Raw genomic sequence first — 57,671 nt, 5'->3', positions numbered from 1 at the left:
AGCGCCAGCCAGAAGTACGGCACCGCCGACAACACGGTGGTCGCGGGCACCAGGGCGTCGAGCCAGGTGCCGCGCTTCCAGCCGACGACGGCGCCGAGCCCGATCCCGAGCAGGAACGACAGCAGCGTCGAGAGACCGACCAGGACGACGGTCCACGGCAGCGACCCGGCGATCACGTCGGACACCTTCGCCGGGAACGCGCTGACCGACACACCCAGCTCGCCGCGCAGCAGGTTGCCCAGATAGCTGACGTATTCCTGGAGGAACGAGTCGCGCCCGCCGGTGCCCAGCAGCGTTTCGTAGGCCTGGCGGGCGGCGGGGTCGACGGTCCCGCCGCGTTGCTGGAGCTTGGCCATCAGGATGTCCACCGGGTTGCCCGGCAACATCCTGGGGATGACGAAGTTCAGCGTCACCGCCGCCCACAGGGCCGCCAGGTAGAAGGCGGCCTTGCGCACGTAGTAGTTCATCGTCACTTCCCGGCGGGCTTGAGCTTCATGTACACCTGGGAGGCGTCCGGCCGCTTCCACACCGCGGGGAACGCGTACAGGTCGTCCTTGCTGGGCCAGCCGGTGAACGCCTTGTCGTTGTACTCGCTCGGGACCCCGCCGGTCAGCACCGGGATGTACGGCATGAACTTCTCGAGCTCGACCTGGATGGCGTCGTAGTGCTGCTGCCGCGATGAGTCGCCGCGGTCGGTCTTCTTCAGCTCTGCCAGCGCCTTGTCCACGGTCGCGTTGCTGAACCGGGCGAAGTTCGGGGTGGCGGACTGCCCGACCGGCGCCGTGGTCGCGGTCGAGAAGAAGTAGCTGTAGGTGTAGTACGGGTCGGGCGCGGGACCCTGCTCCACCGAGTCGATCAGCAGCTCGTACTGGCCGCGGCCGCGCGCGTCGGCCCACTCGTTCCACGACAGCTGCTGCGGCGTGATCTTGATGCCGACCTTGAGCAGCTGCTGGGCGAGGGTCTCCAGCGCGGTGATGTAGTCCGTCCAGCCGGCGACCACCTTCACGCTCAACGCCAGCGGCTTGCCGTCCTTGGCGTAGATGCCGTCCGAACCCTTGGCGTACCCGGCGGAGGTGAGCAGCTGGTCGGCCTTGGCGGTGTCGGCGTTCATCGGCGCCATGCGATCGGTCAGCTTGCTCGAGATGAGCGACGCGTCGCGCGGCTGCAACGTGAAACCGGGCGACATCTCGCTGTTGACGTTCTGGAAGGCCAGCGAGTTGATCTGCGTGCGGTTCATGCCGTAGTAGATCGCCTTGCGCACGGCAGGATCGGTCTGCGCGCCCTGGCACCCGAGCTGCGCGTTGGAGCAGGTGAACAGCGAAACCTGGTTGAGCGGCAGGACGACGGCTTTGTATCCGGGGTAGTTCTTCTCGATGTCCTTGATGTCCGGGATCGGGCCGGTCTGCCAGTCGATGGACCCGGCCTTCAGCGCGTCCACCCCGGCCTGGTTGCCGGACAGCGACAGGTAGCGGATCTGCTTGACCGCGGGCTCGCCGCCCCAGTACTTGGGGTTCGCCTTGAGGGTGAACGACTGCGCCTTGAAGTCACCGAGCTGGAACGGGCCCGTGCCGACCGGGTTCTGGTTCACCTCGGTCGCCGGCGTCGGGTAGTTCTTCCAGATGTGCTCCGGCATGATCCAGAGCTGCCCCAGCACCTGCGGACCGTCCATGTAGGACGGTTCGGGGAACTTGATGGTGACGTGGGTGTCGTCGACGGCGGTGGTCGTGCCCTTGAAGCCGGTCTTGTTGACGGCGGGGGTCTTGGCGACCATGTCCAGCGTGAACTTCACGTCCTCGGCGGTGAACTTCTCGCCGTCGGACCAGGACACGTCGTCCCTGAGGGTGACCGACAGCTCGGTGCCGTCGGCATTCCACTTGTGCTCGGTGCCCAGCATGGGTTTGGGCGGCTGGTCCTTGGCGATGTTGTAGAAGAACAGCGGCTCGTAGATGGTGCCCGGCCCCTCGATCTGGGTGGGGGCGTACGGGTTGAAGTTGATCTGGAAGTCGCCGGCCTGGCCGGTGTAGACGACGAGGCTGTCCCGGGACTGACCGCCGCCACCGGATCCGGAACACGCCGCCGTGGCCGCGACGACCACCGCCAGACCGAGTGCGCAGAGCTGCTTGAGCATCGTTGATCCTCCCGTCGCTGGGTGGTTCGCGGCCGAGATTCTTCAGTTACTAAACAAAGAAAGTCAACGCCTCGGGATGGTTTACTGGTCATGACTTGTCGATGAGCAAAGTTCGTCGTTCGACGGAGGAATCCAGTGAGCGGACCGGCGCGGGTGACCCACGCCAGCACCAGGGCGGCCGTGCTGGACCTGATCCGCGCCGCCGGCATGATCAGCCGTGTCGGCCTGGTCAACGCCAGCGGCCTGACCGGCGGGACGATCTCCACCGTCGTGCGCGGCCTGATCGACGAGGGCCTGGTCGCCGAGACCGGGCACGCGGAGTCCACCGGCGGCAAACGCCGGGTCATGTTGCAGCTCAACCACTTCGCGCGCTACGCCGTCGGCGTGCACCTCGACGACGCGCGGATCACCTACGTGCTGACCAACCTCGGCGGCGCGGTGGTGGCCCGCATCTCGCGCGCGGGCGCCGGCACCGACGACCTGCCCGCCGTGGTCGCCAGGATGGCCCGCGAGGTCAGCGCGCTGATCGACAGCGTCGGTGTCGAACGGGATCGAATCCTCGGCCTCGGCCTGGTGTCGGCCCGCCCGTCCACGCACCTCGCGTTCGCCCAGGAGCTGGAACTGGCGACGGGACTGCCGGTGGTGCTGGACAACGACGCGACTGCGGCGGCGATCGGCGAGCACTGGTCCGGCGGCGTCGGGGCCACGTCGACGTTCGCCGCGCTCTACATGGGCACCGCCGTCGGCGCCGGGGTGGTGCTCGGCGGCACGACGCACCGCGGCCCGAGCGGCCACGCCGGCGAGATCGGCCACACGTGCCTGGACGTCGACGGACCGCGGTGCTCCTGCGGTGCGAGGGGATGCCTGGAGGTGCTGGCCGGCCCCGCCGCGGTCGTCGCGCAGGCGCGGGAGGACCGGGCACTGACCCGTGCGGCGGGACTGGTGGGTGGCCGGACCCGTGTCACGGCACCGGTCGCGGCGGACTTCGCGGCGATCAGCCGGGCGGCCCGGCAGGGGAACACGCGTGCGCTGACGCTGCTGGAGCGGTCCGCGCGGTACATCGCCGTGGCCGCCCGCTCGCTGGCGAACGTGCTGGATCTCGAAGTGGTGGTGCTGACCGGGCCCAGTTTCGCCATCGCGGGGTCGATCTACCTGCCGGTGTTGCGCGCGGAGCTGGACGGCGGGTTCATCGCCCGGTCGGCGCATCCGGTGTCCGTGCGGTTGTCGCCCTCGGCCGCGTCGGCACCGGCGATCGGGGCGGCGGCGATCGTGTTGCAGTCCGAGCTGGTGCCGCGGCGGACGGGGCTGCGGCTGCCGGATGATCTGGCCGCGGACGAGCCGCCGGTGTTCCAGCAGCTCGTCCGGTGACCGTTACGGGCAGACGTTCGACGTGCTGTTGTTCAGTGTGAGGTTGCGGAAGGTCGTGTTGGTGCCACAAGGACTTTCGCGCACCGCCGAGTTGGTCAACGTCAGGTTCTGGACGGTGATGTCGCTGTTGTTCGGGAACTCCGAGCGCGCGGCCAGCCGGATCTCCCCGCCACCGCTGACCGTGCCGCTCTGCGCCGCGAGGTTGACGTTGTGGCAGTTCTCGATCAGGACGGCGTTGTTGCCGGTGTTCGCGAGGTCGATCCGGTCGATGGTCAGCCCGCCGCTCTCCGACACGCAGAAGACGCCACGGCCGCCGCCGCGGGCTCGGACGGTGCCGACGCGGATGTTGGTCGGGTAGCCGGAGCCGATGCGGCCGTTGCGGTTGGCCGTGCGGAAGGCCGCGTAGCCGGTGCCCGCGCCGGCGTTCTCGGCGTCCACGGTGCCGACGGAGGCGTTGATGGTGTCGTTGAGCAGCAGGCCGGACTCGCCGACGTTGCGGGCTGTCACGGTGCCGATGGTGATGGTGTCGACGCCGTACGTTTCGACGGCGTGGCTGCTCGCGCCGGAGACGAAGACGTTGTCGATCCTGATGTTCCGGCTGCGCACGCTGGTGTTGCCGCGGTTGTCGACGCGCACGCCGAGGCCGCCGGACAGGCGCATGTCGATCTGGCCGAGGACGAGGTTGTCGACGTTGCGCATGAAGATCCCGTACAGCGGGCGGCCGGTGACGGTGAGGTAGCGCACCTCGACGTCGTGGGTGCCCCTGGAGTAGATCGGGGCCTGGTCGCCGGAACCCGTGCCGGTCACGTTGATCGTGCCGCAGACGTCGATGCCGGTGTAGCTGGGCAACGAGATGCGCGAACCCGCGCTGATCGCACCGCTGCCGCGCACCAGAACCCATTGCTTCGCCGTGCGTCCCGCGGTGAGGCTGCCGACCGCGGCCTGCACGGCGGACCGCATGTCGCCGCCGGTGTAGACGGTCCGGGTGCCGTTGCGGGCGGTCCACGTGCTGCCGCTCAGCACGGCCTCCGCGTTGAACGAGCGATCACCGCAGGCCAGGATCCCGGGTTCGGCGTGCGCCGCCGGAACGCCGCCGAGCATTGCCGACACGGCCACGATCGCGCCCACTCGCCACCTGGTGGAGAACATGCGAAATCTCCCTCGGAGAAGGAATGCAGGGGTTTCCTCACCAGGCACGTTATCGCTAACGTTCCGAAAGAAAAGGAATCGAAACGATTCGATTCGAATTCGAACGGTGAAAGCGGTCGAATGAAGTTCAGCAACGGGTACTGGCTCCTGCGCGACGGTGTGCAGGCTGCTCATCCGGTCGAGGTTCACGACATCACCCAGGCGGCGGGGGAGCTGGTGGTGCACGCGCCGACCCGCCCGATCCGCCGGCGTGGTGACCTGTTGCAGGGCCCGGTGGCGACGGTGCGGTTCTCCTCGCCGATGCCGGACGTGATCGGCGTGAGCCTGACGCACTTCGAGGGCGGGCGACCCAAACACCCCGAGTTCGCCCTCGGCGGGGGTGAACCCTACGTGCACCTCACCGACGAGACCCTGACCTCCGGTGCGCTGGAGGTCAGGGTCGGCCGCGACTGGCTGATCGAGTTCGTCGCGAACGGCGACGTGCTCACCTCCAGCTCCGCCAAGGGCATGGGCTTCATGACCCTGGACGGCAAGCACTACGTCCGTGACCGGCTCGGACTCGGCGTCGGTGAAGTGGTGTACGGCCTAGGCGAGCGCTTCGGACCGTTGGCCCGCAACGGCCAGGTGGTGGACATCTGGAACGCCGACGGTGGCACGAGCAGCGAGCAGGCCTACAAGAACGTGCCGTTCTACCTGACCAACGCGGGTTACGGCATCTTCGTCAACCATCCGGGGCACGTGTCGTTCGAGGTCGCTTCGGAGAAGGTGTCCTGCGTGCAGTTCAGCGTCGAGGGGCAGACGCTGGAGTACTTCGTGATCTACGGCCCCAGTCCCAAGGAGATCCTGCGCAAGTACACGTTGCTGACCGGACGCCCGACGATGCCGCCGTTGTGGTCGTTCGGCCTGTGGCTGTCCACGTCCTTCACGACGTCGTACGACGAGGAAACCGTCTCCGGCTTCATCGACGGCATGATCGAGCGCGACCTGCCCTTGAGCGTGTTCCACTTCGACTGCTTCTGGATGCGCGAGTACCACTGGTGCGACTTCGAGTGGGACCCGCGCATGTTCCCCGACCCGGAGGGCATGCTGGACCGGCTGAAGTCCAGGGACCTGCGGATCTCCGTGTGGATCAACCCCTATGTGGGACAACGGTCTCCGCTGTTCGCCGAGGGCCTCGAAGGCGGCTACCTGCTGCGCCGGCCGGACGGTGACGTGTGGCAGTGGGATCTGTGGCAGCCGGGCATGGCGCTGGTCGACTTCACCAACCCTGCCGCCCGCGAGTGGTACGCCTCCAAGCTGGAAGCCCTGCTCGACCAGGGCGTGGACTGCTTCAAGACCGACTTCGGCGAGCGGATCCCCACCGACGTCGTGTACTTCGACGGCTCCGATCCCGAGCGGATGCACAACTACTACGCCTATCTCTACAACAAGACGGTCTTCGAGGTGCTGCGCAAGAGGCGTGGTGACGGCGAAGCCGTGGTGTTCGCCCGTGCCGCCACCGCGGGGTCGCAGCAGTTCCCGGTGCACTGGGGCGGCGACTGCGAATCGACTTACGAGGCCATGGCAGAGAGCCTGCGCGGCGGGCTTTCCCTGGGACTGTCCGGTTTCGGCTACTGGAGCCATGACATCGGCGGCTTCGAGGGCACCCCGGACCCCGCCTTGTTCAAGCGGTGGATCGCGTTCGGCCTGCTGTCCTCGCACAGCCGTCTGCACGGCAGCTCGTCGTACCGGGTGCCGTGGCTGTTCGACGAGGAGTCCGTCGACGTGCTGCGGGTCTTCGCGAAGCTCAAGGCGCGGCTGATGCCGTACCTGCACCACGCGGCACTGCAGGCCGCCACCGAGGGAACGCCGATGATGCGGGCGATGGCGCTGGAGTTCCCGGACGATCCTGCGTGCACCCATCTCGAACGGCAGTACATGCTCGGCGACAGCTTGCTGGTGGCGCCGGTGTTCTCCGACAGCGGCAAGGTGTCGTTCTACGTGCCGGACGGCGTCTGGACCGACTTCTTCACCGGCGAACCGGTGGCCGGCGGCAGGTGGACAACGATGTCGTGCGACTTCCTCACCGTGCCGTTGCTGGTGCGGCCGAACACCGTGCTTCCGCTCGGTGCCGTCGACGACCGTCCGGACTACGACTACGCGGAGGGCGTCACGTTGCGGATCCATCAGCTCGACGACGGCGCCTCGCTCACCACCGAGGTCGCCGGCTCCACCTTCCTCACGCGTCGCGACGGCGACCGGATCGTCGTCGAGGCCGAGTCGCCGCCGTCGGTGTGGCAGATCCAGTTCCCAGGCGGAGAACCGATTCCGGGCACCGGCGGCACGCTCACCGTCGAGGACTGGTGAACGGTGGGTGGTCCAGCCGTGGCGACCGGACCACCATCCCTTCTCACTTGAGGTAGCTGGAAAGGGGAATTCGTTGGTCACTCAGTGCCTTCGCGACGACACCGGCGATCTGCCTCGCCCCGGCCGCCTCGAAGTGGGTGTGGTCGTTGCAGAAGAACGCGCCGACCGGGCCGCTGGTGTAGTCACCGTTGTTGGGGCACAGCTTGAGCGTGTTGTAGAGCGTGTAGCTCAGCTTGTGCAGGTCGATGACGGTCGCGCCGCCGGCCCGGCCCGCGTCGAACGTCTCGGTGAGGAAGCCGCGGGTGGCGACGGCCGTGCTGCCGCTGCACCTGATCGCCGAGACGCGCGTCAGGAAGATCGGCGTGACGCCGCGGTCCTTGGCGGCCTTGGCCATCAGGCCGAGGAATTCCTTGTACCGGGCGGAACCCACGTGTCGCGGACAGTTGCGGTCACCGTCGGTGCTCTTCACGTTGGACCTTCACGGCCGCGGCGCCGGCGGAGGCTTTGGCGGCGGGGACGCAGTCGGGTTGAGCTGCCGAGGCTGGAGCGGCACTGGAGATGAAGGGCAGGACGGCGAGCGCCACCATTGTCAGAACGCGACGCCTATTGTCCGAAAGGGAGCTGACGCATGTCTGTGCTCACCCAGTGATCATGACTCGCACGTGCTCGAGTGTCGGGTCGGGAAGCTCGTCGTACACCGCGAGAAAGAACCGCTCTGGCACGGGTGCGCGGCCAGTCGTGCGGCATGAGCGCGTGTTCGGCGCGGCACGCGGTGACCCGGTGGCGGCCGCGTTCGACAGTTATTCGACTCGAATATTGTCGAAATGAGCCGTTTCGGCTCCCCGTCCGTACCCCGGGTATGAGCCTCTACAAAGGACAGCCCCTCGCGCTGAAGGTCGCGGCGGGTGTGCTCGGCCTGGTCGCGGTGGGCGCGCTCGCCGTGGCGACCACGAGCAGCGGTGACTCCGCTCTGGCGGACGGGGCGGACAAGAGCTCCTTCGTCGACATCACGAAGGTCAAGCCCAACGTCAAGAAACCCAGACCGGAGAACGACGCGACAACCGGCACGTTCACGGTCGACTGCGGTCGCAACGAGAACGGGCACTTCAACCCGGACAACTTCATCGCGCAGCCCGGTGTCCGCAACGGTGCCCAGCACCTGCACGACTACGTCGGGAACCTGTCGACGAACGCGGACTCGAACAACAAGTCCCTGGAGGCGGCCGGAACCACCTGCAAGAACGGGGACAAGTCGGCCTACTTCTGGCCGGTGGTGCGCATCGACGACGACGATGAGGAGGCCGATGTCAAGGTCGTGAACTGCCCGGACGTCGCGAGCAAACTGCCCAAGGTGCCGAGCCAGGCGAAGGCCGAGGTCGACCGCAACCTGGCACTGCTCAAGACCCAGATCGACGAGGCGAACAAGCGCCTGGCCAAGAACGAGAACCCGCGCGATGCCAACTTCAACCAGAACGCGATCGTGGGACCGCTGAAGGACAAGCGGGTCGCCACCATCGACCGCATGGCCATCGCGATCGGCCGCAACGCGGAGCGGCCGCAGGGTCTCGAGAAGCTGGCACCGTGCAAGCTCGAGGGCGGCGACGGCGGCGGCGAGAACGAACTGCCCGGCAACGACGGCGACATCCAGCGCCCGGAGGCCGCCGAGCTCACGTTCCGCGGTTCGCCGGTCGGCAAGGTCGTCGCGATGCCCAAGTTCCTGCGCATCCTCTACGGCGACGCCAAGGTCACGGCCAACGGCACCAAGAACGCCCGCGACGGCTGGACCTGCAGCGGCTTCGAGGACAAGGTGCTGATCAACAAGTACCCGGTCTGCCCGCAGGGCTCGAAGGTCAAGCGGGTTCACGACTTCCCGAGCTGCTGGGACGGCAAGAACATCGACTCGGCCAAGCATCGCGAGCACATCGTCTTCCCGGATGCCAATGGCAGATGTCAGAAGGGCTTCAAGGCGGTTCCGCAGCTGCGGATCTCGCTGACCTACAACATTCCCCGCGACATCCAGCAGCGGGGCAAGTACGCGGTCGACTCGTTCCCCGAGGAGAAGCACAACCCGTTCTCGGACCACAACGACTTCGCCAACGTGATGTCGCAGCAGATCATGGACAGGCTCGTCAACTGCGTCAACACCGGCAAGAAGTGCCGCGAGTGAATTCGGTCGTTCATGTTCGACGATTCTCAAGTCGAAATCGTCGAAGCGTATCGATTTCCGGTTCGGTGTCTTGACGACCGCAAGGCGCCGTGCCATTTTTCGGAACATGTCGCGGTTACTCGTTGAAGTGTGGCCGATCCGGCGGTGGATCGGTGTGATGGTGGCCGCGGCAGCGGTCTTCGCTGGAGTGGCCGCGCCAGTGGCCGCTTCGGCGGAGGCCCGGGCCGCCGGCGCGATGGAGCAGGTCGCGGCGATGCAGCCGGGGTGGAACCTCGGCAACACGCTCGACTCGACCGGCGCCGACGAGACGTCGTGGGGCAACCCGCGCATCACGGAAGCCTTGCTGGACAACGTGAAGGCGAACGGCTTCCGCAGCGTTCGCCTTCCGGTCACGTGGAGTGCGCACCTCGCGCAGGACGGCACGATCGAAGCCGCGTACCTCAACCGCGTCAAGGAGGTCGTGCGTTGGACGTTGGCGCGCGACCTCTACGTCATGGTCAACATCCACCACGACTCGTGGCAGTGGATCAACGCCATGCCGGGGAACCGCGCCGGCGTGCTGAGCCGGCTCAACAAGGTCTGGACGCAGCTTTCCGCCGCGTTCAAGGACTTCGGGCCGAAGCTGACGCTGGAGAGCGTCAACGAGCCGCAGTTCACCGGTAGTTCGGGGCAGGCGCAGGAAATCCAGTTGCTGGGCGAGCTCAACGCGTCGTTCCGCGACATCGTGCGCCGGTCGGGCGGCAACAACACCAGCCGCCTGCTGATCCTGCCCACCCTGCACACCTCGGCCGATCAGCCGCTGGTCGACGCGCTGGCGACGCAGATGCGGGGCTTCGACGACCCGAACCTGGCCGCCACGGTGCACTACTACGGCTACTGGCCGTTCAGCGTGAACATCGCCGGCGGCACGCGGTTCGACGCCACCGCGCAGAACGACCTCACCGGCTACTTCGACCGCGTGTACAACGCGTTCGTCGCGAAGGGCGTCCCGGTGATCCTCGGCGAGTACGGGCTGCTCGGGTTCGACCGGCACACAGGGACCATCGAGCAGGGCGAGAAGCTGAAGTTCTTCGAGTACCTCGGCTACTACGCGCGTACCAAGAAGATCACCACGATGTTGTGGGACAACGGCCAGCACCTCGGTCGCACGTCGTTCCAGTGGAGCGATCCGCAGCTCTTCGCGCAGATCAGGTCGAGCTGGACGACCCGGTCCGGCACCGCGTTCACCGACCAGGTGTTCAGCGCCAAGTCGAGTGCGATCACCGCCAAGACGATCACCCTGAACCTCAACGGAACCTCGTTCTCGGGGCTGTGGCAGGGCAACACGGCACTGGTCAGCGGCCGGGACTACACCGTCGCGGGAGATCAGCTCACCCTGACCGCGGCGGCGTTGACGAGGCTGAGCGGATCGCGGCAGTACGGCACCAACGCGGTGCTGACCGCCCGCTTCTCCCGCGGTGTGCCGTGGAAGTTCAACCTGATCACCTATGACCGGCCGGTGCTGTCGAACGCAAGCGGCACAACGGCTTCGTTCGCGATCCCGACGGCCTTCCGCGGCGACCTGCTCGCCACGATGGAGGCGAAGTACGCCGACGGCACCAACGCCGGGCCGAACGACTGGACGTCCTTCAAGGAGTACGACCGCACGTTCGCGCCCGACTACTCGAGCGGTACCACGCTCCTGAGGCCTGATTTCCTCAACACGGTCAGGGACAACGCGCCGGTGACGCTCACGTTCCACTATTGGAGCGGTACCAAAGTCACTTACCACGTCACCAAGTCGGGCAGCGCCGTGACAGGAGCGATCGCATGATCCGCACAACGTTGGTGGTCCTCGTCGCCGCACTGCTCGGCGCGCCCGCGGTTCAGGCCGCGCCGGGTGTCCTCGACCAGGCGCACACCGCGGGCCGGGTCACGGCGCAGGGCCAGTTCAGCTGGCCCGGCGTCTACTTCGAGGGTCGGTTCCGGGGCACCGGCGTCGGGGTCTCGCTCAACGACGCGAACAGCTACTACGACGTGCAGATCGACGGCAGGACCGTGGCGACGCTGGTGAAGCCGGGCCGCACCACGCACTGGGTGCGCAACCTGAGCAACGCCGAGCACCGCGTCCGGCTCGTCAAGCGGTCGGAAAGTCCCTGGGCCGCAGCGGAGTTCGGCGGGTTCGTCGCCGCCTCCGGCGGTGCCGTGCTGACGAAGCCCGCGCGGCGGACCCGGCAGATCGAGTTCATCGGCGACTCGCTGACCGCGGGCTACGGGAACCTGTCCACCACGCGCGACTGCTCCACGAACGGCGGCGTCGACCGCAACACCAACTCCGACGTCAGCTTCGGCGCGCTGACCTCCCGCGCGTTGAACGCCGACTACCAGATCAACGCCTTCTCCGGCCGCGGCATGGTGCGCAACTACGGCGGCGGCGAGCCCGGCACCAGCTACCGCACCTACTACGACCGGGCGTTGCTGCACGTGAACGGCGACGTGTGGCAGAACCCCGGCACGTGGCGGCCGCAGCTGGTCGTGGTCGGCTTGGGCACCAACGACTTCTCCACCGCGCTCAAGCCGGGTGAGCAGTGGTCGACCCCGGAGAGCCTCGTGGCCGCGTACAAGTCGGCCTACCACGGGTTTCTCGACAAGCTGCGGGCCCGTTACGGTTCCGGCACGACGATCCTGGTGAGCCTCGGAGAGGCCTCCGGGACGTTCGCCGACGCCGTCCGGCAGGTCGCGCAGGAGCGGAACAACCGGGGTGACAGCCGCGTCCGCTACTGGAACTACGCTGACCCGGCACTGGACCGGCTCGGCTGCGACTGGCACTTCTCGCAGCACGACCACGGGCTGATCTCCGGGTTGCTGAACAACTACATCTCGAAGCTGGGGCTGGCCTGGTGACCGATTTTGGGTGAACGGAGTGTCGTGCGCGGACAGTGGCTTGTGGCGGTGTCGGCCGTCGGGGTGCTCGCGGTCGCGGGTGTGGTGATGTCGGACGGCGCGGTGGTGACCGGACGCGCCGTCGCGGTCGACCAGGCCGGCGTGGTCGGCCCGGCGGAACCGGCACTGCCGGCGCCCGAGACGACGGTGAGCACCAGCACGAGCCCTGCCGCCACCTCGTCGTCACCCGCGCCGCCGCCACCTGTCGCGGCCGCGGCCGACGCGCCGGTGGCCGGGAAGATCAAGCCCGGTGTCACCAGGAACGGCCCGGCGACCTTCTACGCCTCCGACGGCGGCGGCGCGTGCTCGTACGATCCCGGCCCCGACCCGTTGACGGTCGCGATGAACTGGTCCGACTTCGAGGACTCCAAGGCGTGTGGCGCCTACATTTCGGTGCGGGCCGCCAACGGCAAGAGCATCACGGTGCGGGTCACGAACCTCTGCCCGGCGCCGTGCCGGGTCGGCCAGCTGGACCTCAGCAGGGAGGCGTTCGCGCGGCTGGCGGACCCGAAGCAGGGGGAGATCCCGGTGACGTGGACCCTCGTGAGCCCGGCGCTGGAGAAGAAGATCTCCGTCCGCTACAAGACCGGCTCGTCCCAGTGGTGGTGCGGGATCCAGGCGATCGACCACCGCAACCCGGTGGCACGGCTGGAGGTCCAGGCGGGTGGGCAGTGGAAGGAGTTGCGGCGCATGGACTACAACTACTTCCTCTCCGAGAACGGCGCCGGCTGTGGCGGGGCCATCGCGATCACGGACATCTACGGCGAGCGCCTCGTCGTGAACGCCCTGCCCGTCAAACCAGAGGTGGTCCAGCCGACGAGCCTGCAGTTCGCCGCGCGCTGACGGGCAGTCGCACGGCGGGAAGGCTCCACGCCCGTCCCTGCCTGCGAAGCCTGTTCGACGGGTGAACGTTCGGGTGACCGGTCGCCGGAACGGCGTAGGGGTCTGAGGAATGCGCCACCGTGAGTGTTCATCTCCTCGTTGAGGTCGGCGCTCGGCGGGAGTGTGTGGCCGGCGCTCGACTCCGGCGCTCACCGAGCGTTCCCGGCGGGCGTGAGCCTGCCTGTCGAACGCGTTCGACAGTTCTTCTTCTTGCAGAGTCCTCCGCATAGAGTTCGGCGCCAGTCTGGGAGCGCTCCCAGAATGAGGAGGCAGGATGCGCAACAAAGGAGTTGCCGCCGGCGTCACGACGGCCGTGCTCGGGGTCGCCGCCGCCGTCGTGCTGGGCAACGCACAGGCGGCCGCGTCACCGTTCTACGTCGACCCCGGCACCAGCGCGGCCAAGTGGGTCGCGGCCAATCCCGGTGACTCGCGTGCCCCCGTGATCCGCGACCGCATCGCGAACGTGCCACAGGCGAGGTGGTTCACCACCACCAACACCAGCACGGTGCGAGGCGAGGTGGACGCCTTCGTGGGTGCCGCCGCCGCGGCGGGCAAGGTCCCGATCATGGTGGTCTACAACATCCCGAATCGCGACTGCGGCGGGGCGAGCGGCGGCGGCGCGCCCTCCCACAGCGCGTACCGGGCGTGGGTCGACCAGGTGGCAGCGGGGCTGGCGGGACGGCCGGCGGCGATCGTGCTGGAACCGGACGTGCTGCCGTTGATGACGAACTGCCAGAACGCCGGTCAGCAGGCGGAGACCACGGCGTCGATGGCGTACGCGGGCAAGCGGCTCAAGGCCGGGTCGGGTCAGGCCAAGGTGTACATCGACATCGGCCACTCGGCGTGGCTCGCGCCATCGGAGGCGGCCGCGCGGTTGCGTGCGGCGGACATCTCGAACAGCGCGGACGGCATCTCCACCAACGTGTCCAACTACCGCTGGACGTCCGACGAGGTGGCGTTCGCCAAGTCAGTGCTCAACGCGGTGGGCGACTCCCGGCTGCGTGCGGTGATCGACACGAGCCGCAACGGCAACGGTCCCGCCGGCAGCGAGTGGTGCGACCCGGCGGGGAGGGCGATCGGCACGCCCAGCACCGACCAGACCGGTGACGGCCAGATCGCCGCGTTCCTGTGGGTCAAGCTGCCCGGCGAGGCGGACGGCTGCATCGCCGGGGCGGGCCAGTTCGTGCCGCAACGCGCGTACGAACTGGCCAACGCCGGCAGGCCACCGTCGACCACAACCACCACTACCACCACGACAACGCCACCGGCACAGGGCGGTTGCAAGGCCACGCAGAAGGTGACCAGCAGCTGGTCGGGCGGCTACGGCGGCGAGATCGTCATCGAGAACCGGGCCGCGCCGATCAACGGCTGGAAGTTCACCTTCTCCGCGCCCGGCGTGACCGTGAGCCAGGGCTGGAACGGCACCTGGGCCGACCAGGGTGACGTCGTGGAGGTCAGCAACGCGGCCTGGAACGGCTCTGTCGGCACCGGCGGGACCGTCACCATCGGTTTCAACGCCACCTATGGCGGCGGCGCCCCGCCGTTCCTCTCACCGACGTTGAACGGGGTGGTCTGCGGCTGAGGGCTCAGCAGCCGATTCGGTTGGTGGCCAGTGCGATGTCGTCCATCCAGAGGTCGTACGAGCCCTCGTTCTGCTGGTAGAGCTGCCATCCGAACTTGACGGTGTCGAAGCGCGGGAACACGAAGTCCACCTGGTTCCCGCCGTGGCTGCGCGTCGACACGGTCAGATCCGGCTGAGGGACGCCGTCGAACCAGAGCTCGATCCGGTTGTCGGCGGCGTCCATCCGCCACTCGACGCACTGCCACACGTCCTCGCGCGACGGTGCCGACTCACGCCAGTTCGTCCAGTCGCCGGTCGGCCCGCCGTCGGCGCCGACGCCCCAGAACGCACCGTTCGCGGTGGGCGCGTACTGACCACCCAGCGGGCGCACGATCTCCGGACCCTGGCCGGTGGCCTCGATCAGGGTGTAGTGGGCCCAGTCGGGCTTGCGCGGGAAGGCGTCGGCCTTGATCCGCACCCGCCCGTAGAAGCTGTTGCCCGGCGCCGAGAAGTCCTCGACCCGGAGGAACGCACGGCCGTTGCGCTCGGTGTGCGCGCGGAGAACCCGTTGGCCGCGCGGGGCTTTCTCCACGGTGAGCGTGCCGTGGCTGGTGTCGACGCCCCACTTGAGGCTGGTGGCGCCGCCGGGCGGGACGGACTGGAAGTCCTCGCAGAACAGCATGTTCGGGCGGGCGCAGGAGGACGGAGGGTGGGCGACGGCGGCCGGTGCGGCGGCAGCGGTGAGGTGAAGTGCCAGTAGGACGGATAGCGCTTTCCGCAATGACATGACTGAAACCTAGAAGATCCTCCGATCGCCGGGCAACCCCCGCCGGGGCGGATGGATCCTGTTGTCGTTCAACGACTTTCGTGATCAGACGAAAGGGATTTCCGATGAGTCGTCGAGGCGAACGGGGAGCAGTTCGTGATGCGCGGGGTGAACCATCCGCACGTCTGGTACGAGTCGTGCTGGGCTGCACCCGACCCGGCCGAACCACGGGTGGGGGAGGGCTCTGTCGGTAGCAGGAAAGTGCCTGTTGATGTTGGACTGGTGGTACTTGCAGATGCCGGGGGAGCCAGCCACGGGGGATAGGCTGCCCGGCGTGGCGGGCCCGCGCAAACGTTCGGCGTTGATCGCCCGGCTGGTCAGCGACCAGCCGGGCGGCTCACAGGCCGCGATCCTCGACGAGCTGCGCCGGTGCCTGCTCGACGGCGACGTGCCACCGGGCACCGCGATTCCGCTCGACGAGGTCGCGCAGGTGTTCGGGGTGAGCCGCATCCCGGTGCGCGAGGCGCTCAAGACCCTGATCGGCGAGGGACTGGTCGAGCATCGGCCCAACCTCGGCTACCAGGTCGCCCGGCTGACGCCCCGCGAGCTGCACGAGTTGTACGTGGTGCGCGAGGTGCTGGAGGTGGCGGCGCTGACCGCCGCGGTCGCCCTGGCAGACGAGCGGGACGACCTCGAAGCGACCGAAACGCACGAGGCGCTCGGCCAGGCCATCGCGGCACACGACGTGCGCGGCTACCACCGCGACAGCAGGCGGTTCCACCTGGCGCTGGTCCGGCCGTGCGGGATGCACCGGCTGCTGGCGATGCTGGAGTCGGCGTGGAACACCACGGAACCGGTGCGGCCCATGGCCCACGTGTCCGACGGCGCGAAGGCCGAGATGCACCGCGACCACGAGGAGATGCTCACGGCGTTCCTCGCTCGGGACGCGGACAGGCTGGTCACCGCGGCGCGGGCGCACCACGGCCGGCTGCGGGCCTCACTCGCCGCGCTGCCCCGCCACACCGGGCTGTTCGTCGATCCCGACTGAGACCTCGATCGGCCGGGGCCGGGAAAGATATACGGTTCGCGTCACGACGGCGTAACACGGCGCAGCCAGGCTGCTCGCACCACATCCGAGGGTACGAGGAGTTGGTGATGACCGAGACAGTCCCCCGCCTGGCGACCGGCACCACGCCACAGTACGACCCACGCCTCACCAACGAGGATCTGGCGCCTCTCGAGAAGCAGACCTGGGGCTCCTACAACATCTTCGCCTTCTGGATGTCCGATGTGCACAGTGTCGGCGGGTACGTCACCGCGGGCAGCCTGTTCATGCTCGGTCTGTCCAGCTGGCAGGTCCTGCTGGCGCTGGTCGTCGGTATCGGCATCGTGAACGTCTTCTGCAACCTGGTCGCGAAACCGAGTCAGATGACAGGTGTGCCGTACCCGGTCATCTGCCGGGCGTCCTTCGGCGTGCTGGGAGCGAACGTGCCGGCGATCATCCGCGGGCTCATCGCGGTGGCCTGGTACGGAATCCAGACCTACCTGGCGTCCGCGGCGCTGAACGTGGTGCTGCTCAAGCTCTTCCCGGCGCTGATGCCGTACGCGGACGTGCAGCAGTACGGGTTCCTGGGGCTGCCGTTGCTCGGCTGGGGCTCGTTCGCCGTGCTGTGGGTCGTGCAGGCCGCGGTGTTCTGGACCGGCATGGAGACGATCCGGCGGTTCATCGACTTCTGCGGTCCCGCCGTGTACGTGGTGATGTTCCTGCTCACCGGCTACCTGATCTACCGGGCCGGCTGGGGCGCGATCGACCTGAGCCTCGGCGAGGTCCGCCACACCGGACTGGCCTCGATTCCCGTCATGCTCGGCGCGATCGCCCTCGTGGTGTCGTACTTCTCCGGCCCGATGCTGAACTTCGGCGACTTCTCCCGCTACGGCCGGTCGTTCGCCGCGGTCAGGCGGGGCAACCTGCTCGGCCTGCCGGTGAACTTCCTGGTGTTCTCGGTGCTGGTGGTCGTGACGACGTCGCTGACCCTGCCGGTGTTCGGCGAGCTCATCACCGACCCGGTGGCGACGGTCGCGCGCGTCGACAGCACGTTCGCCATCGTGCTGGGTGCGTTGACGTTCAGCGTCGCGACGATCGGGATCAACATCGTGGCGAACTTCATCTCACCCGCGTTCGACTTCTCGAACGTCAGTCCGCAACGGATCAGCTGGCGTGCGGGCGGCATGATTGCCGCGGTCGGGTCCGTGCTCATCACGCCGTGGAACCTCTACAACAGCCCCGAGGTCATCCACTACACGCTGGAGGTGCTCGGCGCGTTCATCGGCCCGCTGTTCGGCGTGCTGATCGCGGACTACTACCTGGTGCGCAAGCAGAAGGTGGTGGTGGACGACCTGTTCACCATGTCGCCGGACGGGCGCTACCACTACCGCAAGGGCTACAACCCGAAGGCGATCGCGGCCACGGCAGTCGGCGCGACCCTCGCGGTGGTCCCTGTTCTGGTGCCCGCGCTGGCACCCGCCGCGCAGTACAGCTGGTTCATCGGGATGGCCGTGGGCCTGGTGGTGTACACGCTCGCGTCCCGGCGGGCCGGATGATCGTCAAGGTCGTGAACCCCAACACCAGTCCGGACATGACCGCGTTGGTGGAACGGTCGGCCAAGGCCGTCGCGGCTGCCGGTACGACCGTGCGGGTGGTCAGCCCGGCGATGGGGCCCGAGTCGATCGAGAGCCACTACGACGAGGCGCTCAGCGTTCCGGGGTTGCTGGCGGAGATCGCCTCGGGTGAACGGTCCGGTGTGGACGGTTACGTCGTGGCGTGCTTCGGCGACCCGGGACTCGACGCCGCGCGGGAGCTGGCTCAGGGCCCTGTCGTCGGTGTCGCGGAAGCCGCCATGCGGACGGCCGCCTACCTGGGACGGGGTTTCACCGTGGTGACGACGCTGTCCCGCACCCGAGGCCGGGCGTGGGAGCTGGCCGAGCGCTACGGGATGCGCGGGCTGTGCCGGGGTGTCCACGCCTGCGACATCCCGGTGCTGGAGCTCGACCGCGATCCCGGCGCGCTGGACGTGGTCACGGCCGCGTGTGCCCGTGCCGTCGAGGAGGACGGCGCGGACGCGGTGGTGCTCGGCTGTGCGGGGATGACGGACTGGGCCGGGCTGATCGCGGCGGCGATCGGCGTGCCCGTGGTCGACGGTGTCCAGTCCGCCGTCCTCACCGTGCAGGCGCTGGTGGAGATGGGGCTGCGCACCGGCAAGCGGGACGAGTTCGCCGTCCCGCCGCCGAAGCGGTACACGGGGTTGTTGAGTGGTTTCGGTTCCTGACAGCGGATCTTCAGCTTCGGGGCCACACGATCGCGTTGGCTGGAATCTGGCCGGTGAGCCGGCGGAACGAGCCGGACGGCAGCACGCCCTGATCGCGCAGCGCGGTGGCGACGAGCCGGGCGACCTCGATCGCGCCGGTCGCCTGGAAGTGCGTGTTGTCCTCGACGCCATCGGGGTAGTTGGGATGCTGGCCGGCCTTCAGGTGCATGAAATACTTCTTCGTGCCCTCGACACCGGCGCGGTTGAACAGCGTCGTGCTGGACGCGGTGAGGTCCACCAGCGGCACGTCCTTGGCCGCCGCGAGCTGGCGCATCGCGGCCGGGTACGCGCCGTGGGTCGGGGAGATGGTGCCCGTGCTGGTGAAGCGGCGTCGTTCGACTGAGGTGACCAGGACCGGCTTCGCGCCCTTGGCCCGGCTCCTGTCGATGTACTGGGAGAGATAGGACTTGTAGGTCGTCGACGGCTCGGTGTAGCGGGCCGGGTCTTCCTTCTTCTCGTCGTTGTGCCCGAACGAGATCAGCAGGTAGTCGCCGCGCTTGATCCGGGACAGGATGCGATCGAGGCGGCCCAGGTCGATGAAGCTCTTCGAGCTGGCTCCTGACAGGGCCTCGTTCACCGCCACGGCGCCGGACGTGAGGAACACCGGCAGCGCCTGTCCCCAGCCGGTGCGAGGTGCCTGTGCGGACAAGTAGGTGGACGCGGTGGAGTCTCCGGCGACGAAGACGTGGACGGGGGTTGCCGCTGAGGCACTCGTACCGGTGACCGCCATCGTGGCCAGGAGAACGCCGATGACGGCTGTGTGTTTCAGGTGCACGGGTGGTTTCCCTTGGGGTCTGGTCACCGCGGGTTCCAGCCGTCGGTGCCCGCGAGGTACTTCTGCGGGGTGAAGGTGAGGGTGGTGCGGTACTGGGCGCTGCCGTCGGCCGCCACCGTGAGCGTGGCCGCGGGTCCGGCGGATGCGGGGGCCGCCGCACCGGTGCTCACCAGCGCGGCGACGGCCAAGGCGGCGGTACCCGCCACTCCCGGATTCATCGGTCCTCTTCCCTCACCTCTTGCGCAGGGGATGGGTAAGCGCTTTCCTTGACCGGGTGAGTATGGCGTTCCGGGGCGCGAAAATCGTGACAGGGCGGTGAGATCTGTTGATTCGACGTTCGAATCGATGGTCGAACAAATTCTGGGTGCTCATTCTCGGCTCCGTGGTCGCTGCCGGGCTGTGCACGGTCGAGGCCACGGCACGGGCTGAGCAGGTGCTGTCTGTCGGCAGGTCTGTCGACTTCACCGGCGGATGGCAGTTCGCGCTGGTCAACACCACTGGCGAGGACGCGCCGCAGCCCGGTGAGCACGATCCGGCGTGGCGGGAGACGCGGCTGCCGCACGACTGGAGCATCGGGCTCGACCCGGTGGAAGGTCCGCACACGGGCGCTGGAACCGGCTTTCTGCCGGGTGGTCTCGGCTGGTATCGAAAGGAATTCAGCTTGCCGTCTCGATTGGCGAGCAAGAAAGTGTCGATCGAGTTCGACGGCGTCTACATGGACTCCGAGGTGTATCTCAACGGCGTATTGCTGGGCCGCCATCCCTATGGCTACACCGGATTCGCCTACGACCTCGACGCACGCACCGACGGCACGCCGAACGTCCTCGCGGTCAAGGTGCGCAACCAGGTGCCCAGCAGCCGGTGGTACTCCGGCAGCGGCATCTACCGCGACGTCCGGCTGGTCGTGACCGAGCCCGCGCACGTCACGCGGCACGGCGTGCAGGTGTCGACGCCGGATCTGGCGACCACGATCAAGTCCGGTTTCGCGACGATGCGCGTGGCGACGACCGCCGTCGGCGAGAGCGGCACTCGAGCCGAGATCGTCTCGACGGTCAGGGATCCGCGTGGACGGGTCGTGGGCAGAGGTACGACACGCGCTCCGCTCGCGGCGGAACCGAGCACCACGACCACGGACATCAGGATCGCCAAGCCGGCGCTGTGGTCGGTGGACCAGCCGAACCTGTACACAGTGGACACCGAGATCCGGGTCGGCGGCAGGACCGTGGACACCGTGAGAACTCGTAGCGGCATCCGGTACTTCGCGTTCGACCCGGACAACGGGTTCTCCCTCAACGGCGCGGAGATGAAGCTCAAGGGCGTCAACCTCCACCACGACCTGGGCGCGCTCGGCTCGGCGGTCTCGTCCGACGCGATCGTCCGCCAGTTGCGGATCATGAAGAGCATGGGCGTGAACGCCGTGCGCACCTCGCACAACCCGCCCTCACCGCAGTTCATCAGGGCGTGCGAGGAACTGGGGATCCTGCTGCAGGTCGAGGCGTTCGACACCTGGCGGACGCCCAAGGTGAAGAACGACTACGGCCGGTTCTTCGACGCCAACAGCAGCGCCGACCTCCGCGAGATGGTGCACGCCTCCAAGAACTCGCCGTCCGTGGTGATGTGGTCCATAGGCAACGAGATCCCGGACTCGAGCTCCGCCGCGGGCCCGCCCATCGCGCGCCGGCTCATCGACGACGTCCGCGCCATCGACACCACCCGGCCGATCGTGATGGGCAGCGACCGGTACCGCCGGGTGCCCGCGATCGGCTCACCGCAGGACCAGATCCTGCAGATGCTCGACGGGCTGGGCCTGAACTACAACGACGCGTCCTCGATCGACCAGCTGCACGCCCGTTACCCCACCAAGTTCTTCTTCGAGGCCGAGTCGTCGTCCTCCACCTCGACCCGTGGCTACTACCAGGACCCGGAGCAGCTCAACACCGGCGAGAACTACACGCCCGGCAAGCGCAACACGTCCTCCTACGACAACAACCTGGAGACGTGGACCTACAGCGGTGAGTACGGGCTGAAGAAGGACCGCGACCGCAAGTGGTTCGCCGGGCAGTTCCTGTGGACCGGCATCGACTACATCGGTGAACCCACGCCGTACAACGTGTTCCCCGTGAAGTCGTCGTTCTTCGGCGCGGTCGACACGGCCGGGTTCCCGAAGGACTTCTACCACCTGTTTCGCAGCCAGTGGAGCAACGAACCGATGGTGCACCTGCTGCCGATGAACTGGACGAACCACAAGCCCGGCGAGCCGGTCTCGGTGTGGGCGTACAGCAACGCGGACACCGTCGAGCTGTACCTCAACGGCAAGTCGTTGGGGCAGCGGAAGTTCGACACGAAGACCACCGTCTCCGGTGCGAGGTACCTGGAGACCACCGAGGCGACCGGTGACGACAAGACCGTGACCACCGGCCCCTATCCCGGCAGCTACACCAGCCCGAACGGCAGCGCGGGCAAGCTGCACCTGACCTGGTCGGTGCCGTTCCAGCCGGGCCGGCTCGTCGCGGTGGCCAGGAAGGGCGGTGTCGAGGTCGCGCGGGACGAGGTCCGCACCGCGGGTGAGCCGCACGCGCTCCGGCTGACACCGGACCGCAGGGTGACGAAGGCGGACGGCAAATCGCTCACCTTCGTCACCGCCGAGGTCGTCGACCGCGCGGGCGTGGTCGTGCCGGACGCGGACGACCTGATCTCGTTCCAGATCCGCGGTGGCAGCCTGGCCGGTCTCGACAACGGCCGGCAGGAGAGCGCGGAGAACTACCAGGCGAGCTCGCGCACCGCGTTCAACGGCAAAGCGCTGGCCATGGTCCGATCAGGACAGTCGCCTGTGGTCTCGGTGACGGCACGGGCCGCTGGGCTGCGAACGGCGACGACGCTGGTCGCGGCGACCGGTGGGCGGCCGGGTAACGTCCAGGTCACCGCTGACCCGATACCCGCACCGCTGCCCGCACCGACGGCGGACGCGAGTTACTCGGGCGCCCCCGGCACGATCCCGGCCGCGATGCTCGACGGAAACACGTCGACGTACTGGTCGAACTACTACCTCAAGCGCCCCACGGGGTTGCTGCCCGCGGTGAGCCGGGCGCACGCGACGGACTGGGTGTCGCTGCCGGTTCCGGAAGGTTCGGCCGGCTCGGTGCAGGCCTCTTTCCTCACCGACGCGGCACACGCCCTGCCCACCTCGATCGCGGTGTCGTACTGGAACGGCGAGAAGTTCGTGCCGGTGCGCGACGCGAAGATCGACTGGGGCGGCTCCGCGAGCATCACCTTCGCCCCGGTGCGCACCGACCGCCTCCGCCTGGACCTCACCAGCTCGGCACCGGGGACCAATCACGGGTTCCTCGGCATTTCGCAAGCCTCGGTTGGACGTTAGGAGCGTCATGTTCCGCATAGCTCTGGCTGTAGCTGTCTTACTAGGCCTGGTGGTCACACCACAGGCCTCCGCGGCCTCGCTCGTCGAGGTCACGAACTTCGGCCCCAACCCCAGCAACCTCCGCCTGCACGTCTACAAACCGGACCGTGTCGCGGCCCGTCCCGGCATCCTGCTGGCGGTGCACTACTGCACCGGCTCTGGCCCGGACTTCCACAACGGCGCGGAGTTCGGGCGGCTGGCCGACCAGTACGGGTTCGTGATCGTCTATCCGTCGGTCACCCGTGCCGACAAGTGCTTCGACGTCTCCTCGCCGCAAGCGCTTCGCCGCGACGGTGGCAGCGACCCGGTCGGGATGATCTCGATGGTCCGGTGGGCGTTGCGGACGTACGGGGGAGACCCGGCCCGAGTGTTCGTCACGGGTGTCTCGTCCGGTGCCATGTCGACCAACGTCATGGTCGCGAACTACCCGGACGTCTTCCAGGCAGGAGCCGCGTTCGCCGGCGTGCCGGACGGCTGCTTCGCGACGAACAACGGCTCCACCTGGAACACCGAATGCGCCAACGGCCGGGTGCTCAAGTCGCCGCAGCAGTGGGGCGACATCGCGCGGTCGGCGTTCCCCGGTTACAACGGCAAACGGCCGCGCATGCAGCTCTGGCACGGCACCGCTGACGACGTGCTGCGCTACCCGAACTTCGGCGAGGAAGTGGACCAGTGGACCAACGTCCACCGGTTGTCGACCACGCCGACGTCCACCGACTACCCGCAGGCGAACTGGACCCGCCGCCGGTACGGCGACAAGGTCGAGTCGATCTCGCTGCAGAACGTCGGGCACAACCTGATGGCGTCCGGGATGGCGTTGCGCGCCATCCAGTTCTTCGGCCTGGACCGCCGATAGGACGCGTCGCGGCCGGTCAGACGGACACCCCGTCGAGCTGGAACGTCTGCACCTGGCCGGCCGCGAACGGAACCTGGAGGAGCTTGCCGTTCAGGCGGACGTCGGTGCGCTGGGCGTACCGGTCGCCGCCGGTGGTCGTCGAGGTGGACCACCTGGTGATCAACCCGGAGGGCAGCACGCCGAACCTGGCCAGGTCGAAGGTGATCGTCTGCGCCGAGGTGGCGGTGTTGACGGCCACGAGCACGAGCCGCCGGGCGGCGGGATCGTAGGCCACGGCAGCGTTTCCGGTGGACGCGGAGATGATCCGCATACCGGGCCGGATGTGCCGGGTGAACTGCGCGAGCACGTAGAGCTTGTTCTGGACGGCGCCCGCCTGCAGCGTGTTCTGGTCGTAGGCGATCAACGCCCACGCCGGGGTCGGGTCCATCACCTGCCAGTAGCAGTACGCCGTCGGGTGCAGCCAGCGCCAGTCCAGGCACAGGTTGCTCGCCATCGAGAGTCCGGTGCCGTCCTTGTCGCCGTACTCGGAGTTCCAGAGCAGTTTGCCCGCGGCCTTCGCGTCGGTGTACAGCAGGTCGCGGCGTCCGCCGGAACCCTGGTAGCCGTGCACGTTGATCTGGTTGACGACGGACTTCGTGGTGGCGTCGAAGGAGTTCCACGTGCTGCGCGCGGCGTCGTAGCTGGTCTCGTCGGACGCGGAGATGCGAGTGCCGGACAGACCGCGGTTGTTCAGCTCCTCGCGCAGGTACTGCAGCACGGTCCGTTGCAGGGACGGATCGAAGTGGCAGCCTTCCTGCTTCCCGGTGGCGGACCAGTAGTCCGACGCGGGCTCGTTGAACGGGTCCACCGTGCGGAAGGCGACACCCCAGCGGTCACGGAACTGCCGCGTGACCTCGGCCAGGTACGAGGCGTGGGTGCGGTAGTTCCACGACTGCAGGTTGTTGCTGTTCGCGTTGGCCGCGCCGGACGGGTTGTGGTTGAGGCACATCCACCACGCTGGCGAGTTGGCGAAGAGCTCCGTGACCGCGCCGCGGGCCACGGATTTGACCAGTGCCGCGCGTTGTTTCGCGTCCGCACCCCACTGCCACGAGCCGGGATCGGTGTTGCGCCAGTCCTGCCAGAACGTCTCGATCTGCTTGAAACGCGGGATGTTCGGTGAGGCGACCATGGTCTGGCCGTCCACGGAGTTCCAGCTGCACGCGCCGAGGTTGTAGCGGGCGATGTTCATGCCCAGTCCGGGGAGCACCGTCCCGTTGTAGGTGACGGACTTCGTGGTGAACCACAGGTCCGCGAAGTCGTCGCGGTCGCCGAATACGTTGGCCCACCACGCGAGTGATGTGCCCCAGCCCTCCCACGTGCCGTAGTTCGTGCCGGGGTCGATGGTGATCGTCTGATCAGCACTGGCGTCCACTCCCAGTGCTGTTGCCGCGATGGCGGCGGCCGTGCCGGACAACACTGTCCTGCGGGTGACCATGGTTTCTCCTAGGGCTTTGGCAGGGTGATCCTCGTATCGAGTCCATCGCTCCACCGCAGCACGATCTCGTTGTCGTGCGCGACGAATAGCGGGTTGGCGACGGCGCCGCAGTCGCGGTCCAGGCGCACGGCTCCGGCGAGCACGTCTCCACGTGCGACGGGACTGGTCGTGGCCAGCCAGGGGACCGTCACGTACTTGCCCAGCGGTGACGTACCGGTGCTGGTGTGCACGCCTGCTTGGTCGAACCCGCGCAGGGCGCACAACGAAGAACGCAGCCGCGCGCCGGTGACGGCGATCTCGGGCCTCGCCGCGGTCTCCACCCGCGGCCGGGTGCCGGCGGCGACGGGCCACCCGGACAGCCGCAGCCGGGCGTCCGTCTCCCCGTCCACCCGCACGATCCGGATCTCCAGCCCGCTGCGCACGACCGAGACCACCAACACCGGCGGTCCCTCGACGATCTCGCCGGCGCGGCCGGAACCGTGGTCGGGTGAGTCGTCCGCGGCGGTGCCGACCCAGCGTACGGGCCCCTGCGATGCTCCGGCCACGACACCGCCCGGCAGTTCCTCGGTGAACAACGTCCGGAAGCCCGCGCGGTGGCTGGTGGCGCCGTCGCGGTCGATCAGCACCACCGAGTTGTCCGTGGCGCACGGCATCGTCGCGGTGGAGTAGCCCAGCTTCGCGTACCAGTGGGAGTCCGAACGCTGGTCGCCGGGCAGCGCGTGATCCGTACCGTGGTTGACCGTCGTGACGATGCCGTCGGCACGGCGAGCCGACACCAGCCAGCCGGGTGCGGCGATGACGCGGGTGAAGTCCGCAGTCTCCACCGGCAACGGCCGCTCGGCCTCCGTCCACACGGGATGATCGGCGGGCAGAGCCAGTCCCAGCATCCCCTTGGCGGCCCAGTACGGGGATCCCGGCCCGGAGTATGCCTGGCGGATCGCGGGCCAGCCACCGTGCCAGCCCAGGCGCAGCAGCCCGTCCGGTTCGAGCGCGCCGTGGTCGACGAAGTACCGCAGTACCCCGGACGCCGAGCGCCGCAGCAGGCCGGGCTCCGGTCCCGGCACGCCGGTCATCGCGGCGACCCAGAACGGCGCCGCGGCGGCGAACCGGTAGGTGAGGCTGCGGCCCTGCATCAACGGCGACCCGTCGGCGCCGAGCAGCGCGACCGCGTCCCGCAGGTACCGGGCCAGGTCGTCCGACCAGGTTCGCCGCACCTCCTGCGGGCACAGGGAGTCCGGGACGTCGAACAGGTGCGTCCAGAGCAACGGGTACAGGTGCAGCGCCCAGCCGGTGTAGTGGTCGAACGCGCGTTCCTCGCCGTCGCTGAGCCATCCGCCCTCGCGCCGGAACGACGCGTGCAGAGCGAGGTCGTGCTCGACGTCCTCCGCGGACCAGGGACCGCCGACCTCACGCAGGAACGACTCCACGACGATGCGGAACCACACCCAGTTGATCGGCGGGTAGGGCTGACCGACCACGGTGCCGAGCCAGGCCACGACGCGGTCCCGCACGCTGTCGTCGAGGTGGTCCCACAGCCACGGCCTGGTCAGCTGGAGCACCAGTGCGATCGACGCCGCCTCGACCTTGGCCTGGCCCAGCTGGTCCGGTCGTGGCCAGGCTTCCGGCGAGTGCGGGTCGGTGCCGGCGGACAGGCCCCAGGCGTACCGCTCCAGCAGGGCTGGATCACCGCCGCCCGCGACCCGGAACCCGGCGAGCAGGAACGTGCGCGCGAACCCTTCCAGCCCGTCGGAGACAGGACCGTAGTTGCTCGGCTCGCCGGGCAGGTCGATCCGCGCGCACCGCGGGGACCAGTAGCTGTCGACGGCGGCCAGCATCTGGTCGGCCACCGCCTCCCAGTGGGCGCGGGTCCAGCCCGTGTGCGGGGAGAGGAACCGGTTCTCGGGTGGCAGCGTGATCATGCCTGCACCGCCGTCCGCCCTGTCCCTGATGGCGTCTGCAAGTACCACCAACTCGACATCAACAGGCACTTTTCTACTACCAACAAGGCGTTCCGGGCTCGAGCGCTCATGCCTGCACCGCCAGCCCGTGCCGGGTGACCGGTTCGAGCGGCGGCTGCCCGGACACGTAACGCTCCAGCTCGTCGAGCGCGGCCGCGGCCATGAGCCTGGTCTCCGAACCCAGCGACCCGGCGACGTGCGGGGTGAGCACGACGTTGGGCAGGTCGTACAGCCGCGACCAGGCGGGGAGCGGCTCGGGATCGGTCACGTCCAGCACGGCGTGCAGACGTCCGTGCGCACAGGCCTCCTCCAGCGCCGCGGTGTCCACAAGGGACCCTCGTGCGGTGTTGACGAGCGTGGCGTGCTCGGGCAGCGCGGCCAGTTCGGCCGCGCCGATCAGGTGGTGGGTCTCCGGCAGCGCGGGTGCGTGCAGGCTCAGCACGTCGGCCTGGGGGAGTGCTTCGGCGAGCGTCACGACCTCGGCGCCGGCCTCCCGCACCAGCACCGGGTCGACGACCGGGTCGACCACGAGCAACCGGCCCGCGTGCAGCCTCCGCAGGAGCTCCACCACCCGCCTGCCGACCCGCGAGAACCCGACCAGCACGATCGTGCGGCCCAGTCCGGACAGCTCGCCGCGCTGCTCGCGGTAGGCCCAGTCCTCGCGGAACCGGCGTGCGTCGGCGGCCAGGAACGGCACCTTCTTGAACGCCCACAGGATCGCCGCCACGGTGTACTGCGCGACCGGTTCGGCGTTGACGTGCGCGGCCGTCGTGACGAGGACGTCACGGTCGAACACCGCTTCACCGACGTGCGACCGCACGCTGCCCGCCGCGTGCAGTGCGGCGCGCAGCCCAGGCGCCGCCGCCAGCACGCCGGCGTCGATCGGCGGACAGCCCCACGAGGTGATCAGCACCTCCACGGACGCGAGCCGCCTGCGGACCGCGGGCGACGAGAAGTCGTGCGTCACCAAGGGATCGCCGAGCCTCGCCAGCCTGCTCAGCCGCTCCAGCTCGCGCGGGCCGAACTGCAGGTCGGCAACGTCCTGGCTCATGGCGAGCAGGACCTCCGGCCGGTGTGCGGTCACTTGACACTCCCTGCGGCCAGACCCTTGCGCCACTGCCGGTTGAGCACCAGGAACGCGACCACCAGCGGCAGCACCGCGAGCAGCGAGCCGGTGATCACCAGCGGCGTGTACTGCGGGAACTGGGTCTGCCGGGTGCTCCACTGGAACAGCCCCAGGCTGACCGGGAAGAGCTTCGGGTCGGTGAGCAGCACCAGCGGCAGGAAGAAGTTGTTCCAGATCCCGATGAACTGGAACAGCAGCACGGTCACCACACCGGGACGCATCATCGGCAGCGCCACGGTGAAGAACGTGCGCAGCTGGCCGGCCCCGTCGACCCGCGCGGCCTCGAGCACCTCGTCCGGCACCGACGCGTCGGCGTACACCCTGGCGAGGTAGACGCCGAACGGGTTGGTGAGCAACGGGATGAAGACCGCCCAGAACGTGTCCACGATCCGCAGTTCCGAGGCGAGCAGGTACATCGGCAGCGCCAGCACGGTCGTGGGCACGAGCACACCGGTCAGCGTCAGCGCGAACAGCAGCCGCCTGCCGGGGAAGCTCGTCTTGGCGATGGCGTACCCGCAGGCCGCGCAGATCAGCGCTCCGAGCACGGCTCCGCCGCCCGCGTACAGCACTGAGTTGAGCAGCCAGTGCCAGAAGATCCCGTTCTCCTGCGTGAACAACGCCTTCACGTTGGCCCACAGGTTCCACTCGCCGAACGAGAACGCGCCGGTGGTGGAGAAGTCGCCGAGCGACTTGGTCGCCGAGGTGACGAGCCACACCAGCGGCAGCAGGCTGTACAGCGCGGCGATGACCAGGATCAGGTGCACCGCGGGGATGGAGACCCAGCGCGACCTGCGGTCCACCAGGGACGTGCTCACCGCGACCTCCTCGTCGAGAAGCGCATGACGACGGCGGACAGCAGCGCGCAGATCACCGCGAGCAGCACCGACGCCGCCGCGGCGCGACCGTTGTCACCGGCCACGAACGCGGCCTCGTAGATGTACATGCTGGGTGACCAGGTGCTGGTCACGGAGCCGGTGAAGCCCTTGAGCACCATGGGTTCGGTGAACACCTGCAACGACCCGATGACGGTGAACACCGCCGCCACGAAGATCGTCGGCCGGATCACCGGGATCTTGATCGACCACGCGGTGCGGAACCCGCCGGCGCCGTCGGCCCGCGCCGCCTCCACGATCTCCTTCGGGACGGCCTGCAGGGCGGTGTAGAAGATGATCATGTTGTAACCGACCCACTGCCAGGTCGCGATGTTGGCGATGGACGGCAGCAAAGCGCTGTCGCTCAACGGGTCGACGCCCAGCACGTTCTTGATCGGACCGATCGTGGGGCTGTAGAGGTAGGCCCAGATCAGGCCGCCGATGACCACCGGCACCGCGTACGGCACGAACACCGCTAGCGACCACATCTGCCGCAGCCGCACGACGCCGGAGTCCAGCAGCAGCGCCAGGACGAGCGAGCCGATCAGCATGCTCGGGATGTGGATCAACGCGAACAACGCGACGTTGCCCAGGCTCGCGTGGAACGCGGAGTCCACGATCACCGACAGGTAGTTGCCCAGCCAGACGAACACGCTCTCGGGACCGGAGAAACCCAGCCCCTGCAGGCGTTCGGTGAACAGGCTGAGGTACAGCGCGTACAGCACCGGCACCAGCACGGTGGTCACGAGCAGGACCGCGAACGGCACCGCCAGCACGAGTCCCGCGAAGTCCTTCTTGCGGGCGCGATCGGTCACCGGCACGCGGTCGCCCGGCGATTCCAGCACGGATGTGCGCTCGGGCGCGAGAACGCTCATGCCGATTTCCCTTCCCGCACCGAGAGTCCCCTGGCGCGCATGTCGGCCACGGCGTGCTGCTGGACCTTCCGCATCGCGTCAGGCAGCGTCGTGCCGCCGCTGCGGACCTGCCCGAAGGAGTCCGAGATGGTCGAGAACAACCGCAGGGCGTTCGGGCCCCACGTCCATTCCGGCACTCGCTTCGCCGCCTCGTCGAGCACGTCGTAGACCGGGTCGCCGAGGAAGAAGCCACCCTTGTACGCCTGTCGCGCGACGGCGCGGTTGGGCAGGTGCGCGGGGAACGGCGTGCTGAACGTACTGCCGATCTTCGGCACCTCGGGGTTCGTGCTGAGCCAGCGCAGGAACTTCATGGCGGCCTCCGGCTCCTTGCTCTCCGCCGAGACGCCGAACGCCGTGCCGCCCTGGATCCCGTTGGCCGGCTTGCCGTCCCAGGTCGGCATGGTCGCCACGGCCCAGCGCCCGGTGTCCTTCGGGATGGACCGGTTGAGCGTGCCGACGCTCCACGACGCGCCGAGCACGCCCCACAGCTTGGCGTCGTGGACACCGGCGATCCAGTCCTGCGAGCCGTAGACGAGCCCGGCGACCTGATTGCCGGAGATCATCGACTGCCAGTAGGACGCGGTGCGCAGCGTGCCCTCACCGGCGATGTCGACCGCCCAGGTGTCGCCCTGCGCGGTCCACCACGGATCGCCTGCCTGCCAGGACATGCCCGCGAAGAACGAGCCGTCGTTGAGCTGGAACGAGCAGATGCGTGCCTGCGCGTCGATCTGCTTGACGGTCGCGGCCGCCGCGCGGAACTCGTCCCACGTGCGCGGCAACGAGATGCCGTGCTGCTCGAACAAGTCCTTGCGGTAGTAGAAGACCATCGGCGCGAGGTCCATCGGCACGCCCCACGTCCTGCCGTCGGGCCGCACCCCGCGCCACGCCGCCGGGGAGTACTGACTCTCCAGGTCGGCCATGTCCGCGGTGAGGTCGCGCAACCCTCCGGTGAGCAGGATCTGCGGCAGACCCTGGTACTCGACGTGCAGGACGTCCGGCGCGTTGTGGGCCCTGATGGCGTTGGTCTGCTGGGCGTAGCCGCCGGACAGACCCGCCGCGATCACCCTCAGTTCGACGAACACGTCCCGTTGCGTGGCGTTGAACGCGGCGACGTACTTGTCCATGCCGGTCAGCCACGACCAGATGGTGACCGGGGTGGCGCCCGGTGGTGCGGCGGTGGCGGTGCAGCCGCCGGCGAGACCCGCCGCGCCCAGGGCGGCGGTGGCGCGCAGGAACCCGCGGCGGGAGACGCCGAGGCTCTGCAGCGCTGGGGAAAGCTCCATTGCTGACCCTCCTGCTGAGTGACGTGGCACACCTCACCTCGTGGCACACTCAGTGGTCAACGAAACGATCAGAAACGCTCGGAACCGATCAGAAGCGAAGAGATGAACCAGAAGTTGGCTGCTCAGCGGCATGAGCTGATCCTGAGAGCCGTCCGGACGCACGGCACGGTCCGATTGCAGGAACTGGCGGACCTGCTCGGCGCGTCGGCGGTGACGGTGCGCCGGGACGTGACCGCGCTCGCCGACCGCGGCCTCGTGGCACGCGTGCACGGCGGGATCACCATGCCGAAGCACACCGAGCCCTTCCCGCGCGGACCGCAGTCGGTGGTGGGCCCGGCGCCGGCGCACCCGTTGGTGGGCATGGTCGCGCCTTCGGTGGAGTACTACTGGCCGGCGGTGATCCAGGGCGCGCAGACCGCCGTCGCCGCGGCGGGCGGGCGGCTGGTCCTGCGCGCGTCCAGCTACGACGCCGCCGAGGACCGTCGCCGGGTGCACGAACTGCTCGACCGCGGCGTGCAGACCCTGCTGGTCGCACCGAGCACGAGCGGCCGCGCCGGCGTGGAACTGCTGCGCTGGCTCGGCGCGCAGACCGTGCCGGTCGTGCTGGTCGAACGGCTTCCGCCGCCGGAGCTGCCCACGATCGCACTGGACGCTGCGGTGACCGACCACGCGATCGGTGCCGGACTCGCCGTGCGGCACCTGGCCACGCTCGGCCACAGCCGCATCGGCCTCGTCACCTCCCGGCAGAGCCCGCACAGCGACGCCATCCGCACCGGGTGGACGACGGCCGTGTCGTCGCTGGAGCTGCCGTTCCACGGCGTCCCCGTGCTCGACGTGCCGCCCTACGGCTCTCCACAGTGGACACGCGCGGTCGACGAGGTGATCGACGAATGCCTGACCGCGGACGTGCACGCCGTGCTCGTGCACGCCGACCGCGAGGCGATCGGCCTGCTCGAGCGCGCCCGTGACCGCGGCATCCAGGTGCCTGACGATCTCGCCGTCGTGTCGTACGACGACGAGGTGGCGGCGGCGTCCGATCCGCCGCTGACGGCCGTGCGACCGCAGAAACATCGGCTCGGCGCGCTCGCCGCCCAGCTCGCGCTCGCCAGGCTGGCCGACCCGCTGGACCGGCCGGTGCACCGGGTCGTGCTGTGGCCGACGCTGACGGTGCGGGAGTCGTGCGGAACCGCGCACAGCGCCGTGTGACGGTCGTTCGTCCACTCCAGGTAGGACGGACGATCGTCCTGCGGGCCGATGCCCGGTGCGGCCGAACGGACCTAATGTCGTTGTCATGTCACATCAGCTGGTGCAGGCACTGTCCGATCAGAACATCAGGTTGCTGGAGGGCGGCGGCCTCGTGCTCGCCCTGCTCGGTGCCGTCGCCCTCCTGGTGTTCTGGATCGCCGCGCTGATCAGCGTGCTGGGCGCCCCGATCGGGTGTGGCGCCAAGATCCTCTGGCTGCTCGTCGTGTTCGCGTTGCCGTTCCTGGGCAGCGTGCTGTGGTTCGTCGCCGGGCGCCGCACGGCCGGGGTCTCCTGAAGCACGGAGCTCACGGCGCGATTCGGTAGGTGACCAGCGCTCGGGCGGGCACGGTCGCGGTGAACGTGCCGCCGGAGATGCGGACCGGGGACTGGGCCGTGGTGTTGCCGGTGGTGCTGGTCAGGTATGGGGTCGCGGAACCGGCCGAGATCCCGCTGTTCTTGAGCGCGTACGAGACGGAACTGGCGCTGGTGCCGGTGTTGAGCGCGACGACGGCGAGAGAACCGTCGGTGTTGCGGAATGCGGACAGCCGCAAGGTGCCGTTCGAGGTCGTCGCGCCGACCCTGGTCGCGTCGGGCCGGATGAACCGGCTGTAGTTCGCCAGCGCCCACAACCGCTTGGACACGTGGTAGCCGTCGCCGTCCATCTGGATCAGGCCTCGGGTGGCGCCGACCGAAGCGCCGTACCAGTACACGTAACCGTTGGCGTTGCCGGTGGTGAGTGCGGTGTGCACGGCGTTGGCGATGGTGAAGCCGTCGTAACCGCTGCCGTCGTCCCAGTTCTCGTTCCACGTCGTGCCGTTCGGCGACCACTCCGACATCCACGTGTGCTTCGAGGTCGGCAGCGGGCCGGTGATCGGGGACGCGTAGGTGTGGCCGGCGTGCGTGGCGACGATGCGGCGTGCCGTCGCGTCGGCCTCGATCGCCTTGCTGTAGGTGGCTTGCTGGTCCCAGCCGAACGAGTCGCAGCAGGCGACCTTCATGCCGGTCGCGATCGGCCCGAGGACCTTGGTGAACTCCACCGCCTGGGCCGGGGTGAACCGCATCGACGAGTAGGTGGCGGTGTAGTCGGGTTCGTTGGTGAACCCGATGTCGGTGATCCTGATGCCTTCCTGGGCGTAGAACTTCGCGTACTGCACCAGGTAGTTCGCGTAGGCGCGGCGCCAGTCACCGCTCGCGCAGGACGCGCCGGACAGGCCGCAGAGACTGCCGCCGTTGGCTTCGTCACCGTTGGTCTTCATGTAACCAGGGGCGCTCCACGCGTTGGCGTAGAAGCGGTTCACCCCGTACGCCTTGGCCTGCTGGGAGAGCCACACCTGGCTCTCGTCGTCGCGGTCCCAGACGTAGCGCGGGGTCGCGTTGGGGCCGCCGGGGTCCGTCGGCTGGATCGAGTTGGCCGCGGTCGATCCGATGCCCAGTCTCAGGATCGACATGCCCGCGCCGGAACCGCGCGACAGCAGCAGGTCGAGGATCTCCCGCTGTTTCGGCGCGGACAGGCCCTGCGAACCGTGCATGATCTCGGCACGGCCGAACGCCTCGGAGAATCCGAAACCGTCTATCTGCTGGTGTTTGCGGGCGACGTCGACGGTCGCCGTGGTGGCCGCGGCCGGAGCGACGAGCGAGCCGAGGAAGAGCAGTGCTGAGACAGCTACCGCTGGGATCATTCGTCCAGAATGCGGTAACCCTTGCGGTACGGGCAATCCCGGGCAGATCTTCGACTCGAATTCGACCGGTTCAGCCGACGGTCAGCTCGTAAGTCGTTTCCTGGTGGTAGATCTCGCCGGGACGCAGCACGGTGCTCGGGAAGTCCGGGCGGTTCGGCGAGTCGGGGAAGTGCTGTGCCTCCACCGCGAAACCCGCACCGCGGTGGTACGGACGGCCGCTCGTGCCGACCAGCGCGTCGGTGAGGAAGTTGCCGGAGTAGAACTGCAGGCCCGGTTCGGTAGTCCACGTCGTGAGCGTCCGGCCGGAGCTCGGGTCGTGGGCCCGCGCCGCGAACGAACCGGGGTCCAGCACCCAGTTGTGGTCGTACCCGCGGGCGATCCCGAGCTGGGGATCGGGCGTGCCGATGCGGGCACCGATCGGGGTGGCTTCGCGGAAGTCGAACGGGGTGCCGCCCACCGGGACCGGATCGCCCTGGGGGATCAGCTTCTCGTCGACCGCGAGGAACGACGCGGCGCGGATCGTCAGCAGGTGGTCGTGGACGTCGCCGGAGCCTTCGCCGGCGAGGTTCCAGTACGTGTGGTTGGTCAGGTTCAGCACGGTCGGCGCGTCGGTTTCCGCGCGGTAGCTGATGGTCAGCCGGTTCCGTGAGTCGAGGAAGTACGTCACCTCGGTCGTCACGCGGCCGGGAAAGCCCTGGTCACCGTCCGGGCTGACATGGCTGAGCCGCACACCGGCGCCGTCCTCGCCGGTGAACGTGTCCGCCTGCCAGACGTGCGTGTCGAACCCCGAGACGCCGCCGTGCAGGCAGTTGCCGTTCTCGTTGGCGGACACGCGGTAGGTCGAGCCGTCGAGGTTGAACGTCGCGCCGCCGATCCGGTTGGCGTAGCGGCCGATCAGGGCGCCGAAGAACACCCTGCCCGCGTCCGGCCGGTTGTTGGCCGCGTAGCCCTCGAGGTCGGAGAACCCGAGCACCACGTTGGCCGGGGTGCCGTGCCGGTCCGGCGCGTCGATCGACTGGACCACACCGCCGAGGTCGAGCACCCTGACGGTGATCCCGCCCGGATTGGCCAGCACGTACCGGTGCACGTCGGTGTCACCGATCCTGCCGAAGTGTTCAATGCCGACCGTGGGGATGGCGGTGCCGGATCGCTGCATCCCGCCATGTTAGCGCTAACAGTCGATCTCGAACTCCGGCGAGAGGGCGCGATCGAAACCGACGTGCCGGCGAGGTCCGATCAGCGTCGCGCTCACCGCCGCGTGGACGTCCGCGCTCGACCTCCCGATCTGCAGTTCGACGTCGCCCGGATCGATCTGACGATGACCCGACCGGCCGGTGTAGGCGGTGAGGTCCGCGTGCAGAACGACGGTGACCACGCGGGTCTGGCCCGGCGCGAGATCGGTCTTGACCGCGCCGATCAGCTGCTGGACCGGCCGGGCGACCTCGGCCACCGGGTCGTGCAGGTAGACCTGGACGACCTCGGTGGTGGCGATCTCCGTGTCGTTGCGCAGGACCGCGACCACCCGGCACACGCCGTCGGTAGGCCATTCCCGTGCCTCGATGCCCGCGGTGACCCAGGTGACGGGGGCGTAGGACAGGCCGTGACCGAACGGGAACAGCGGCGTCGGGTCGACGGTGCTGACCTCGCTGCGGGCACCGAGCGGGGCGGTGAGGTAGGTCGACGGCTGACTGGCACCGGCGCCGGGGAAGCTGATCGGGAGCCGTCCGGACGGGTTGATCCGTCCACTGAGGACGCCCGCCAGTGCGGTCGCGCCTTCCTCGCCGGGGTAGAAACCGCACACGACCGCGGCGAGCCGCTCGATCTGCCGGGACAGCTCGTACGGCCTGCCGGACAACAACACCAGGACGACCGGCGTGCCGGTGGCGAGCAGGGCTTCCAGCAGTTCTTCCTGCCGGCCTGGCAACCTGAGGTCCGCGGCGTCGCAGCCCTCGCCGGAGGTGCCGCCGCCGAACAGACCTGCCTGGTCACCGAGCACCGCGACGCACACCTCCGCGTGCCGGGCGGCTTCGACGGCGTCGGCGATCTCCTCGTCGGTACCTCCGAGCACCGGGCAGCCCAGCGCGAACGTGACGTCGTGATCGGCGCGCAGGAGGTCCAGCACCGTCGGGACGTCGATGCCCATCGGCACGTCCGGGTGGTGCACACCGACGTGCAACGGGAACGAGTAACAACCCATCATCGCGCCGGCGTCGTCGGCCCGCGGCCCGACCACGGCGACGCGCCGTTCGCCGGTCAACGGCAGCACGCCGTCGTTGTGCAGCAGAACGATCGAGCGTTCGGCGACCTCGCGGGCCAGTGCGCGGGACTCGTCGTCGTCGAGCTCCAGATCCGGCGAAGGGTCGGGGGAGTAGCCGGGGTCGAGCAGCCCGAGCTCGCACTTCTGCCGCAGCACGCGTTCCAGCGCCCGGTCCACCAGCGCGATGTCGACGCGACCGGACTCGAGCCCCGCCAGCAGCGGCTCGCCGTAACAGTCCACAGTGGGCAGTTCCACGTCGATGCCCGCGGTCAGCGCCTGCGTGGCCGCGTCCTCGCGGTCGGCCGCGACGGAGTGCAGCATGTACAGGAACGGCACCGCGAAGTAGTCGGCGACCACGGTTCCGGTGAAGCCGTACTCGTCGCGCAGCAGAGCGGTCAGCATCGAGGCGTCCGCGGCGACCGGAACGCCGTCGTTGTCGGCGTAGGAGTTCATGACCGACCGGGCGCCCGCGCGCAGGGCCATCTCGAACGGAGGCAGGATCACGTCCGCGAGTTCACGCGGACCGATCGACACCGGCGCGAGGTTGCGGCCCGCACGGGAAGCCGAGTAGCCGGCGAAGTGCTTGAGCGTGGCCACCACACCCGCGGATTCCAGACCGGCGACGTACGCGGCGCCGATCGTGCCGACGAGGTGCGGATCCTCGCCGATGGTCTCCTCGATCCGGCCCCACCGCAGGTCGCGTGCGACGTCGAGGACCGGGGCGAGCCCCTGGTGCACGCCGAGCCGCCGCATCGAGGTGCCGATGCGGAAAGCCATGCGCCGCACCAGATCCGGTTCGAAGGTGGCGCCCCAGCACAGCGGAGACGGGTACGCCGTCGCCTGCCACGCGGCCAGGCCGGTGAGGCATTCCTCGTGGACCATCGCCGGGATGCCGAACCGGTTGCCGGCGACGATCTTGCGCTGGGTCCGTGCCAGGCTGTGCGCCCCCACCTCGGGCGCGATCGGCCGGGTGCCGAACACGCGGGTGAGCTGGCCGATCCCGTACTGGGACAGCTCGTCGAGGTCCGGCGGCACCACGAAGTCGTGCTGGTGCGGCGCCATCTCGCCGCCGGAGTCGATGCCGACCCAGACACCGTGCAGCTGGGCGATCTTCTCGCGCGGGGTCATCCGCGCCATGAGGTCGCGCACGCGCTGGGCGGGGGACAGCCGGGCGTCGCGCCAGCCCGACGTGGCCTCGGTGCTCACGAGAGCCGCCTGGTCGAGTGGCGGATCACGAGGTCGGTGCCGAGCGTGATGTGGGTTTCGTCCGGGTCCTCGCGGTTGATCAGCCGCACCAGCAACGTGACCGCGCGGCGGCCCATCTCGCGGATCGGCTGCTGCACCGTGGTGAGCGCCGGTGTGCACATGACCGACTCCGGGATGTTGTCGAAGCCGATGACGGAAAGATCTTCCGGTACCCGCAGGCCCAGTTCCACCGCCGTTTCGATGGCGGCGATGGCGGAGATGTCGTTGGCGGCGAACACCGCTGTGGGCCGGTTCGGCCCGATCAGCAGGTCGCGCGTCGACCTGGCGGCGACGTCGTAGTCGTAGTCACCGCGCCGGATCAGGCTGCCGTCGACCGGGACACCCGCGGCGACCAGCGCGCGCCGGTAGCCCGTTTCCCTTTGCTGGGCCGACTTCAGGTCCTCGCGGCCGGTGAGCAGCGCGATCCGGCGGTGGCCCAGTTCGAGCAGGTGCTCGGTCGCGAGCTGCCCGCCGCGCAGGTTGTCGGAGTCGATGGTGGGCAACGGGGAACGCCCGGTGTGCGGATCGACCGCGACGACCGGCGTGCCCGGCAGGCCCTCGAGGTCGACCGCGGGCGTGACCAGCACGGCGCCGTCGACGAGGGTGCCGCTCAGCCTGGTGAGGTAGCGCTGTTCCCAGCCCTGCGGATCACCGGTGCGCCCGCCGGCCGAGTACACGACGAGTTCGAAACCGGTACCGCGAATGGCGTCCGCCGCACCCTTGAGCAGTTCGGTGCTGAACGGCTCTATGTCCGCGACGAGGATCCCGATCACGTTCGTCCGGTGGTTGCGCAGGCTCTGCGCTACCAGGCTCGCCTCGTAGCCGAGTTCCTTGATCACTGCCGTCACCCGCGCGAACGTCTCCGCGGAGACGCCGTAGCGCTGGTTGAGGACCTTGGACACGGTGGCGACCGAGACGTTCGCGTGGGCCGCGACGTCGCGGATGGTGATGCGAGAACGTGGGGGCACCGGGACAGGCTAGCCGTGTAAAACGTTATCGACAACGATTGACATCGCGGATTCGAGGGTGGACGCTCACTGGCGTCTTACGCATCGTCACACCCAGTCCAACTCGGCCGGCGTCGTCAGGAGTGGACCCATGCGTTCTGCAAGAAGGCTTTCGCTCGTCCTGGTGGCGCTTCTCCTGGCTGCCTGCACCAGCTCGGGGGGAGAGGCCAGCGGGCCGGCGACGCTGACCTGGTGGCACAACCGGACCACCGAGCCGATGAAGTCGATGTGGCAGCAGATCGCCGACGACTACCACAAGGCTCACCAGGACGTCTCGTTCACGGTCGAGCCGATCCAGAACGAGCAGTTCCAGACCAAGGTGCCGCTGGCGCTGCAGTCGACCACGCCGCCGGACCTCTTCCAGCAGTGGGGAGGCGGCGCGCTCGCCGACCAGATCCGCTCCGGCAAGATCGCCGAGATCGCCCAGGCCTCGCTCGGCGAGTACGGCAAGGGCTGGCAGGTCGGCGGCAAGCAGTACGGCCTGCCGTACCAGATGCACGCGGTCGGTTTCTGGTACCGCAAGGACCTCTTCACGCAGGCAGGCGTCACCAGCCCGCCGTCCACATTGGACGAACTCAACACCGCGGTGACCAAGCTGAGGGCGGCAGGACTCGTGCCGATCGCGATCGGCGGCAAGGACCGCTGGCCGGACGCGTTCTACTGGGGCTACTTCGCCGTCCGCCAGTGCTCGATCGACGCGCTGAAGAACGCCGTGGCCAAGACCGAGCTCACTGACCCGTGCTTCACCAAGGCGGGCGAGAACCTCAAGGCGTTCCTGGACACCAAACCGTTCCAGGACGGGTTCGTCGGGACGCCGGCTCAGCAGGGGGCCGGCAGCTCGGCGGGTCTGCTCGCGAACGGCAAGGCCGCCATGGAACTGCAGGGCGACTGGGACCCGGACGTGATGGTCGCGCTGACCGAGGACAAGGCCCTCGACTCGAAGCTCGGCTGGTTCCCGTTCCCCTCGGTGCCGGGCGGGCAGGGCGACCCGAGCGTGCTGCTCGGCGGCGGTGACGGGTTCTCCTGCACCACCCGCGTTGCCAAGGCGTGCGAAGGCTTCCTGCAGCACCTCGTCAGCGACGAAGTGCAGAAGAAGCTGGCCGCGACCGGATCGGGCCTGCCCGTGACACCCGCAGCGGTGGCGTCGCTGAAGACCGAGACGCACAAGACGATCGCTGAGCACATGGCGAAGGCGAAGCATCTGCAGTTCTACTTCGACACCGCGTTCCCGACCAACGTCGGGCAGGCGCTCAACGACGCCATCGCGAACTTCTTCGCCGGGCAGGGAAGCCCGGAGACGATCGTGCAGTCGGTGAGCAAAGCGGCCACCGGGAACAAGTGATGAGCGCCGCGACCGACACGCGGCCCGAGACCGCCCCCGCGCCGCTCGCGCCCGCGGCCGGGGGCACCTACCGCCGCTCACGGCTGCGCACCCACCTCGAACTCGCGCTGCTGCTCGGACCGGGACTGGTGCTGTTCGCCGGGTTCGTGCTAGTGCCGATCGGCGTGGCCGGTTTCTACAGCCTCTACTCGTGGAACGGTTTCGGCCCGCTCACGGAGTTCATCGGCCTGCGCAACTACACCGACGCGCTGACCGGTGACGTGTTCCAGGGCGCGATCGGGCACAACCTGATCATCGCGACGCTGTCGATCGTGGTGCAGCTGCCGTTGAGCATCGGCCTCGCCCTGCTGCTCAACCGGAAGCTGCGCGGCCGGACGATCCTGCGGATGGTGGTCTTTGCGCCGTACGTGCTGTCCGAGGCGGTCACCGCGGTGATCTGGCTGCTGATGCTGCAACCGGGCGGGTTCATCGACGAGCTGTTGCGCGGCGTCGGCCTCGGCTGGCTCGTCCAGCAGTGGCTCGCTGATCCTAAGATCGTGCTCTACTCGCTGTTCGTCGTGATCACCTGGAAGTACATCGGGTTCGGCGTGATCCTGCTGCTCGCGGGCCTGCAGGGCGTTCCGGTCGAGCTGCGCGAGGCCGCCGCGCTGGACGGCGCGTCCAACTGGCAGATCACCCGCAACGTCGTGCTGCCGTTGCTGGGCCCGACGATCCGGATCTGGATCTTCCTGTCGGTGATCGGGTCGCTGCAGCTGTTCGACCTGGTCTGGATCATGACACTGGGCGGTCCGGCCAACGCGTCCACCACGATGGCGACCTACCTGGTGGACCACGGTTTCAAGCGGTACGAGTTCGGGTTCGGCAGCGCGGTCGCGGTGATCCTCTTCATCATCTGCTTCCTGTTCGCGTTGCTGTACCAGCGGTTCGCGTTGCGCCGAGACACCGAAGGAGCTATCGGGTGATGCGTCGCAACGCCGCCGGGTACATCGCCGCGTTCGCCGTCATCGGCGTGACAGTGGTGCCACTGCTGTTCGTGCTGCTGGGCGGGTTCCGCACGACCGCGCAGATCAACACCTCACCGGCGGGGTTACCCGGTCCGTGGGTGTGGGACAACTACGCCGCCGTGCTCGGCTCGCTGCAGTTCTGGCGGCTGCTGGGCAACAGCGCGCTGATCGCGGTGATCGCGACGGTGCTGGCGGTCGGACTCGGCGCGATGGCCGCGTTCGCGTTGTCCCGCTACGTCTTCAAGGGCCGCGAGGCGGTCTACACGCTGTTCACGTTAGGTCTGTTGTTCCCCATCGGCGTCGCCACGCTGCCGCTGTACCTGTGGCTGCGCCAGCTGGGGTTGCTGGAGAATCCGCTGGGGGTCGCGATCCCCGAGGCCGCGTTCTCGCTGCCTGTCACGATCGTGATCCTGCGCCCGTTCATGCGGGCGATCCCCCGCGAACTCGAGGACGCGGCGCTGCTCGACGGCGCGGCCAAGCTCGGGTTCTTCTGGCGGATCCTGCTGCCGCTGTCCCGTCCCGCGCTGATCACGGTGTCCGTGCTCGCGTTCGTCACCAGTTGGAACTTCTACCTGCTGCCGCTGCTCGTGTTCAACGACTCCGCCCACTTCACGCTGCCGCTGGGCGTAGCGATGTTCCAGTCGGAGCACACCCAGGACACCGCGAGAGTTCTTGCCTTCACCGCGTTGTCCATGCTTCCGGCGCTCGCGTTCTTCGTACTCGCCGAACGACGAATGGTCGGCGGGCTCACCGGTTCGGTGAAAGGATGAGGGATGATCGCTCGATTAGCGGTGGCAGTGGCGGCTTTGTTGCTGGTGCCGGTGGTACCGGCCTCAGCAGCGGGGCCGTTGAAGGACATCACGTCGAGGTACGTGGGCAGCGCGGTGGCGGCCCAACACCTCAACAGCGAGGCTGACTACCGGTCCGTGCTGACGCGCGAGTTCGACAGCGTGACGCCGGAGAACGAGATGAAGTGGGCGGTGGTCGAACCGAACCGCAACCAGTTCAACTGGTCCGGTGCGGACGCGATCGTGAACTACGCGCGGCAGAACGGGAAGTCGGTGCGCGGGCACACGCTGGTGTGGCACAGCCAGTACCCGGGCTGGTTGAACAACCTCGGCTCCGGTGAGCTGCGCAGCGTTGTCCAGCAGCACATCAACACGGAGATGGGCCGGTACCGCGGCCGGATCCGCGCGTGGGACGTCGTCAACGAGATGTTCAACGAGGACGGCTCGCGCCGGCAGTCGATCTTCCAGCAGCGGATGGGCGACAGCTACGTGGCCGACGCGTTCCGGTGGGCTCGCGCCGCCGATCCGTCGGCGAAGCTCTACATCAACGACTACAACACCGAGGGCATCAACGCCAAGAGCAACGCCCTTTACAACTTGGTGCGCTCGTTGAAGCAGCAAGGTGTGCCGATCGACGGTGTGGGCATTCAGACGCACCTGTCGACGCAGTACGGATTCCCGACGAGTCTGCGGCAGAACATCGAGCGGCTCGCCGCTCTCGGTGTCGACATCGCGATCACCGAGGCCGACGTCCGCATCCCGTTGCCTGCCGACTCGACCAAGCTCAACACGCAGGCGAGTTACTACCGGCAGATCTGGGACGCCTGCCACGCCGTGTCCCGGTGCGTCGAGTTCACCACGTGGGGCTTCACCGATCGTCACTCGTGGGTGCCCGGCACGTTCCCGGGTGAGGGCGCTGCCTGCCTCTACGACACGAACCTGAGGCCGAAACCCGCCTACACCAGGCTCAACCCGTAGCTGGAGAGTCCACTTGGCACAGTTCGCCAACCCGATCCTGCCCGGCTCGCACCCCGATCCGTCGGTGTGCCGGGCAGGGTCGGACTTCTACCTCGTCACGTCGACCTTCGAGTACTTCCCGGGGCTGCCGGTCTACCACAGCCGCGACCTGGTGCACTGGCGGCAGGTCGGGCACGTGCTGGACCGGCCGTCCCAGTTGCCGTTGCAGGGAGTGCGGGCTTCCGGTGGGCTGTACGCGCCGACGATCCGGCACCACGACGGCGTGTTCTACGTGGTGTGCACGCTGGTGCACGGCACGCGGGAGACCGGCAACTTCGTCGTGACGGCGACTGATCCAGCCGGAGAGTGGTCGGAGCCGCACTGGCTTCCCGAGGCGGACGGGTTCGACCCGTCGTTGTTCTTCGACGACGACGGGCGGGCGTGGTGGACCGCGACCAGGGAGATCCAGGACGGCCGCACCGAGGTCTACCTGCGCGAGTTCGACCTGGAGTCGCTGTCGCTGGTGGGCAAGGAGCGGGTGATCTTCCGGGGCGCGATGCGGAACTCACGGTGGCTCGAGGCGCCGCATCTGTACAAAGTGGATGGACGCTACGTGCTGGTGTGCGCGGAAGGTGGCACGGACTTCGAGCACTCGGTGGTCGTGGCCTTCGCGGACGAGGTCACCGGGCTGTACCGCGGTTCCCCGTTGAACCCGGTGCTCACCCATCGGCACCTCGGGCGCGGGTACCCGATCGCGGCGGCCGGGCACGCGGATCTGGTGTGCACGCAGGACGGCCAGTGGTACGCGGTGTTGCTCGCGACCCGTCCGTATGGCGGCTACTACTACAACCTGGGCCGCGAGACGTTCCTCGTCCCGGTGTGGTGGGAGTCCGGTGGTCCGGTTTTCAGTCCCGGCACCGGACGTGTTGAGCTCGCCTATGACGTTCCGGACCTGCCCGCGCACCCGTGGCCGGACGTCGCGGAGACCGACGACTTCTCGTCGCCCGAGCTGGATCCGGCGTGGATGTTCCTGCGCACGCCGGAGACCGACTTCTGGTCGCTGACCGAACGACCTGGGCACCTGCGGTTGCGCGTGCGTCCGGAGTCGATCACCGACCTGGTCAGCCCGAGCCTGATCGTGCGGCGGCAGCAACACCAGGACTTCCACGCTTCGTGCGTGCTCGACTTCTCTCGCGCGTGGCCGTCCGAAGCCGCCGGGCTGGTGCTCCTGCAGAACAACGACCACCACGTCCGCTTGCTGCTCGGGTCGGACCGCCAGGTGACGCTGGTGCGTCGCGCCGGCGGGCAGGACGAGCTGCTCGCGAAGACCGAGGTCGAGGACGGCCTGGTGCGGCTCGGCGTCGAGGCGCGCGGGCAGGACCACCAGGCGTTGGTCGCCGTGGGGGCGGGGGAGTGGGAACCGCTGGGTGAGCCGTTCGACGGCAGGTTCCTGAGCACGCCGGTGGCAGGGGGTTTCACCGGCGTGCACCTCGGCCTCTACGCGACCAGCAACGGCGAGCCGAGCGACTCGTGGGCGGACTTCGCGAGTTTCACCTACCGCACGCTGATCGGGATGGAAGGGGAGTAGTGCAACCTGCCGTGGGCGGTCACGCGCACGAGTGCCCACCAGTGCGCGCCGCGGCGAGCACTGGGTGCCGCGGTGGCCGTCACGGGCACGGTGATCTTGCCGCCCGGCGGGATCGCGAACGGCTGGGTCCGCGGGCCGATGGCGACCTCGTCGTCCCAGGTGCCGAACGGGCTGATCACGGTGACCTCCCCGCGCACCTCGCTCTGGATCCGGTTCCGCAGCGTCACCGGGAGCAGCGCGTGCTCACCGGGGGCTAGCAGGAGAGCGCCGGCCCTGAGCTGCACCTCGACCAGTTCGCGGTCCGTGGTGTGGCCGGACACGACCTCCAGGGTGTCCTCCAGCACCTGGCCGAGGTGGTCGCGGATGCGGGCGGCGTGCAGGTGCCGTCCCGGCCGGGAGGTCACGGTCGCGGTGAACTCGGCGAAGTCCCCGGCGGCCAGGTCGTAGTCCCACGACTGGCCACCGGTGAACTCGAGGCGCCCCTTGGCCGGGGTGCCGCTGCAGCTCACGGTGATCCGCGCCTGGCAGGTGGCGCCGGGGGCCAGCCGGGTGAAGGACGGGGTGACGTGCACGGTCACCGGCAGGTTGCCGACGGGAGCGGGACCGGCGTTGTGGCGCCAGTACTTCGTGTAGATCGGTTGCACCGGTTCGATCGACTCGGCCAGTGTGCTGGTGTGCGTGGACCTGGGCACCAGCCGCAGCGTTGCCACGTCCGCCGCGCCCAGCGCCACCTGCGCTTGTCCGGAGTGGACGGTCAACGACTCGACGTCGCGTTCCTCCAGCAGGTCGGTGCGCTGGGCCGCGTCGATCCCGCCGTGCAGCGACACCGAGGCGACCGCAGGTGATCCCGCGGACTCGTACAACCGCACGGTGATGTCGGAGTCGTGTTCGTCGGTGGAGGACGCGAGCGGGTTGCCGCGCGTCTTGGCCGCGGTGAGCAACACGTCCGGTGGCGACACGGCCAGCAAGCTCAGTTCGGTGGGCAGATCACCTGCCGTCGAAGGAACCTGGAGGGCGTGCACCGGGTGGTTGACCTCCTGGCCGGCGCGGGCGAACCCGGCCTGGCGCCAGTCGCCCGCTCCCGCCACCAGGGTCAGGTCGAACGTGTGGGACCAGTGTTGCCAGGCGAAGCTGGACCCGTCCGGCACCGTGCGGCGGTCGCCGTTGATCCACACCTCGGCCGGCCAGCCGCTGCACGACCGCATCAGTGACACGTGCAGCGTGCCGTCCGGTGCCACGACGAACCCCGGTGTGCCGCGGTTGACGACGGCCACCGAGTAGTCGGTGACGGGGTCGGTGGTGCTGCCGGGCACCTCGATGCACGCGTCGGCGAGGTCGTCGATCAGGGCGTCCACGTCCGTCACGATCAGCACGGGCAGGTCGCGCGGTCCGCGCAGGTCTGCGTTCGGCACCCACTGCCGTGCTCGGGGATGCACGGCGGGCACGAACACCCTGCCGTGGGCCTCGAGTGTTTCGCGGCTGCCGGGCGCGAAGGCCAGCACCGCGTTGGTGAAGTCGTTGTGCCCGACCACGATGCGCACGTCGGGCAGGTTGGAGTCGACGTCGAGGGAACCGTAGCGGGCGCCGGTCGGGCGGGTGCACGTGGCGGTGACCCCCTTGGCGGCCAAGGCGGCCAGCAGGGCCCGGCCGTCCTCGGCCACCACCTCCGCGACCCCGATGGCGTGCAGAACGCCGTCGGTCAGCCGCAGTCGCACGGTGGCGGAGAGGCCGGCCCAGGTGTGCGCGGGGCTGTCCAGCGTCCACAGGTGCTCGGCGGCGTCGACGTCCGGGAAACCGAACGAGCGGCCGACCGCGGCGAACCCGACCTCCGCCACCGGCAGCGCACCGGGCACGTCGAAGGCGAACCTGCTGCGCAGCAACCGGTCCTTGCCGATCGAACCGTCCACGAAGGACCGGATGCCGACGCGCGGCAGTCCGTGCCACAGCGTCACGTGCTGGGTGATCCGCAGCTCGCCGAGGACCGTGCGGCTGACGAGGCGTTCCCCGACCGGGCTCGTCTCGACGTGCACGTCGGCCGGACCCGCCGTAATGCCGGGGCCCTTGGGCAGCAGGTGCCACGGACCCTCGCCCCACACCGGATGGCCTGGATGTTCCTCCTGCACCAGGAACTCCGCTGCGAGATCGCCGGGACGCACCAGTTCGCGAGCGGCCACACGGTCGTACACGCTCGTCAACGCCCCGCCCCTGGCCGGATCGGCCTGGACGATGAACGAGTCGGAGGCGATCGCCACGCCGGTCCGCGGCATCCAGGACGGTGGCACCGCGGCGGCCTCGACCACGCGGTAGACCCGGTAGCCGGTCGCCGGCACCTGCCGGGCCAGGAAGGTCAGCGTCAGTTCGAGCGTGCCGTCCGGGTGCCGGACCACGGCCTCGGTGACCGCGGGTACGTCGTGACCGTCGGAATCCCGGATGCGGGCGCCTGGAAAACCAGGCAGCCGAACGGTCACGGTGGCGATGGCGTCACGGGCGAACGACAGGGTGTTCACGACGATCACGGCCTCGCCGGCACCGGTGGTGTCGGCGCAGGACGCCAGGTGGGAGATCGCCCCGGTCAGCACGGAACGGCCGAGTTCGTCCGCCTCGCGCCACCCGGTGAGCAGGTCGAGGTAGACCTGGTCGGACTCGGTGCCGGTGATGGCGTCGTGGTGGGCGCCGTAGATCAGCTGACGCCAGGCCTTGTCCAGCGCGAACGCCGGCCAGCCCGCGCCCGTCAGCGTTGCCACGGCGGCCATCCGCTCGCCGTCGAGCACCGCCATCTCGGCCGCCCGTTGTGCCTGTTTGGTGTCGATGTACGAGACGTCCTTGCCGGTGTAGACGGGGTTCATGTCCCTGGTCTGCGGGCTGAACGTCACCGAACGCGCCGAGGCGTCCGCGCGCACGGCGGCGAAGAAGTCCCGGGGCAGACCGACCACGAACCGCGGCCACACGTACTTCTCGTTCCACGCACGGTGGATCTGCGTGCAGAACCGGGACGGCACGTTGTGGTCGTGTCCCACCGGCAGCATCACGTTGCGGGTGGCCGCGACCTTGCGCAACGTGCTGAACTGCCGGTACGCCTCCGCCATCGCCTCGTCCAAAGTGGACTTGCGCTCGATGTCCCAGCCGGCCACGTAGTGATCGGCCAGATAGGACGTGAGCACACCGCGACCGCTCGGCGAGATCCACTCGAACTCGGACGGGAACTGCATCCTGGTGATGTCACCGGTGTGTCGCTTGGCGCCGACGTGGTGCCACGGCCCGCGCGCCCACACGCTCGACGTGAGCCCGGCGTCCGCCATCAGCCCGGGATAGGACGGGTCGTGCCCGAACACGTCGAGCATCCACGCCGTGCGCGGGTCGGCGCCCAGCACGTCCCGTTGGTAACCGACGCCGTAGACCGCGTTGCGCACGGTCGACTCGGGATGGGTCAGGTTGGTGTTGGCCTCGTTGTAGTTGCCGCCGACGATCTCGATCCTGCCCTCGCGCAGGAACCGCCGCAGGTCCTTGCGGTCGTGCGGGAACGCGTCCCAGTGCGGCTTGAGGTAGTCGACCTCGGCGAGCACGAACCGGTAGTCCTCGTCGTCCCTGGCCGCGTCGAGGTGGGCGCGCACCAGGTCGAACGCGGAGAGCTGGAACGGCATCCGCTTGGCCTGCGCGCCCGGCAGATCGAGCCACGTCTCGGTGAAGCCCGCCTGGGTGTTCCACCACACGGGGTCGTAGTGGAAATGCGAGACCATCCACATCGTCCAGCCGGTCTCCGCCGCGGTCACCGTGACGTCCCAGGCCATCGGCGGATCACCGCTGACCGGCGCGACGAGCACGGTCGCCGGATACGACGTGCCCGCGGTGGTCGGCGCGGAGAACACCACGCCGACCTCGGTCACGACTTCGTCCGGACCCACCCGCACCGGTTGCGGTGTGCGGACGAGCGGACCGGAGATCCGCACCCACGCCCACTCGCGGCGCGGCACCGCGAGGGTGACGCGCACGAGTTGGCGTGGCGCGGAGACCGGCCCGGCGAACAGATCCGTGCTCTCGACGACCACGCCGGTGTGATTTGGCCCGGGAATGCTTGCCACGGTGTTACTTGGCCCCGTTCAGTGCTGCCTCGGCGTCGCGGAAGTACAGCGCGACCGCGTCGGGAATCGACATCTTGCCGAACGCGACCTGCTTGGCCGCCGCGTCCAGCGCCGTCTTCGCGTCGTTGTAACCGGGCGGCGCGGTCGGTGCGGCCGGCAGCGCGTCCTTCGCCACCTCGTCGGCCACGTACTGCAGGTAGGTGACGTCCCGCTTCTCCGTCGCGGCCAGCGTGGGCGTGAGGGTCTCCAGCGACTTGCTCGACGGCGGGATACCGCGCGTCAGTGCCATCGCCTTGATCGCGTCGACATCGCTGATGAACAGGTCGATGAGCTTGGCCGCGGCCTCGGGGTTCTTGCTCTTCACCGGAACGCACAGCAGCACACCGCCGCTGAGCGCCTGCCCGGTCTTGCCGTTGCTGCCGCGCGGCACCACCACGATGTCCAGCGCGTGCTGGGTCAGCGGCTGCATCTGCGCGAGGCCCCAGCCGGTGGTCATCGCGATCTGGCCGGAGATCAACGGGTGGTTGCCGGACGCGGAGTCGGTGCTGGAGAGCATCTCGGGCGGGCAGATCGCACCGGCCTTGCGCAGGCCGTCCCACAGGGCGAACCACTCGGCCAGGTCGTCCTTGGTGAACGCGAGCTTGCCCTCGCCGTTGTAGAGGTCCTTGCCCCGCTGCCGCAGCCACGGTTGCAGCGCGCCGGAGTCGTCCTTGGACGCGTCCAGAGCGCCGTACTTGCCCTGTCCCATGGCTTTCGAGAGCTCACCGCTGATGCGGGCGAAGTCGTCCCAGGTCCAGTTGTCGGTGGGAACCGGGATCTTCGCCTGCTCGAAGACGGTCTTGTCGTAGAGCATCGGTGCGAAGCCGGAGCCCGACGGCACGCCGTAGGGCTTGCCGTCCACCGTGCCGGCCGACCGCACGGCGGGGTAGAGCGTGTCGAGGTGGATCGTGTCCGGGATGAACGAGGACAGGTCGGTCAGCACGCCCTTGGCCGCGTAGGTGCTGACGAGCGCGGTGTCCATCTGGAAGATGTCCGGCGGGTTGCCGCCGGCGAACTCGGTGTTGAGCTTGTTGAAGTACCCGTCGTAGCCCGAGTACTGGGCGTCGACCTTGGTGCCGGTCTTCTGGGTGAAGATCTGCAGGGCGTTCTGGTACGCCTTGTTCCGCGCCTCGCCGCCCCACCAGCGGAACGTCAGCGAGTTGCTCGCCGTGCCACCGCTGTTGGACGGCGCGAAGCCGCAACCCGCGACCGAGGCCGCGGCGAGACCGCCGGCCAGGCCGAAGAGGCCTCTCCTGGAAATGGACATGTGTTTCCTTTCTCAGCGGTGAAAGGCCTTACTTGATGCCGGTGTTCGCGACGCCGTCGACGAGACGGCGCTGGGAGACGAGGAAGACGGCGACGGTGGGCACGAGCGTGACCACGGACATCGCGAGCATGCCGCCGTAGCTGGATCCGCTCGCCCGGTCCACGAACGCGTTCAGGCCCAGCGGGGCGGTGTAGCGCGAGTGGTCGGACAGGTAGACCAGCTGGCGCAGGAAGTCGTTGAACGTCCAGATGAACGTCAGGATCGTGGTGGTGAGCAACGCCGGTTTCAGCAGCGGCAGGACGATGCTGAAGAACACCCGCACGTGCCCTGCGCCGTCCAGCGCCGCCGCCTCGTCCAGCTCGCGCGGGATGCCGCGGATGAACTGCACCATCAGGAAGATGAAGAAGGCGTCGTAGGCCAGCAGGTACGGCACCACCAGCGGCAGGAACGTGTTGATCCAGTTGAGCTGGTAGAAGATCACGTACTGGGGGATCAGGGTCGCCTGGAACGGCAGCATCATCGTGCCGAGCATCACCGCGAACCAGAACTTCCGGAACGCGAAGTCCAGGCGCGCGAACGCGTACGCGGCCACCGAGCAGGACGCCACGTTCGCGATCACCGTGCAGATCGAGACCGTCAGCGAGTTCGACAGGTAGACGGTGAACGACGTGCCCGTCGCCGTCCAGCCGTTCACGTAGTTGGCGAAGGTGAAGGCGAGCGGCAGCGGGTTCATCGTGGTGAAGATCTGGTTCTCCGGCTTGAACGACGCGCCGACCAGCCACACCATCGGATAGATCATCGCTACCAGTACGAGCAGCAGCAGGGCGTGCGCCCGCCAGTGGTTCGTCTTAGTCCGCATAGTTCACCCACTTGCGGGCCGACCAGAAGTAGACGGCGGTGAAAAGCCCGATCACGGCGAACAACACCCACGCCATCGAGGAGGCGTAGCCCATCTGCATGCTGCCGAATCCCTTGAGGTACAGGTAAAGCGTGTAGAGCAGGGTCGAGTCGATCGGACCGCCCAGGCCGCCGGAGACCACGTACGCCGGCGTGAACGTCTGGAACGCGTTGATGGTCTCCAGCACGAGGTTGAAGAACACCATGGGGGACAACAACGGCAGCGTGATCTTGAAGAACACCGTGTACCGGCCGGCGCCGTCGATCGCCGCCGCCTCGTAGAGGTCCTGCGGCAGCTGCTTGAGCCCGGCCAGGAAGATCAGCATCGGCGTGCCGAACTGCCAGGCGGACAGCAGCACCAGCGTCCACATCGCGTACCGCGGGTCACCGATCCAGTCCGCGCCCTGCACCCCGAACAGCGCGAGGACCTGGTTGACCAGTCCCTCCCGGGAGAAGATCTGCCGCCACATCACCGACACCGCGACGCTCGCGCCCAGCAGTGACGGCAGGTAGAACGTCGCGCGGTAGAAGCCGAGCGCTTTCAGGCCGCGGTTGAGTGCGACGGCGACGAGCAACGCGGCGGCGAGCTTGAGCGGTACAGACGTCACCACGTAGATCAGCGTCACCTTGATCGACTGCAGGTAACGCTCGTCGGACAGCAACCGGACGTAGTTGTCGAAGCCGGTCCACTGTGGAGCGGTGAGCAGGTTGAACTTCGTCAGCGACAGGTACAGCGAGTACACCATCGGAACGAGCGTGAAGGCGAACAGCCCGATCAGCCAGGGCGCCAGGAAGGCGTATCCTGCGAGATTGTGCTTGTGCCGCTTGCGTTTGCGTATGGGTGTCGCTGACATGTCGCTCCTGGGACGTCATCGCCGGACCACGGGGTCGTCTTGCCGATGCCACGCACGGCGCAGTTCCGGTGGTCCGTCCCAGGGATCTGGAAAGCGCTTTCCGGGACTGTAGGAACCGAGTACCGGCCTGTCAAGACGATCTATTGGAAACCTTGTTTCCCGCGGGATCGGGGAATTTTGAGGCTTGACGCCGACCGGGTAAAGAAGTTTACGTTTAAACGAACGAAGCGGGTCCCAGCCGCGCCGCGCACCGAAACGACGAGGAGGCAACGCACTTCGGCCACGCACGCCCATCTCCGCCGACGAACTCGGGCGAGCGACCCGCGAGGAGTACCGATGACCGCCGCCGCGGTGTATTTGCCGAGCCAGCACGCGAGCGTGCACGACCTGCCGGACGACGACGAACAGCTGCGGATGGTGCTCGCCAGGGCGGTGTCCGCGGTGATCGGCCGGCAGCGTCCCGACGGCAACCTCGAAGACATCGCCGCTGTCGATGACATCGGTGACATGGCCCTGGGCGTGGTGTCGCTGCTGTGCCTGGCCTGGCATCGCGAGGACCGGCGTGACCCCGAACTGGCGGACGCCGCCCGCCGTGGACTGGACTTCGTGCTGGCCCACCGGGTCTTCCGCGCCGACAACCCCGGCGAGCCGTTCCTGCGCGTGCGCGACAGCGGTCTGCCGTACGCCCGCTACGTGCTCGAGACCGGCGAGCACCCGTTCGGTGACTGGCCGAGCACCGTGTGGGCGCTCCTGCACGTGGTCAACGTGCTGGAGTTCGGCCGTGAGCTGATCACCGTGACCCAGTGGGCAGCGCTCGCGGACGTCGCGACCGGCTTCTGGCGCTGGCTGACCGAAGCGAGCATCTTCAACCCGCAGCAGACGGCGAACCAGGCGATCGGTGCCGTGGTGGCCGGTTTGACGCTGGGACACCTGTTGTCCGAAAAGTCCATCGTGGACGATGCGATGTTCCTGTACCACAGCGAGGTCAGGTCCAAGCGCGTAGTCGACCGCGAACTGCGGCTGCCGGTCGAGCACGGCGCGGGGCACGACCAGAACTACCTGCCCATCTCGCTCACGTTCCTGGCCAGGGCCTACCAGGTCAGCGGAGAGCAGTGCTTCCTCGACGACGGTGACGAGATCGCCCGGCACCTGGAGACGCGGCTGTCCGCGCGCGGGTTCGACTACGGCGGACCCCGCTACAGCGAGCAGCACTCGGGTTGTGAGGGGATGCTCGGCCTGCGTTTCTTCGGCGGCCGCATCCGTGCCGAGCTCGGCCGCTACCTGGGGGACCGGCGGGTGGCCTACTACTGCGCCACCACGCCCGGCCTGCCGAGCGGCCACTTCGCCTTCGCCACGGTGTGGTTCTTCGTCGACGAGCACAGCTGGTACCGCGCGCCGGCCGATGTGCCCGTGCACACCCGCTATTCGTTGCGGCACGGCAAGGTGTCGGTGTCGCTCACCGGGCAGCTGACCCCGTACCTGATCGACGCCGGTGCCACCGCGGTGATCGAGTCCGTCGTGGACCACCAGCACGGCATCGGGCCGCTGGTGCGCTACGCCGACGGCAGGAGGACGTTGCTGACCCGCCCGCTCGGCCCGGCCCGTGTGCGCGACGTCGTGGACGGCGGGCTCGGCGCCAAGCTGGTGACCAAGGCGGTCGTCACGTGGGACCAGGTCATGCTCTCGGTCCAGCAGCTGTACGTCACCGACGGCGAACGCCTGCACCTGGTCGCGGTGCTGGACCGGGCCGCGTTGCCGCCGGGCGCCGAGCTCGCCTTCCTCGCCGGCCTTCCCTACGCGACGGCGGAAGGGGAGCGGCAGCGCCGGATCCGCACCGTCCGCGAGCCGGGCGGAAGTCCGTTCGACCTCGGCGAGTCCTGGCGAGCTCTCGACACCGGGGGCGCGCTGCTCGCCGGTGGGCTCGCGTTGAGCGCGGCCGCCGGTCTGCGGGTGGAGAACACGCCCGACGGCGCGGCGTACTTCAACGGCCCGCGCACGGTCGGCATGACCCAGGAGCAGCTGTCGTTCTGGCTCGGCGACGACCCGAGGGGGTACGGCGACCCGGACGCGGGCTGGCGCCGGGTGATCGCGACCAACCTCGTGCTGGTCGATTCCATCGCGGACCGGCCGCACGGGCGAGCCGTCTTCGTCCTGAGCTACGGAGGCGATCCGGTCGCCCTGGAGGCGTCCGCCGAGGAGGTGCCGGAGGGCGTGCGAGTGCGCACCCCGTTCTTCACGGCGGTGGTCGGTCATCCCGCTGGTGACGTGGGCGGGGAGCCTGTGCTGCGCATCGCCGCACCGTGAACTGTTAACGCTCACACCCCCTGCATATCGAGTACGGTCCCGTCTCGTTGCGTATTGTGCACCACAATCCCCGTGTCGCCACACGTGTCCTCAACGGACCATTGGGAGCGTTAACATGACCACCGCCGACAGGTTCGGCCGCCGAACCCTGTTGCGTCGTTCGGCGATGCTGTCCGCCGGACTGCTGATCGGTCCGACCGCACTGGACCGGGCCCTGGAAGCGAGCGCCGCCGGGTTGCCGACCGGCGCGGCGCCCTTCGTCGACTCCTACCGCACGAACGTCCCGGCCAACCTCACGCCGGAGACCAACGCCGCTGTTCGCGCCCTCTCCGGGATGCGGGACCTCTGGCGCACCGGCAGCAGATGGGACGACGGCGTCGTGCTCAACCAGGCCGTGCTGAGGGCGAACGTCCGTCACGTCGTGCGGATCACCGGGGCACGGACCGCAGACCAGGCCAAGCGAGCGTTCATCGTGGACCGTCAGCACCAGAGCTACAGCGCGATCGGAGGCCTCGGCCCGCTGGCCGAGCTGTACAAGGCGGGGGCGAAGGCCGTCACGGGCATCACCTCCGCGCCGGACGGCACCCCGCCGTCCACTGTGGACGACAAGCTGCCCGCGGACGCCCCGGCGGGATCGGCGCTGGGGGCCGGTTCGCCGGACTCCGCACTGGGGCAGGTCGTGCTGCTGGTCAACACCCTGCGCGGGCCGTTCGCCTCCGGCAACCCGTCGAAGTACGCGCACCAGTACCCGCGGCCGTGGCGGATGACTCAGGACAGCACCGTGGTCCCGACCGGGGAGACCGACGAGTTCGGTTACCCGGTGTACGACTCCGAGGTCGTGGTCGCCCCGCAACTGCTGCGGCAGCGCAACCTCAGCCCCGTCGACGACGGGGGCTTCCCGAGCGGGCACACCAACGCGCTGCACCTGGCGTGCCTGGCGCTGGCCTACGCGATCCCCGAACGGTTCCAGGAACTCGTGACCAGGGCGTTCGACCTCGCCGACACCAGGATCGTGGCGGGCATGCACTCTCCGGCGGACGTCATCGGCGGCCGGATCCTGGCGACCGCCCTCGCCGCCGCGACCCTCGCCGACCCGCAGAACGCCACGCTCAAAGCCGCTGCCAGGACGCAGGCGAGCGAGTACTTCCGTCAGCACGCAGGCGTCGATCTGTTCGACTACGCGCACTCCGCCGGTACCTCGACCGACCCGTACGCGGACCGCGAGGCGAACGCCGCACTCGTGACGCCGCTGCTCACCTACGGGCTGCCCAGGACCGGGCGACGCGTCGAGATGACCGTGCCGAAGGCCGCGGAAGTGCTGCTGGAGACCCGGTTGCCGTACCTGACCGCGAACCAGCGCCGGGAAGTCCTGCGCACGACCGCACTCCCGTCCGGGCACGCGCTGCTCGACGGCCCCGAACAGTGGGGCAGGCTCAACCTCTTCGCCGCGGCCGACGGGTACGGGGCGTTCGACACGGACGCGCGCGTCGAGATGGACGCGAACCGCGGTGGCTTCCACGCCGCGGACACCTGGCACAACGCGATCGCCGGCCACGGCGGCCTGGTCAAGAGGGGCACCGGCACCCTGACGCTGGCCGGTGTCAACAGCTACACCGGCGCGACCCGCGTCGAGGGCGGCACGCTCGTGGCCGGTTCGGCCTCCGCGCTGGGCAAGGGAGACGTCGAGCTGCGCTCGGGAACCCTCCGCCTGGAGAGCGCGGTGCGAATGCGGAGCTACCGGCAGGGTTCCGGGTCGGTGCTGGCGGTGACGGTGCGCAAGGGCGGCTGTGCGCCCCTGACCTCCGGCCGGCCGATCACGCTGGCGGGCGGCAGCACGCTCGAGATCACGCTGGAGGACGTGCCGGCCGGCGCTGTCGTCCCGGTGCTGGCCGCTCCCGTGCTGGCCGGCAGGTTCGCCCGGATCACCGTTGCGGGTGGGGAACGCCAGGTGCAGGCGCGATACAGCCCGGCAGGGCTCTCGGTGCGCGTCCTGAGCTAGTGCCTGTGTCAAAGTCCGGCGTGATGCCTGGCCGGCGTGTGCAAGTACCACCAACTCTTGATCGAAAAGCCGCTGACTACACCCAACCTGTTCGGCCCCTGTCGAACCACGGCTCGCGTGCGTCGGAGGCCAGGGGCCTGTTGGTAGTAGAAAGATGCTTGTTGATGTTGGGTTGGTGGTACTTGCACACGCCATCAGGCTTGGCGCGACTTCGATACAGGCCCCGCGGCACCACGATGCACCCGTCTGAACATCGAACACGGGCAAAGGTTGGCGGCCGGCGCCAGTCCACAAAGGACTGTTGTCGAAACGGGACGTCTCCGTTCGACAACGCTGTTCGACGCCGTTCGACGGCCTTGCTTGACGCTCGGGAACCCCCGATGCAGACTCCGGAAAGCGTTTTCCAGCCGACGGGGTCAGGAGTTCATGAGCGCTCTAGACGAACTGCGTCAGCTGGGCCGCGGCGGTGTCCAGGTGCGCAAGCGCGACAACAAGGCCGCGTTCTGGTTCCTGGCGCCCTGGTTCGCCGGGCTGGTCTTCATCACGGTCGGCCCGGTGCTCGCGTCTTTCGGCCTCGGTTTCACCAAGTACAACCTGATCCAGCCGCCGAGGTTCATCGGATTCGACAACTTCGCGCGGATCCTCAGCGACGAGCGGCTGCACAACGCCCTGCGCGTCACGTTCACCTACGTGCTGGTGTCGGTGCCGCTGCAACTGGCGTGCGCGCTGGGGGTGGCGCTGCTGCTCGACCGGGGCCTGCGCGGGCTCGCGTTCTACCGCTCGGCGTTCTACCTGCCGTCGTTGCTCGGCTCCAGCGTGGCGATCGCGGTGCTGTGGACCCAGGTCTTCGGCACCGACGGCCTGGTGAACCGGGTGCTGGGCTTCTTCGGCGTCGAGGGCAAGGGCTGGATCTCCGACCCGGACACCGCGCTGTCCACGCTCATCGTGCTGAACGTCTGGACGTTCGGCTCACCGATGATCATCTTCCTGGCCGGGCTGCGGCAGATCCCGGCGGTCTACTACGAGGCCGCCGCGATCGACGGCGCGAGCAGGTGGTCGCAGTTCTGGCGGATCACGCTGCCGCTGCTGTCGCCGATCCTGTTCTTCAACCTGGTGCTGCAGATCATCCACGCGTTCCAGTCGTTCACGCAGGCGTTCGTCGTCTCCGGCGGCACGGGCGGACCGTCCGACTCGACCATGTTCTACACGCTCTACCTGTACCAGCAGGGTTTCAGCCGGTTCGACATGGGTTACGCGTCCGCGCTGGCGTGGTTCCTGCTGCTGATCATCGCGGCGTTCACCGCGATCAACTTCTGGGCGGCGAAGTACTGGGTGTTCTATGACGACTGAGCTTCGGCGGATTCCGTTCCTGCGGCGGGTGTCGACGCCGGCCAAACACGTCGGCCTGCTCCTCATCGGGTTCGTGATGCTCTACCCGGTGCTGTGGATGATCGCGAGCTCGCTGCGGCCCGGCGACGAGATCTTCCGCAGTCCCGGCCTGATCCTGGACAGCCTCCAGACCGAGAACTACACCGAGGGCTGGAACGCGCTCACGCCGTCGTTCGGGACGTACCTGCTCAACTCGGCGATCCTGGTGCTCGGCTGCATCGTCGGCAACCTGGTGTCGTGCTCGATGGCGGCCTACGCCTTCGCCCGGCTGAACTTCAGCGGCAAGCGGTGGTGGTTCGGCATCATGCTCGGCACGATCATGCTGCCGATCCACGTGATCATCGTGCCGCAGTACGTGCTGTTCTCGCAGATCGGCTGGGTCAACACGTTCCTGCCGCTGATCG

44 protein-coding genes (2 of these 44 cut by a window edge) are annotated in these 57,671 nt (G+C 68.6%); 23 read left to right on the top strand and 21 right to left on the bottom strand.

Annotation, left to right across the window (positions count from 1 at the left end; all coding sequences use genetic code 11):
- Positions 1-467, bottom strand: partial view of an ABC transporter permease gene (locus ACWGE0_RS04280; RefSeq protein ID WP_452259459.1) — the 5' end (the start) only. 532 nt of this gene lie to the left of the window's left edge; the window shows 467 of its 999 coding nt (coding positions 1-467); the start codon lies at positions 465-467; the stop codon falls past the left edge of the window.
- A gap of 2 nt (positions 468-469) precedes the next feature.
- Positions 470-2,128: an ABC transporter substrate-binding protein gene (locus ACWGE0_RS04275; RefSeq protein ID WP_452259458.1), complete on the bottom strand. Its 1,659-nt coding sequence runs from the start codon at positions 2,126-2,128 to the stop codon at positions 470-472.
- 135 nt (positions 2,129-2,263) lie between these two features.
- On the opposite strand from ACWGE0_RS04275, the gene ACWGE0_RS04270 reads away from it, so the two are divergent.
- Positions 2,264-3,496, top strand: coding sequence for an ROK family protein (locus ACWGE0_RS04270; RefSeq protein ID WP_452259457.1), 1,233 nt, complete (start codon positions 2,264-2,266; stop codon positions 3,494-3,496).
- Positions 3,497-3,499: 3 nt separating this feature from the next.
- Here the strand turns inward: ACWGE0_RS04270 and ACWGE0_RS04265 are convergent, their stop codons facing one another.
- Entirely contained in the window at positions 3,500-4,645 is a 1,146-nt protein-coding gene (locus ACWGE0_RS04265; protein WP_452259456.1) for a hypothetical protein, read from the bottom strand.
- 120 nt (positions 4,646-4,765) lie between these two features.
- Between ACWGE0_RS04265 and yicI the strand changes: the two genes are divergently transcribed.
- Positions 4,766-6,991 carry an alpha-xylosidase gene (gene yicI / locus ACWGE0_RS04260; protein ID WP_452259455.1) on the top strand — a complete coding sequence of 742 codons (2,226 nt, stop codon included), beginning with the start codon at positions 4,766-4,768 and terminating at the stop codon, positions 6,989-6,991.
- Between the two features lie 43 nt (positions 6,992-7,034).
- Here the strand turns inward: yicI and ACWGE0_RS04255 are convergent, their stop codons facing one another.
- Positions 7,035-7,460 carry a hypothetical protein gene (locus ACWGE0_RS04255; protein WP_452259454.1) on the bottom strand — a complete coding sequence of 142 codons (426 nt, stop codon included), beginning with the start codon at positions 7,458-7,460 and terminating at the stop codon, positions 7,035-7,037.
- 390 nt (positions 7,461-7,850) lie between these two features.
- On the opposite strand from ACWGE0_RS04255, the gene ACWGE0_RS04250 reads away from it, so the two are divergent.
- The 5 genes from ACWGE0_RS04250 (at position 7,851) to ACWGE0_RS04230 (ending at position 14,544) form a co-directional block, all read left to right on the top strand.
- Positions 7,851-9,158, top strand: coding sequence for a DUF1996 domain-containing protein (locus ACWGE0_RS04250; protein ID WP_452259453.1), 1,308 nt, complete (start codon positions 7,851-7,853; stop codon positions 9,156-9,158).
- Positions 9,159-9,264: 106 nt separating this feature from the next.
- Positions 9,265-10,971 (top strand): cellulase family glycosylhydrolase, encoded by a 1,707-nt coding sequence (locus ACWGE0_RS04245; RefSeq protein WP_452259452.1) that lies wholly within the window; start codon positions 9,265-9,267, stop codon positions 10,969-10,971.
- On the top strand, positions 10,968-12,041 hold the full coding sequence (locus ACWGE0_RS04240; protein ID WP_452259451.1) for an SGNH/GDSL hydrolase family protein: 1,074 nt from the start codon (positions 10,968-10,970) through the stop codon (positions 12,039-12,041). The genes ACWGE0_RS04245 and ACWGE0_RS04240 overlap by 4 nt, the downstream gene beginning before the upstream one ends.
- A gap of 24 nt (positions 12,042-12,065) precedes the next feature.
- The gene (locus ACWGE0_RS04235; RefSeq protein ID WP_452259450.1) at positions 12,066-12,923 is read left to right on the top strand and encodes an expansin EXLX1 family cellulose-binding protein; all 858 of its coding nucleotides are present in this window, start codon (positions 12,066-12,068) and stop codon (positions 12,921-12,923) included.
- A 313-nt stretch (positions 12,924-13,236) separates the two neighbouring features.
- Positions 13,237-14,544: a glycoside hydrolase family 6 protein gene (locus ACWGE0_RS04230; protein ID WP_452259449.1), complete on the top strand. Its 1,308-nt coding sequence runs from the start codon at positions 13,237-13,239 to the stop codon at positions 14,542-14,544.
- A gap of 4 nt (positions 14,545-14,548) precedes the next feature.
- On the opposite strand, the gene ACWGE0_RS04225 is transcribed toward ACWGE0_RS04230, so the two are convergent.
- Positions 14,549-15,310, bottom strand: coding sequence for a hypothetical protein (locus ACWGE0_RS04225; protein ID WP_452259448.1), 762 nt, complete (start codon positions 15,308-15,310; stop codon positions 14,549-14,551).
- 313 nt (positions 15,311-15,623) lie between these two features.
- Here ACWGE0_RS04225 and ACWGE0_RS04220 point away from each other — a divergent pair, with 313 nt between their 5' ends.
- The 3 genes from ACWGE0_RS04220 (at position 15,624) to ACWGE0_RS04210 (ending at position 18,615) form a co-directional block, all read left to right on the top strand.
- Positions 15,624-16,337 (top strand): GntR family transcriptional regulator, encoded by a 714-nt coding sequence (locus ACWGE0_RS04220; protein ID WP_452259447.1) that lies wholly within the window; start codon positions 15,624-15,626, stop codon positions 16,335-16,337.
- A gap of 107 nt (positions 16,338-16,444) precedes the next feature.
- The gene (locus ACWGE0_RS04215; RefSeq protein ID WP_452259446.1) at positions 16,445-17,890 is read left to right on the top strand and encodes an NCS1 family nucleobase:cation symporter-1; all 1,446 of its coding nucleotides are present in this window, start codon (positions 16,445-16,447) and stop codon (positions 17,888-17,890) included.
- A gap of 11 nt (positions 17,891-17,901) precedes the next feature.
- On the top strand, positions 17,902-18,615 hold the full coding sequence (locus ACWGE0_RS04210) for an aspartate/glutamate racemase family protein (protein ID WP_452259445.1): 714 nt from the start codon (positions 17,902-17,904) through the stop codon (positions 18,613-18,615).
- A 10-nt stretch (positions 18,616-18,625) separates the two neighbouring features.
- Here the strand turns inward: ACWGE0_RS04210 and ACWGE0_RS04205 are convergent, their stop codons facing one another.
- Both ACWGE0_RS04205 and ACWGE0_RS04200 read right to left on the bottom strand, forming a co-directional pair.
- Positions 18,626-19,429: a rhamnogalacturonan acetylesterase gene (locus ACWGE0_RS04205; protein WP_452259444.1), complete on the bottom strand. Its 804-nt coding sequence runs from the start codon at positions 19,427-19,429 to the stop codon at positions 18,626-18,628.
- Positions 19,430-19,452: 23 nt separating this feature from the next.
- Positions 19,453-19,647 carry a hypothetical protein gene (locus ACWGE0_RS04200; RefSeq protein ID WP_452259443.1) on the bottom strand — a complete coding sequence of 65 codons (195 nt, stop codon included), beginning with the start codon at positions 19,645-19,647 and terminating at the stop codon, positions 19,453-19,455.
- Between the two features lie 164 nt (positions 19,648-19,811).
- Between ACWGE0_RS04200 and ACWGE0_RS04195 the strand changes: the two genes are divergently transcribed.
- Together ACWGE0_RS04195 and ACWGE0_RS04190 are read left to right on the top strand one after the other, a co-directional pair.
- Positions 19,812-22,805: a glycoside hydrolase family 2 TIM barrel-domain containing protein gene (locus tag ACWGE0_RS04195; RefSeq protein ID WP_452259442.1), complete on the top strand. Its 2,994-nt coding sequence runs from the start codon at positions 19,812-19,814 to the stop codon at positions 22,803-22,805.
- Positions 22,806-22,812: 7 nt separating this feature from the next.
- Complete coding sequence (locus ACWGE0_RS04190; RefSeq protein ID WP_452259441.1) at positions 22,813-23,700, top strand: extracellular catalytic domain type 1 short-chain-length polyhydroxyalkanoate depolymerase; 888 nt, start codon at positions 22,813-22,815, stop codon at positions 23,698-23,700.
- Positions 23,701-23,716: 16 nt separating this feature from the next.
- Here ACWGE0_RS04190 and ACWGE0_RS04185 read toward each other — a convergent pair whose 3' ends face one another.
- The 6 genes from ACWGE0_RS04185 to ACWGE0_RS04160 all read right to left on the bottom strand — a co-directional run bounded on the left by ACWGE0_RS04185 (position 23,717) and on the right by ACWGE0_RS04160 (position 31,327).
- On the bottom strand, positions 23,717-25,174 hold the full coding sequence (locus tag ACWGE0_RS04185) for a glycoside hydrolase (protein ID WP_452259440.1): 1,458 nt from the start codon (positions 25,172-25,174) through the stop codon (positions 23,717-23,719).
- A gap of 8 nt (positions 25,175-25,182) precedes the next feature.
- Entirely contained in the window at positions 25,183-27,093 is a 1,911-nt protein-coding gene (locus ACWGE0_RS04180; RefSeq protein WP_452259439.1) for a DUF2264 domain-containing protein, read from the bottom strand.
- Positions 27,094-27,199: 106 nt separating this feature from the next.
- On the bottom strand, positions 27,200-28,216 hold the full coding sequence (locus ACWGE0_RS04175) for a hydroxyacid dehydrogenase (RefSeq protein ID WP_452259438.1): 1,017 nt from the start codon (positions 28,214-28,216) through the stop codon (positions 27,200-27,202).
- Positions 28,213-29,022 (bottom strand): carbohydrate ABC transporter permease, encoded by an 810-nt coding sequence (locus tag ACWGE0_RS04170; RefSeq protein WP_452259852.1) that lies wholly within the window; start codon positions 29,020-29,022, stop codon positions 28,213-28,215. Before ACWGE0_RS04170 ends, ACWGE0_RS04175 begins: the two co-directional genes overlap by 4 nt.
- Before the next feature lie 47 nt (positions 29,023-29,069).
- Entirely contained in the window at positions 29,070-30,005 is a 936-nt protein-coding gene (locus ACWGE0_RS04165) for a carbohydrate ABC transporter permease (protein ID WP_452259437.1), read from the bottom strand.
- Positions 30,002-31,327: an extracellular solute-binding protein gene (locus tag ACWGE0_RS04160; protein WP_452259436.1), complete on the bottom strand. Its 1,326-nt coding sequence runs from the start codon at positions 31,325-31,327 to the stop codon at positions 30,002-30,004. The genes ACWGE0_RS04165 and ACWGE0_RS04160 overlap by 4 nt, the downstream gene beginning before the upstream one ends.
- A gap of 102 nt (positions 31,328-31,429) precedes the next feature.
- Between ACWGE0_RS04160 and ACWGE0_RS04155 the strand changes: the two genes are divergently transcribed.
- A complete protein-coding gene (locus ACWGE0_RS04155; RefSeq protein WP_452259435.1) occupies positions 31,430-32,533 on the top strand; it encodes a substrate-binding domain-containing protein in 1,104 nt (367 codons plus the stop codon).
- Positions 32,534-32,618: 85 nt separating this feature from the next.
- Positions 32,619-32,867, top strand: coding sequence for a PLD nuclease N-terminal domain-containing protein (locus tag ACWGE0_RS04150; RefSeq protein WP_452259434.1), 249 nt, complete (start codon positions 32,619-32,621; stop codon positions 32,865-32,867).
- A 10-nt stretch (positions 32,868-32,877) separates the two neighbouring features.
- On the opposite strand, the gene ACWGE0_RS04145 is transcribed toward ACWGE0_RS04150, so the two are convergent.
- From ACWGE0_RS04145 to ACWGE0_RS04130, 4 genes are all read right to left on the bottom strand, one after another.
- Positions 32,878-34,251, bottom strand: coding sequence for a glycoside hydrolase family 30 protein (locus tag ACWGE0_RS04145; RefSeq protein WP_452259433.1), 1,374 nt, complete (start codon positions 34,249-34,251; stop codon positions 32,878-32,880).
- A 70-nt stretch (positions 34,252-34,321) separates the two neighbouring features.
- Positions 34,322-35,407, bottom strand: coding sequence for an aldose epimerase family protein (locus ACWGE0_RS04140; RefSeq protein WP_452259432.1), 1,086 nt, complete (start codon positions 35,405-35,407; stop codon positions 34,322-34,324).
- 15 nt (positions 35,408-35,422) lie between these two features.
- A complete protein-coding gene (locus ACWGE0_RS04135) occupies positions 35,423-37,714 on the bottom strand; it encodes a beta-xylosidase/alpha-l-arabinosidase (protein ID WP_452259431.1) in 2,292 nt (763 codons plus the stop codon).
- The gene (locus ACWGE0_RS04130; RefSeq protein ID WP_452259430.1) at positions 37,711-38,721 is read right to left on the bottom strand and encodes a LacI family DNA-binding transcriptional regulator; all 1,011 of its coding nucleotides are present in this window, start codon (positions 38,719-38,721) and stop codon (positions 37,711-37,713) included. Before ACWGE0_RS04130 ends, ACWGE0_RS04135 begins: the two co-directional genes overlap by 4 nt.
- A gap of 130 nt (positions 38,722-38,851) precedes the next feature.
- Here ACWGE0_RS04130 and ACWGE0_RS04125 point away from each other — a divergent pair, with 130 nt between their 5' ends.
- Genes ACWGE0_RS04125 through ACWGE0_RS04105 form a run of 5 tightly spaced genes read left to right on the top strand, consistent with a single transcriptional unit; the run spans position 38,852 to position 44,439 of the window.
- Positions 38,852-40,102, top strand: coding sequence for an extracellular solute-binding protein (locus ACWGE0_RS04125; RefSeq protein WP_452259429.1), 1,251 nt, complete (start codon positions 38,852-38,854; stop codon positions 40,100-40,102).
- A complete protein-coding gene (locus tag ACWGE0_RS04120) occupies positions 40,102-41,064 on the top strand; it encodes a carbohydrate ABC transporter permease (protein WP_452259428.1) in 963 nt (320 codons plus the stop codon). The genes ACWGE0_RS04125 and ACWGE0_RS04120 overlap by 1 nt, the downstream gene beginning before the upstream one ends.
- Positions 41,064-41,876, top strand: coding sequence for a carbohydrate ABC transporter permease (locus ACWGE0_RS04115; RefSeq protein WP_452259427.1), 813 nt, complete (start codon positions 41,064-41,066; stop codon positions 41,874-41,876). Before ACWGE0_RS04120 ends, ACWGE0_RS04115 begins: the two co-directional genes overlap by 1 nt.
- Before the next feature lie 3 nt (positions 41,877-41,879).
- A complete protein-coding gene (locus ACWGE0_RS04110) occupies positions 41,880-42,872 on the top strand; it encodes an endo-1,4-beta-xylanase (protein WP_452259426.1) in 993 nt (330 codons plus the stop codon).
- A gap of 13 nt (positions 42,873-42,885) precedes the next feature.
- On the top strand, positions 42,886-44,439 hold the full coding sequence (locus ACWGE0_RS04105; RefSeq protein WP_452259425.1) for a glycoside hydrolase family 43 protein: 1,554 nt from the start codon (positions 42,886-42,888) through the stop codon (positions 44,437-44,439).
- Here the strand turns inward: ACWGE0_RS04105 and ACWGE0_RS04100 are convergent.
- The 4 genes from ACWGE0_RS04100 to ACWGE0_RS04085 are packed head-to-tail and all read right to left on the bottom strand — an operon-like array spanning position 44,406 to position 51,575.
- Entirely contained in the window at positions 44,406-48,485 is a 4,080-nt protein-coding gene (locus tag ACWGE0_RS04100) for a glycoside hydrolase family 38 N-terminal domain-containing protein (RefSeq protein WP_452259424.1), read from the bottom strand. The two genes, ACWGE0_RS04105 and ACWGE0_RS04100, sit on opposite strands and share 34 nt — an antisense overlap.
- 37 nt (positions 48,486-48,522) lie before the next feature.
- Positions 48,523-49,824, bottom strand: a complete 1,302-nt coding sequence (locus tag ACWGE0_RS04095; protein ID WP_452259423.1) for an ABC transporter substrate-binding protein — start codon at positions 49,822-49,824, stop codon at positions 48,523-48,525.
- Between the two features lie 28 nt (positions 49,825-49,852).
- On the bottom strand, positions 49,853-50,683 hold the full coding sequence (locus ACWGE0_RS04090) for a carbohydrate ABC transporter permease (protein ID WP_452259422.1): 831 nt from the start codon (positions 50,681-50,683) through the stop codon (positions 49,853-49,855).
- Positions 50,673-51,575, bottom strand: coding sequence for a carbohydrate ABC transporter permease (locus ACWGE0_RS04085; protein WP_319970747.1), 903 nt, complete (start codon positions 51,573-51,575; stop codon positions 50,673-50,675). Before ACWGE0_RS04085 ends, ACWGE0_RS04090 begins: the two co-directional genes overlap by 11 nt.
- Before the next feature lie 336 nt (positions 51,576-51,911).
- Here ACWGE0_RS04085 and ACWGE0_RS04080 point away from each other — a divergent pair, with 336 nt between their 5' ends.
- The 4 genes from ACWGE0_RS04080 to ACWGE0_RS04065 form a co-directional block, all read left to right on the top strand.
- Positions 51,912-53,879 (top strand): hypothetical protein, encoded by a 1,968-nt coding sequence (locus ACWGE0_RS04080; protein ID WP_452259421.1) that lies wholly within the window; start codon positions 51,912-51,914, stop codon positions 53,877-53,879.
- Positions 53,880-53,994: 115 nt separating this feature from the next.
- On the top strand, positions 53,995-55,878 hold the full coding sequence (locus ACWGE0_RS04075; protein WP_452259420.1) for a phosphatase PAP2 family protein: 1,884 nt from the start codon (positions 53,995-53,997) through the stop codon (positions 55,876-55,878).
- Between the two features lie 426 nt (positions 55,879-56,304).
- The gene (locus ACWGE0_RS04070; RefSeq protein WP_452259419.1) at positions 56,305-57,228 is read left to right on the top strand and encodes a carbohydrate ABC transporter permease; all 924 of its coding nucleotides are present in this window, start codon (positions 56,305-56,307) and stop codon (positions 57,226-57,228) included.
- A protein-coding gene (locus tag ACWGE0_RS04065; protein WP_452259418.1) for a carbohydrate ABC transporter permease crosses the window boundary here: on the top strand, positions 57,218-57,671 show its 5' portion. The gene runs 404 nt beyond the window's last position; the window shows 454 of its 858 coding nt (coding positions 1-454); its start codon is at positions 57,218-57,220; its stop codon lies beyond the right edge, outside the window. The genes ACWGE0_RS04070 and ACWGE0_RS04065 overlap by 11 nt, the downstream gene beginning before the upstream one ends.

It is taken from the genome of Lentzea sp. NPDC054927, from assembly GCF_053610285.1.
The sequence above is the reverse complement of the archived record's forward strand: the minus strand, read 5'-3'. Positions and strand labels throughout refer to the sequence as shown.

Bases quoted from the DNA above. Each gene is read 5' to 3' on its own strand.
- ACWGE0_RS04275 (WP_452259458.1), bottom strand. From the start codon at position 2,128: ATGCTCAAGCAGCTCTGCGCACTCGGTCTGGCGGTGGTCGTCGCGGCC.
- ACWGE0_RS04265 (WP_452259456.1), bottom strand. From the start codon at position 4,645: ATGTTCTCCACCAGGTGGCGAGTGGGCGCGATCGTGGCCGTGTCGGCA.
- yicI (WP_452259455.1), top strand. From the start codon at position 4,766: ATGAAGTTCAGCAACGGGTACTGGCTCCTGCGCGACGGTGTGCAGGCT.
- ACWGE0_RS04250 (WP_452259453.1), top strand. From the start codon at position 7,851: ATGAGCCTCTACAAAGGACAGCCCCTCGCGCTGAAGGTCGCGGCGGGT.
- ACWGE0_RS04245 (WP_452259452.1), top strand. From the start codon at position 9,265: ATGTCGCGGTTACTCGTTGAAGTGTGGCCGATCCGGCGGTGGATCGGT.
- ACWGE0_RS04240 (WP_452259451.1), top strand. From the start codon at position 10,968: ATGATCCGCACAACGTTGGTGGTCCTCGTCGCCGCACTGCTCGGCGCG.
- ACWGE0_RS04230 (WP_452259449.1), top strand. From the start codon at position 13,237: ATGCGCAACAAAGGAGTTGCCGCCGGCGTCACGACGGCCGTGCTCGGG.
- ACWGE0_RS04225 (WP_452259448.1), bottom strand. From the start codon at position 15,310: ATGTCATTGCGGAAAGCGCTATCCGTCCTACTGGCACTTCACCTCACC.
- ACWGE0_RS04215 (WP_452259446.1), top strand. From the start codon at position 16,445: ATGACCGAGACAGTCCCCCGCCTGGCGACCGGCACCACGCCACAGTAC.
- ACWGE0_RS04200 (WP_452259443.1), bottom strand. From the start codon at position 19,647: ATGAATCCGGGAGTGGCGGGTACCGCCGCCTTGGCCGTCGCCGCGCTG.
- ACWGE0_RS04190 (WP_452259441.1), top strand. From the start codon at position 22,813: ATGTTCCGCATAGCTCTGGCTGTAGCTGTCTTACTAGGCCTGGTGGTC.
- ACWGE0_RS04185 (WP_452259440.1), bottom strand. From the start codon at position 25,174: ATGGTCACCCGCAGGACAGTGTTGTCCGGCACGGCCGCCGCCATCGCG.
- ACWGE0_RS04180 (WP_452259439.1), bottom strand. From the start codon at position 27,093: ATGATCACGCTGCCACCCGAGAACCGGTTCCTCTCCCCGCACACGGGC.
- ACWGE0_RS04165 (WP_452259437.1), bottom strand. From the start codon at position 30,005: ATGAGCGTTCTCGCGCCCGAGCGCACATCCGTGCTGGAATCGCCGGGC.
- ACWGE0_RS04160 (WP_452259436.1), bottom strand. From the start codon at position 31,327: ATGGAGCTTTCCCCAGCGCTGCAGAGCCTCGGCGTCTCCCGCCGCGGG.
- ACWGE0_RS04155 (WP_452259435.1), top strand. From the start codon at position 31,430: ATGAACCAGAAGTTGGCTGCTCAGCGGCATGAGCTGATCCTGAGAGCC.
- ACWGE0_RS04150 (WP_452259434.1), top strand. From the start codon at position 32,619: ATGTCACATCAGCTGGTGCAGGCACTGTCCGATCAGAACATCAGGTTG.
- ACWGE0_RS04145 (WP_452259433.1), bottom strand. From the start codon at position 34,251: ATGATCCCAGCGGTAGCTGTCTCAGCACTGCTCTTCCTCGGCTCGCTC.
- ACWGE0_RS04140 (WP_452259432.1), bottom strand. From the start codon at position 35,407: ATGCAGCGATCCGGCACCGCCATCCCCACGGTCGGCATTGAACACTTC.
- ACWGE0_RS04125 (WP_452259429.1), top strand. From the start codon at position 38,852: ATGCGTTCTGCAAGAAGGCTTTCGCTCGTCCTGGTGGCGCTTCTCCTG.
- ACWGE0_RS04120 (WP_452259428.1), top strand. From the start codon at position 40,102: ATGAGCGCCGCGACCGACACGCGGCCCGAGACCGCCCCCGCGCCGCTC.
- ACWGE0_RS04115 (WP_452259427.1), top strand. From the start codon at position 41,064: ATGCGTCGCAACGCCGCCGGGTACATCGCCGCGTTCGCCGTCATCGGC.
- ACWGE0_RS04110 (WP_452259426.1), top strand. From the start codon at position 41,880: ATGATCGCTCGATTAGCGGTGGCAGTGGCGGCTTTGTTGCTGGTGCCG.
- ACWGE0_RS04095 (WP_452259423.1), bottom strand. From the start codon at position 49,824: ATGTCCATTTCCAGGAGAGGCCTCTTCGGCCTGGCCGGCGGTCTCGCC.
- ACWGE0_RS04090 (WP_452259422.1), bottom strand. From the start codon at position 50,683: ATGCGGACTAAGACGAACCACTGGCGGGCGCACGCCCTGCTGCTGCTC.
- ACWGE0_RS04085 (WP_319970747.1), bottom strand. From the start codon at position 51,575: ATGTCAGCGACACCCATACGCAAACGCAAGCGGCACAAGCACAATCTC.
- ACWGE0_RS04080 (WP_452259421.1), top strand. From the start codon at position 51,912: ATGACCGCCGCCGCGGTGTATTTGCCGAGCCAGCACGCGAGCGTGCAC.
- ACWGE0_RS04075 (WP_452259420.1), top strand. From the start codon at position 53,995: ATGACCACCGCCGACAGGTTCGGCCGCCGAACCCTGTTGCGTCGTTCG.
- ACWGE0_RS04070 (WP_452259419.1), top strand. From the start codon at position 56,305: ATGAGCGCTCTAGACGAACTGCGTCAGCTGGGCCGCGGCGGTGTCCAG.